The following is a 55,749-nucleotide window of genomic DNA, read 5'->3' as shown; positions in this document are numbered from 1 at the left end:
CGCGTGCCGTGCGGGCGAGCGCCCGCAGGCCCTCCTCACCGCCCAGCTCCTCACGCACCCGGGTCGGATCGACGACGTCGTACCCGTGCGTCGAGCCGGGCACGGCTTCCAGCACCGGCGACAGATGCAGATGCGAGACGCCGAGTCCGGCGATGTACGGCACTGCTGCCGCGGCGGACGTGAACGGGAAGTCCGGCTGGATCTGGAGCCGGTACGTGGCGGTGGGCCTCATGCGAACGTACGTACCCACCTTGAGGGCTTCTGTGTCATCCGTCCCTGCGCCGGTATCGGCCGATCGGGTTACGTTCGCCCGATGCTCCGCACGTATCGCGAGGTCGTGGCCCTCACCGGGCCGCTGCTGCCGGTCATCTCCTTCCTCGGGCGACTGCCCACGGCGATGTGCCAGTTCGGCAGTCTGCTGCTGGTCGCGGAGACCAGTGGCAGCCTCGCGGCCGCGGGACTCGTCGGGGGAGCGCTGGCGGGGGGCCAGACGGTGGGTGGCCCCCTGCTCGGCCGTGCGGCGGACCGCCGCGGCCAGCGGGGCGTCGTGCTCGCCGCCGCTCTCGCCAACGCGGTCGCGGTGACCGCACTCGTGCTCGCCGCCCTCGGCGACGCCGGAACAGCCCTGCTGGTGCTCCTCGGTGCTCTCGCGGGCGCGACGGTGCCGCAGATCGGTCCGCTGGCCCGCAGCCGCTCGGTGGCCCTGGCCCGCGGCTCCGGCGCTGACGACCGGGTGACCGGCGCGGTGCTCTCCTTCGAGGGCACCCTCGACGAGGTGTCGTTCGTCCTCGGTCCCGCGCTCGTCGGCATCGCCGCCGCCCTCGCCCATCCGGCGGCCGCGCTGCTGATGGCCGCGGCGCTGCTGGCGGTGTGCGGCACGGCCTTCGCCCTGCATCCGACGGCCGCACGGACCGGAGCCACGGCCGCACCGGCCCCGTCCCGTGCAAAGCCCCGGCTGTCCGGCGCCGTCCACGGGCTGCGGATCGCGATGGTCCTCCAGGGCGCCATGTTCGGCGCCTCGCAGGCCGGCATCACCGCACTGACGGACCGGCTCGGACGTCCGGAACAAGCGGCCCTGGTCTATGCGGCCATGGGAGTGATGAGCGCGGCGGCCGGCCTCGCCATGGCCGCCCTCCCGCAGAGCCTCGGGCTCACCACCCGCTGGCGGGTCTCGACCGCCGCGCTGGTCGTCCTGTCGGCGCCCCTGCTGTTCGTGGACTCGCTCGGCGCTCTGTACGCGGTGGTGACCGTGCTCGGCGTCGCGTACGCGCCTCAGCTGATCACGGTCTTCGCCCTGACCGAGCGCGGTGTCCCGGCCGCCCGGCTCGCCGAATGCATGGCCTTCCTGACGAGCGGTGTCGTCGCCGGTCAGGCCGCGGCCGTCATGCTGTCCGGCGCGCTCGCGGAGTCCGGCGGCCCGGCTGCGGCCTTCGCCGTGGCGGTGGCGGCCGCCGCCCTGTGCGCCGTGCTGTCGTGGACGGTACGGACCGGGGCACCGGCGACGACGGAGCGGGCGGAGCCCGTGGAGAGCTCCGCCCGCTGATGTCCGTGGCCGCGCGCCGGGAATCTCGGTCGGGGCCGGCGGTTCAGGCCGGCCGGCGCAGCACCGTCAGGCTCCGGCCCACCAGCTTCACCCGTTCACCGGCCGCCACCTTCGGGCCCTCGCCCGGCGGGACGCCCTCCTTGCGGGCGGTGTCCACCACCACCTGCCACTGCCGGCCGTGGTTCACCGGCACCGCGAAGTCCAGCTCCTCGGCGCTGGCGTTGAACATCAGCAGGAACGAGTCGTCGCCGATCCGTTCGCCCCGGGGCCCGGGCTCCGAGATGGCGTGCCCGTTCAGGAAGACGGACAGCGCCTTGGCGTGCGCCGCCTGCCAGTCCCGCTGGGTCATCTCTTCGCCCTCGGGCGTGAACCAGGCGATGTCCGAGAGCTCGTCGTGCGTCCCCTCCACCGGACGGCCGTGGAAGAAGCGCCGGCGGCGGAACACCGGGTGGTCGCGGCGCAGCCACACCATCGCCCGGGTGAAGGCGAGCAGTGTGCCGTCCGTGTCCGTGCCCGGCTCGGGCCACTGCACCCAGGACACCTCGTTGTCCTGGCAGTAGGCGTTGTTGTTGCCGCCCTGGGTGCGGGCGAACTCGTCGCCGTGGCTGAGCATCGGCACACCCTGGGAGAGCATCAGCGTCGCGATGAAGTTGCGCATCTGACGGTCCCGCAGCTCCACGACCTCGGGGTCGTCGGTGTCGCCCTCGGTGCCGCAGTTCCAGGACCGGTTGTGGCTCTCGCCGTCGCGGTTGCCCTCGCCGTTGGCGTCGTTGTGCTTGTCGTTGTACGAGACGAGGTCGTGCAGGGTGAAGCCGTCGTGGCAGGTGGTGAAGTTGATCGAGGCGAGCGGCCGTCGGCCGTCGTCCTGGTAGAGGTCGGACGAGCCGGTCAGCCGGGAGGCGAACTCGGCGAGCGTGCGCGGCTCGCCCCGCCACAGGTCCCGCACGGTGTCGCGGTACTTGCCGTTCCACTCGGTCCACAGCGGCGGGAAGTTCCCCACCTGGTAGCCGCCCTCGCCCACGTCCCACGGCTCGGCGATCAGCTTCACCTGGCTGACCACCGGGTCCTGCTGCACCAGGTCGAAGAAGGACGACAGCCGGTCCACCTCGTGGAACTGACGGGCCAGCGTGGCCGCCAGGTCGAAGCGGAACCCGTCGACGTGCATCTCGGTCACCCAGTACCGCAGCGAGTCCATGATCAGCTGGAGCACATGGGGGCTGCGCATCAGCAGCGAGTTCCCGGTGCCCGTGGTGTCCATGTAGTAGCGGCGGTCGTCGGTGAGCCGGTAGTACGAGGCGTTGTCGAGGCCCCGGAAGGACAGCGTGGGGCCGAGGTGATTGCCCTCGGCCGTGTGGTTGTAGACGACGTCGAGGATGACCTCGATACCGGCCTGGTGCAGGGCCCGCACCGCCTGCTTGAACTCCAGCACCTGCTCACCGCGGTCGCCCCAGGAGGCGTAGGCGTTGTGCGGGGCGAAGAAGCCGATGGTGTTGTAGCCCCAGTAGTTGTTGAGACCGGCGTCCACCAGCCGGTGGTCGTTGACGAACTGATGCACCGGCATCAGTTCGAGCGTCGTCACCCCGAGCTCGGTCAGATGCGAGAGGACCGCCGGGTGCGCGAGCCCCGCGTAGGTGCCGCGCAGCTCCTGCGGCAGCTCCGGATGGAGCATCGTCAGGCCCTTCACATGGGCCTCGTAGATCACCGTCCGGTGATAGTCCGTCCGGGGGGACCGGTCGTCGCCCCAGTCGAAGTACGGGTTGACCACGACCGACGTCATCGTGTTCGGCGCGGAGTCCAGGTCGTTGCGGGAGTCCGGCTTGCCGAAGTGGTAGCCGTACACCGATTCGCCCCAGTCGATGCTTCCGCTTATCGCACGCGCGTACGGGTCGAGGAGCAGCTTGGCGGAATTGCAGCGCTGCCCCCGCTCCGGTTCGTATGGGCCGTGCACCCGGAAGCCGTACCGCTGACCCGGCATCACACCCGGCAGATACGCGTGCCGCACGAAGGCGTCCGTCTCGCGCAGCTCCACCGCCGTTTCTGATCCGTCGTCGTGCAGCAAGCACAGCTCGATGCGCTGTGCGGCTTCGGAGTACACCGCGAAGTTGGTGCCGGCGCCGTCGTACGTGGCGCCGAGCGGATACGCCTGTCCCGGCCAGACCTGCATAGATATGACTCTTCCACTTCTGATCCGGGTGCTGGAGGGCACTTGGCCCAGATCCTCCCCGAAAGTATCGCCGCCGAACGCCTCCATGGCAGTGGACGACGCGGTCAACATCGTGTTCCTTCTGTCGCCCGGGTACCCCAACCGCTATGAAACCCCTCACTCCGGCAGATCTCGCCAGGCGGAACGTCCAGAAGGATCAAGGGAGTTGGGAAAGCCGCCCGTCGATCCGGCTGCACCTTGTCCCGCATGCGGAGTAGTCTTCCTTGATCGTTGGGTGGGGGACGGGAAGGCGGTGCGCGGGTGAGCTCGGGAGGGCTGGAGCTACCCCCAGGTGACGCGAGTCACGAGGGGGACTCCGCCGAGGTCCCGCCAGGAGCGGTCTCCCTCGCCAGGCCGATGGAGATCGGGGCGGAACTGGACTGGGGCGCGGACGCCTGGAGCGAGGTGCGTACGCGCGCGCAACGGGCCGGACGGGCCTACATCTGGCTGAATCTGGTGGAGCAGCGGCTGCGGGCCGTGGTGGCCGCGGTGCTGCGCCCGATCTACGAACCGGTGCACGGCGACGACTGGGTGGTGGCCGCGGCCGGGCCCGCCGGGCAGGAGTGGGTGCAGCGGGCCGTCGCCGTACGCGAGGTCTCCCGTCGCAAGGGCTATCTGCTGGACCCCGCCGACGACAATGTCCTCTCCTTTCTCACCCTGCCCCAGCTGCGCGAGCTGATGGTCCAGCACTGGCCCTGCTTCGAGCCCTACTTCGACGACCGGCGCGACGTCGAGCTCGCGCTGGACGAGCTGGAGGTGGCGCGCAACGTCGTCTCCCGCAACCGCGCCCTGAACGAGGCGGTGCTCGCCCAGGCGGAGCGCGCCTCGGCGCGGCTGCTGGAGATACTCGGCAGCGGCGCCGGCGTCCCCTCCGCCGACCGGCTCCCGGTCGACGCGGTCGAGGAGCTCGTCGGCGACCGGTACGCGGACGTCGTCTCCGTCCACCCTGACCGGGTACGGCTCCAGCGCCAGCTGCCGGCCGAGGACCTGTTCGGCGGCGCGCGCCGGCTCGACGCCATCGGGATAGGCCTGAACCTCCTCGTCCAGAACTTCTCCGGCCGCCGGCTGGTCCGCCTCGCCGAGTCGGGCTGCCGCATCCGCCTCCTCTTCCTGAACCCGGCCAGCAGCGCGGTCAAGCGGCGCGAGCGGGAACTGGGCATCAGAAAGGGCGAATTGAGCCGCACGGTGGAGATGAACATCCTCCATATGCGCCGGGTGCGCTCCCGGCTGCGTGACCCCGGGGCCTTCGAGATCCACGTCTTCGACGAGACCCCGCGCTTCACCGCCTACCTCGTCGACGGCGACGGCGCCGACGGGCTCGCCGTCATCCAGTCCTATCTGCGCAAGGCGCGCGGCATGGAGGCGCCCGTCCTGGTGCTCCGCGGCGGGGGCCGGGCCGTGGTCCGCGCCGGCAACGACACCGAGAACGGTCTGTTCCAGACCTACCGCGAGGAGTTCGAGTCCGTCTGGGCGGACTCACGGCCCGTCTCCTGACCGGACCGATCGGTGGCGGCCGGCGGCCGGCGGCCCGGGTTGTCAGTGCCGCGTGGCAGGGTGAGCAACGCACGGGGGACAGCATCACGCAGTACGGAGGAGGGCCACGATGGCTTGGCACGGGGAACCGCTGGTCGGCTTCGACCTGGAGACGACGGGCACGGAGCCGCTGGAGGCCCGGATCGTAACGGCCGCGGTCGTCGAGGTCCGGGCGGGGGAGCCGGTGGACCGGCGGGTGTGGCTCGCGGACCCGGGCATCCTCATCCCCGCACAGGCCTCGGCGATCCACGGCATCAGCAGTGAGCGGGCGACCTCGGAAGGACGTCCGGCGCGCGAGGTGGCCGAGGAGGTCGCCTCGACGCTGTGCGGGTACTGGGCGCGGGGCGTGCCGGTGGTCGCGTACAACGCCGCGTTCGATCTGACGCTGCTGACGGCCGAGTTGCGCCGGCACGGGCTGGCGTCGCTGAGCGACCGGCTGGACGGCCGGCCCATCGGCCCGGTGATCGACCCGTACACCATCGACCGCGCCGTCGACCGCTACCGCAAGGGGAAGCGAAATCTGGAGGCGGTGTGCGGAGAGTACGGCGTGCTGCTCGACACCGCCCACGACGCGACCTCCGACGCGCTGGCGGCCGTGCGGGTGGCGTGCGCGCTGGCTCAGCGTCATGTGCCGGTGGCGTCGCTGACGCCGGAGCAGCTGCATGAGCGTCAGATCGAGTGGTACGCACAGTGGGCGACGGACTTCGAGGCCTTCCTGCGGCGCAAGGGGAGCGCGGACGCGACGGTGGACGCGTCCTGGCCCCTGCGGGAGGTTGCACCGACGGGCTCCTGACGTCCTCCCGTCCGGTGACGAAGAGCGCCGTCCGGGGCCATCCGGGGACGGGCCGGGGCCGTGCACGCGCCACGGCAGGGGGTCGGCGGTGCCTCGCCCGGACGGGCCGTTTGGTGACGTCCGACCGGGTTACGCATCCCACGAGACCGTTGTCGACGGTTCGAACGACACTCGGAGGCGCTTCGCATGACCGCTGCACAGCAGATCCCGGACCTCACCCCCGCCACGTGGACCATCGACCCCGTCCACTCCTCGGTGGGCTTCTCGGTACGCCACCTGATGGTGTCCAAGGTCCGCGGCAGCTTCGAGAGATTCTCCGGCGAGATCACCATCGCCGAGGACCCGCTGCTCTCCTCCGCACGCGTGGAGATCGACATGTCCTCGATCGACACCCGCAACGAGGACCGCGACAACGACCTGCGCAGCACCAACTTCTTCGAGAGCGACCGCTATCCGGTCATGACCTTCGTGACGACCGGCGTGCGCGGCTCCGGCACGGACTACACGGTCACCGGCGACCTCACCATCAAGGGCACCACCCGTCCGGTGGAGCTCGACGTCGAGTACAACGGTGTCCAGGTCGACAGCCCCCTGGGCACCCGGGCCGGGTTCGCCGCCACGACCGAGATCAGCCGCAAGGAGTTCGGCATCACCTTCGACATGCCCCTCGAGGGCGGCGGTACCGTCGTCGGCGACAAGATCAAGATCGACCTCGACATCCAGGCCGTGCTCCAGGCCTGACGCCGTTCGGGTCGGGGCGACGCGGGTCGCGCGGCCGTCCCGGTCGCGCGGGTTGGAGACGGATGGTCAGAAGGGGTACCAGCGGACGTCCGGCGTGGCCGTCCGCAGGGACTCCACCCTGCGGCCGAACTCCAGCCGCGCCGCCTCGTTCGTCGGCGCGTGCTGCGCCACCCACGCACAGCTCGCCGTCTCCCGTGCGCCCCGCAGCACCTCGCACCCCTCCCACTCCCGCACATCCCACCCGTACGCCTCGGTGAAGGACTCGTACGCCTCCCACCCCAGGCCGTACCGGTCCCTGGACAGGGCCATCACCACCAGGTCGTGCTCGCGGAAGTCGCCGGAGAACGTCTCCAGGTCCACCAGCACCGGGCCGTCCGGGCCCACATGGACATTGCGGGGCAGTGCGTCCCCGTGGATAGGCCCGGGCGGCAGGTGCGGAGTGAGCGCGGCAGACGCCGCCGCGAAACCGTCGCGCCGCTCCCGCAGAAAGGCCGCGTCCGCCGGGTCGATCGCATCCCCGGCCAGGTGCAGCCACCGCTCGACCCCGCCCAGCAGCTCCCGCCGCGGCAGCGTGAAGTCCGGCTCGGGCAGCGCGTGCACCTGACGCAGCAGACCGGCGAGGTCCGTCGCGTCGGCCGGGCGTACCGCGTCGGGGAGGCGGTGCCAGAGCGTCACCGGATGCCCTTCGACCCGCCGTGCCCGCGGCTCCGCGGGCCGTACCGCGGGTACCCCCGCCTCCGCGAGCCAGACGCCGATGGCCAGTTCGCGTTCCGCCCGCGCCTGAAGGGTCTCGTCGCCGACGCTCCGGCCGACCTTCACGACCAGGTCGTCCGCCGAGAAGACCGCGTTCTCGCCGAGCGCCAGCAGCGCCGCGTCGGCGGGCAGTCCGGCGGCCCTCAGCACCTCACGTGCCCTCGTCTCGTCCATCCGGCACCACTCCCGCTCTCGCTCCCACGACCCTGTGAATCCGCCAAAGTCTTGCATCCGTGCAGGTGGGGTTGACGAAGCGACGGGCCGTCAGCACGATGACGGGGGCCGCCAGGGCGGCCGGACCAGCAGGACCAGCCGCCCGAAGGAGTCGATTCCGTGACATCGGCGACCGCAGCGCCGCGGTCCGCGCGCAGGACGGACCATGGAGCCTGGTTCCTGGTCCTCCCGGCGCTGATCCCCATACTGGTGCTCAGCGTGGGGCCGCTGCTCTACGGCATCTCGCTGGCGTTCACGGACTCCCAGGCCGGACGCACCGAGCCGACCCAGTGGATCGGCACCCTCAACTTCCAGGACCTGCTCCACGACACGCTGTTCTGGGACTCCTTCAGAATCGGCCTGCTGTGGGCGGTCGGCGTGACGGTGCCGCAGTTCGTGCTGGCGCTCGGTCTCGCGCTGCTGCTGAACCAGCAGCTCCGGCTGCGCTGGCTGGCCCGCGCCCTCGCGATCATTCCCTGGGCGATGCCCGAGGTGGTCGTCGGCATCATGTGGCGTCTCGTCTACAACCCCGACGCGGGCATCCTCAGCGAGACGATCCGCGATCTGGGACTCGGCGACGGACGCGACTGGCTGACCGGGCTGGCCACCGCCCTGCCCGCCGTGATCGTCGTCGGCATCTGGGCGGGCATGCCGCAGACCACCGTGGCCCTGCTCGCCGGACTGCAGAACACACCGCACGAACTGCACGAGGCCGCCGCCCTCGACGGCGCGGGCGCCTGGCGCCGGTTCCGCACGGTCACCTGGCCGGCGTTGAAGCCCATCGCCCTCGCGATCACCGCGCTCAACTTCATCTGGAACTTCAACTCGTTCGCGCTGGTGTACGTGCTCACCAACGGCGGGCCCGGAGGGCGCACCCGCCTCCCCATGCTCTTCGCCTACGAAGAGGCCTTCCGCTACGGACAGTTCGGCTACGCCGCCGCCATGGGCTGTGTGATGGTCGCGGTCATCTCCGTGATGCTCGCCCTCTATCTCGTGGGACGGCTCAAGGGAGGGGACGAGTGACCACGCTCCGTACCGGCAGGGCCGGCCGCGCGGGACAGTACGCCGCACTGGCCTGCTACCTCGTCTTTCTGGCCTTTCCCTTCCTCTGGCTGATCTCCACGGCCTTCAAGCCGCCGCGGGAACTGGGCTCGCTCCACCCCACCTGGATCCCCGAGAACCCGACGCTCGACAACTTCCGTCAGGCTTTCGACGAACAGCCCCTGCTCCAGGCGGCCGGGAACAGCCTGATCGCCGCGGTGTCCGCCTCCGTGATCGCGGTGCTGATCGCGACCCCGATGGCGTACGTCATGGCCCGCAACCGCAGCAATCTCTCCACGGCCGCCACCGGGTGGGTGGTGGTCAGCCAGGCGTTCCCGTTCGTCCTGGTGATCATTCCGCTGTTCCTGATCCTCAAGAACCTGCATCTGATCAACACCCTCGCCGGGCTGATCATGGTGTACGTCGTGTGGGCGCTGCCGTTCGCGCTCTGGATGCTCGTCGGATACGTACGGGCCGTGCCGCGCGAGCTGGAGGAAGCCGCGGCCGTCGACGGTGCGGGCCGGCTGCGCACGCTGGTGTCGGTCACCGCCCCTCTCCTGGCGCCGGGCATCGTCGCCACCGCGCTGTTCGCGTTCATCACCGCATGGAACGAGTTCTTCTTCGCGCTCGTCCTGCTCAAGACCCCGGAGAAGCAGACCTTGCCGGTCGTCCTGACGCACTTCCTCGGCGCGGAGGGGGCCGCCGATCTCGGGCCGCTCGCCGCCGCGGCGTTCCTCGCCACGCTTCCCTCGCTCGTCCTCTTCGCGGTCATCCAGAAGCGGATCACCGGCGGCATGCTGGCCGGGGCGGTGAAGTCCTGATGCGGGCGCGGACGCTGGCCGCCGCGGCCACGGTGCTGGCCCTGCTGCTGACCGGCTGCTCGGACGGCGACGACGGGCGGACGGACGGGACCGTCAGGCTGCGGTTCCAGTCCCTCGCCTGGCAGAAGGAGTCCGTCGACGCGAACAAGGAGCTCGTCGCGGAGTGGAACAGAACCCATCCCGGTGTGCAGGTCGACTATGTCCAGGGCAGCTGGGACAGCGTCCACGACCAGTTGCTGACCTCGTTCGAGGGCGGTGAGGCGCCGGACATCATCCATGACGCGTCCGACGACCTCGCCGACTTCGCGTACGGCGGCTATCTCGCCGACCTGACCGGCCTCCTGCCCCAGCGGCTGAAGGACGACATCCCCCGGCAGAGCTGGGAGACGGCCACCTTCGACGGGAAGACCTACGGCGTCCCCTTCCTCCAGGAACCACGGGTCCTGATCGCCAACAAGAAGATCCTCGACGCCTCGGGGGTCAGGGTCCCGACGGCCGCGGATCCGTGGAGCTGGGCCGAGTTCCGTGAGGTCACCAAGACGCTGACGGCCGCGATGGGCAAGGGGAGGTACGGCGTCGCCTGGCCGCTCAAGGAGCCGGTCTCCGTCACCCTCAACCTCGGGCTGTCGGCGGGCGGGCGGCTCTTCCACCGGGGCGACGACGGCAGGGTCACCGTCCGGTTCACGGACGCCGACGGGGTGATGCCCGGGACGGTCCACGACCAGGTCAACACCGACCGGAGTGCCGCGCGGACCACGCTCGGCATGAGCGGCTCGGACACGCTGCCCGGTCTCTTCGGTGGTAAGTACGCGATGGTGCCGCTGGGCTTCTCCTTCCGGCAGCAGGTCGTGCAGCAGGCGCCGAAGGGCTTCGAGTGGACGGTGTTGCCGGCTCCCGCCGGCGACGAGGGGAACGCACAGGGCGTCAGTCCGCAGACCCTGTCGGTCGCGCAGGACAGTCCTTATAAGAAGGAGGCGGCCGCGTTCATCGACTTCATGCTCCGGCCGCCGAACATGGTGCGGCTCGCGAAGGGGGACTGGATGCTGCCGACCGGCACCCGGGCACTCGCGGACCCGGCACTGCACACCCCGAAGGACGGCTGGGCCACCGGCGCCGAGCTCGCGCGGAGTCTGCGGTCCGCCCCGGCGCAGTCGGTCCGCGGCTATCCGGAGTGGAAGGACAAGGTGGCCACGCCCGCACTGCAGGAGTACTACAGCGGTGCCATCGACCGGAAGGAGCTGGAGAAGCGGCTGGAGAGGGACGGCAATCTGGTGCTCGCGCGCTATCAGCGCTGACACGGCAGGGAGCTCTGTTGCACGAGACGTCTCGTCTCGTTTACGCTCGGTCCCATGACCGAACGACAGCGTGCCCATATCGCCATGTTCTCCATCGCCGCCCCCGGGCATGTGAACCCGAGCATCGAGGTCGTCCGGGAACTGGTCGCACGCGGCCACCGCGTCAGCTACGCGATCCCCGCCTCGTACGCCGACCGCGTCGCCGCGACGGGAGCGACGCGCGTCGTCTACACCTCGACCCTGCCCACGGAGGAGGAACCGGAGGCGTGGGGGACCGAACTCATCGACAACATCGAGCCCTTCCTCCACGACGCCATCCAGGTGCTGCCCCAGCTGGCGGAGGCCTTCGAGGGCGACGAGCCGGACCTCGTGATCCACGACATCGCCTCCTACCCGGCGCGCGTCCTCGCCCACCGCTGGGGCGTGCCCGCCGTCTCGCTCTCCCCGAACCTCGTCGCCTGGGAGGGATACGAGGAAGAAGTGGCCGAGCCGATGTTCGCGGAACTCAAGGCGTCCGAGCGCGGCCGGGCGTACTACGCGCGCTTTCGCGGGTGGCTCGCGGAGAACGGGCTCGCCGACCGTGACCCCGACGCCTTCGTCGGCCGCCCGGCGCGGTCGATCGTCCTGATCCCCAGGGCACTTCAGCCGAACGCCGACCGGGTCGACGCGTCCGTCCACACCTTCGTCGGCGCATGCCAGGGCGAGCGCAAGGACCAGGGGGAGTGGCAGCGGCCGGCCGGCGCGGAGAAGGTGCTGCTCGTCTCGCTGGGCTCGGCCTTCACCAAGGTCCCCGCGTTCTACCGCGAGTGCGTGAAGGCCTTCGGAGGGCTGCCGGGCTGGCACGTGGTGCTCCAGATCGGCCGCTACGTCGAGGAGTCGGAGCTCGGGGACGTACCGCCGAACATCGAGGTGCGCTCATGGGTGCCGCAACTGGCGGTGCTGCGCGAGGCGGACGCGTTCATCACGCACGCGGGAGCGGGCGGCAGCCAGGAGGGCCTGGCGACGGCAACCCCGATGGTCGCGGTGCCGCAGGCGGTCGACCAGTTCGGCAACGCGGACATGCTGGTGGGACTGGGAGTGGCGCGCCGTCTGGACTCGACGACGGCGACGGCGGAGGACTTGCGGGAGGCGGTGCTGTCCCTGACCTCGGACCCGGAGGTGGCCCGCCGGCTGACGGAGATCGGGGCGGGCATGGCGGCGGAGGGCGGCACACCGCGCGCGGCGGACCTGATCGAGGCGGAGCTGCCGCGGGTGTGACAAGAGGCCGAGCTTGCTCGGGTGTGAGCGGGGTGGAGCTGCCGCGGACATGAGGCGATCGCCGGACGGGCTTCGGGAGGAAGCTGGTCCGGCGATCGAGGACGCGGGTCGGGGTGCTTGCCGCAGGGGCGATTTGTCAGAGGCGGTGCACCGAGAGCTTCGCCTCAGGGGCGGTGCCAGCGGCGCGGGTTGGGCCCGTGCCCCCGGCTCTGGGCTGTGCCCGGGTTGGGTCCCGTGCCCGGGTTGGGACCCGCGCCCGAGTTGGGGCCCGCGCCCGGACTCGAGGCCGAGTCCCCGGCTCAGGGCCGCGCCCGGGTTGGGGGCCGTGCCCCCGGTTGGGAGCCGTGCGCGGGTCCGTACCCGTACCCGAGTTGGGACCCGCGTCCGGACTCGGGGACGTTCCTCGGCTCAGGGCCGGGCCCGGGTTCGGAGCTGCGTCCGGACTCGGGGCCGAGCCCGCGGCTTCAGGGCCGAGCCCCCGGCTCAGGGCCGAGCCCCCGGCTCAGGGCCGAGCCGGGGTCCGTACCGCCGCCCGGGTTGGGACCCGCGCCCGAGTTGGGGCCCGGGCCCCGGTTGAGGGCCGTGCCCGGCTCGGGGCTGTGCCCGGGGCCGTACCCGCGCCCCGGGCCCGTATCCGCGCCCCGGGTCCGTATCCGCGCCCCGGGTCCGTATCCGCGCCCCGGGCCCGTATCCGCGCCCCGGGTCCGTATCCGCGCCCGGACCCGCGCCCGGGTCGGGGACCCGCGCCCCGGACTCGGACCCCCGCCCCGGACTCGGGGCCGAGCCCCCGGGGTTCGGGTGCTTTGGCCCCGAGCCGCGCACACGGCTTCGTCAACCAGGTTCGAGGCCCCGCCCCCGTCGTTCGGGCACCTCGGGTCCGGACCCGCGTATCCCGTCCGGGGCTGCGCACCCGAGCTCGCCCCGGACCCACGGCTCCTACACGGCTACCGGCGCACCACGCCCGTCGTCGTCATGACCCCGTACCCCCGCTCCCGCCTCCACCGGAACCACCGGCTCGTCGTGCGTCATGTCCGGCAGCCACCGGAGCCACTTCGGGAAGTACCAGTTCTTCTCACCCAGCAGTGCCATCACCGCCGGCAGCAGCACTCCGCGGATGATCGTCGCGTCGATCAGCACCGCTGCCGCCAGGCCCACGCCCATCTGCTTCATCGACTGCATCGACAGCGTCCCGAAGATGGCGAACACCGCCACCATGATGACCGCCGCGCTCGTCACCACTCCCGCGGTCGTGACCACGCCGTGCGTGATCGCGTCGCGTGTGCTCCGGCCCTGCATCTTCGCCTCGCGGATCCGCGACACCACGAACACGTGGTAGTCCATCGAGAGCCCGAACAGGATCACGAAGAGGAACAGCGGCAGCCAGGAGATGATCGCGCCCACACCCTCGGCGCCCACCAGCGACGCGCCCCAGCCGTGCTGGAAGACCGCGGTCAGGATTCCGTACGCCGCGCCCACCGACAGCAGGTTGAGTGCGATCGAGGTGACCGCGATCGTCAGCGACCGGAACGACAGCAGCATCAGGATGAAGGCGAACACCACCACGAAGGCGAAGACCGGTGCGACGGACCCCGTGAGCTGATCGTTGAAGTCCTTCGAGCCGGCGACCTGGCCGCTGATCGGCGCCTCGAGGCCGTCGACCGCGCCCAGCGTGGCGGGCCGGACCTCCTCGCGCAGGATGCCCAGGCTCTTCTCCGCCTTCTCCTGGTCGGAACCGCCGACCAGCGGGACGTAGATGAAGGCGATGTTCTCGGCGTCGTGCGTGACGACCTCGACCGGGCCCCTGGACGCGCCCGAACTCACCGCCTGTGCGCGGAAGTCGGCGATGGCCGACTTCACGGGCGCCGCGTTGATGTCGTCCGCCTTGATGACGACCTCCGCCGGGTCGGCGCCGCCGGGGAAGGCCTCGTTGACCCGCTCGTAGGTGGCCACGATCGGCACCGAGTCGCCGAACTCCTGGTCCAGCGTGAGGTTCTGGGTCTTCATCCCGATCGCGGGTAGGGCGATGGCCACCAGTGCGCCCGCGGCGACCACGAGAGAGACCATCGGCCGCTTGAGCACACCGCCGAGGACCGCGGTCCACAGCCGGCTCTCGCCGTTCGTGCCGCGCTTGGCCCGGTTGAGGAACGGGATGCGCCCCTTCTCCACCCGCTCGCCGAGCAGGGAGAGCAGCGCGGGAAGGACGGTCACCGAGCCGGCCATCGCCACGGCCACCACGATCAGCGAGGCGAGACCCATGGACTCGAACTCACCGATGCCCGTGAACAGCATGCCCGCCATGGCCACGCACACCGTCACCCCGGAGACGATGACGGCCCGGCCGCTGGTCGCCGCGGCGATCTGCATCGCGGTGTGCGCGTCGCGCCCCGCGGCCCTCTCCTCGCGCTCACGGCGCAGATAGAAGAGGCAGTAGTCGACGCCGACCGCGAGACCGACCAGCAGCATCACCGAGTTCGCCGTCTCGCTCATCGGCATGACATGGCTGACGACACCCATCAGACCCATCGTCGCCATGATGGCGGTGATGGCGAGCGCGACGGGCAGCAGGGCCGCCACCAGCGCGCCGAAGGCGATCAGCAGAATGCCGAGCGCGACCGGCACGGCGGAGAGTTCGGCCTGCTTGAAGTCGTCACCGAAGGCGTCGTCGAACGTCTTGTTCATACTGGCGCCGCCGATCTCCTCGATCCGCAGCTCCTGATGCTTGTCCTGCACGTCGGCAACGGCCTTCAGCACCGGCTCGATCCGCTCGCTCGCCGTCTCGGCCTCACCGCGCACATCGAACTGGACGAGCGCACTGCGCCCGTCCTTCGAAATGCTCCGGGTGGTGTACGGCGAGGTGACGCCGCTGACCTCACCGGTGGCGTTCACCGCCTTCATCACCGCGTCGACCGCCGACCGGAACTCGGCGTCGGTGGCCTTGAGAGAGCCGTTCCTCGACTGGAGGAGTACGGACTCGCTCGCGGGCTCGTCGACCCCGGCGTCCTCGGTGATCTTCGATGCCTGAGTGGTCTCCCCCTTCAACTGGTCGCTGTCCTTCAGTTCCACCGTGCCGGCGGCCGAGCCGGCCACCATGGCGACCAGGACGAACACCACCCAGATCCCCACCGCGGCCCATCGGTGCCGGGCGCTCCAGCCGCCTGCCCGCGCGGCGAGACCGCGCGGTCCTCTCCCTGCGTTCTCCATGACAGCTGCCCCCTTTTCCCGGACGCGAACACGGCGCCTGCGTCTCCGTTCTGACGCTAGGGGCACATTCAGGCCGTCTCCTCCTGCCCGGCGGTGACCCCGGGAGGCCGTCACCTCCTCCTTTCGGACCGGGTGCATCCCCGACAAGAAGGATCGAAGCCCCTTACATGTAAAGCCAGATGGGTCTGCTGCCCGATGTGGGAGGCCTTGGCCGGTTTCTTATTACGAAACCTTGTTGTCTAAGTCACAGCTGCATGAAGGTCTTGATCTGGGCGCGTCAATCGGTCAGGGTTTCGAACCAGCCCCCGGAGATCTTCCGGCCGAGGGCCAATCCCCCCACAAATGATGACGAGGAGACCCCTCTTCATGGCAGATCACAAGCGCACGAGCAGGATGAAGCTCACCGCTGCCATCACAGCTGTCGCGGCAGCGGCCGGAGTGACCGTGCTCGGCACGTCCTTCGCCGGTGCGGCAACTCCCGCCGAAGGCACGATATTCGGGGCCAACGCCGAAGGCGCGGTCGCCGGCAGCTACATCGTGATGCTGGACAAGAAGGCCGACAAGCAGGACCTGGCCACCGAGTACGGCGGCAAGCTCCAGCGCAACTACGGCTCCGCCATCAACGGCTTCTCCGCGAGTGGCCTCACGGAGACCGAGGCCAAGCGCCTCGCCGCCGACCCCGCGGTCGACAAGGTCGTGCAGAACAAGAAGTTCAGGGCCAACGCGACGCAGGACAACCCGCCGTCGTGGGGCCTCGACCGTGTCGACCAGGCCGACACGGCGGGCGACAACAAGTTCACCTACCCCGACAGCGCGGGCGAGGGGGTGACGGCGTACGTGATCGACACCGGAGTCCGTGTCACGCACAAGGACTTCGAGGGCCGGGCGACCAGCGGCTTCGACGCGATCGACAACGACGACAACGCCGACGACGGCAACGGCCACGGCACGCATGTCGCCGGCACCATCGCCGGTGCGAGCCACGGTGTCGCCAAGAAGGCGAAGATCGTCGCCGTCCGGGTGCTCGACGACAACGGCTCCGGCACCACGGAGCAGGTCGTCGCGGGCATCGACTGGGTCACCAAGAACCACAAGGGCCCCTCCGTCGCCAACATGAGCCTCGGCGGCGGCGCGGACGAGGCGCTCGACGAGGCCGTCCGCAAGGCGGTCGCCGCCGGCGTCACCTTCGCGGTCGCGGCCGGCAACGAGTCCTCGGACGCTGGCCAGGGTTCGCCGTCACGGGTGACCGAGGCCATCACCGTCGCCTCCTCCACCAAGGAGGACGCACAGTCGGAGTTCTCCAACTTCGGCAAGGTCGTGGACATCTACGCCCCGGGCTCGGACATCACCTCGGCGTGGAACGACAGTGACGAGGGCACCAAGACGATCTCCGGCACCTCCATGGCGACGCCCCATGTCGTCGGTGCCGCGGCCGTCTACCTCGCAGGTCACCAGGACGCCACCCCGGAGCAGGTCGCCAAGGCCCTCACCGACGGTGCCACGGCCGACAAGATCTCCAACCCGAGCGCCGGCACGCCCAACAAGCTGCTGAAGGTCGTCGAGTGACCGACGCCCACCCGCGCTGAACCGGCGGCCGCCGCGCCCTCCCCCACGGGGCGCGGCGGTCGCCTTAGACGTCATCTCATTTGGCTGGCTCGGTAGGATGCCGGTCATGGTGGGGATCGTTGAGCGGTTGGTGCCGGACGAGTTGTGGGAGTTGTTCCAGCGGGTGGTGCCGGAGGCGCCGTCGCGGCCGCAGGGTGGTGGGCGGCGACGGCACGGCGACCGGGAGGTGCTGGCCGCGATCGTATTCGTGGCCACCTCGGGTTGTACATGGCAGCAGGTGCCGTCGGCGTCGTTCGGGCCGTCCGGAGCGACGGCCCACCGGCGGTTCTCGGAGTGGTCGAAGGCCAGGGTGTGGGCCAAGCTCCACCGCCTGGTCCTCGACGAACTCGGCGTTCGTGGCGAGTTGGACTGGTCTCGTTGCGCGATCGACTCGGTGAACATGCGGGCCCTGAAAAGGGGGACCTGACGGGTCCGAATCCTGTCGACCGGGGCAAGTACGGGTCGAAGATCCACTTGATCACCGAGCGGACCGGTCTGCCCATATCCGTCGGTATTTCCGGTGCCAACCTGCACGACAGCCAAGCCCTGATCCCGCTCGTGAAGGGCATCCCGCCGATCCGCTCGCGCCGAGGCCGGCGGCGGCGCAAGCCCGGCAAGCTCCACGCCGACAAGGGCTACGACTACGCCCACCTGCGGCGCTGGTTACGCCAGCGCGGCATCACCCACCGCATCGCCCGCAAGGGAGTCGAGTCCTCGCAACGACTGGGCCGCCACCGCTGGACCGTGGAACGCACCATGGCCTGGCTCGCCGGCTGCCGCCGACTCCACCGCCGCTACGAACGCGAAGCCGACCACTTCCTCGCCTTCACCAGCATCGCCTGCACCCTCATCTGCTACCGCAGACTCACCAAATGAGATGACCTCTTAGGCTGTGCCGATGACCACGAGGTATGCGGCACTGCTGCGCGGGATCAATGTGGGCGGGCACAAGCGAGTTCCCATGGCCGAACTCCGTGCGCTCATCGAGGAGTTGGGCCATACGGCTGTCGCCACCCACCTCCAGAGCGGCAACGCCGTCTTCGACGCGGCCTCCGGCGACGAACAGTCCCTCGTGGTGGAACTGGAGCGAGGCATCGAGGACCGCTTCGGCTTCCGCGTCGACTGTCTCGTACGCGACGCCGCCTATCTGCGGGCGATCGCCGACAACTGCCCGTTCCCCGCGGCCGAGTTGGAGGGCAAGCAGCTCCACGTCACGTATCTCTCGGACCCCGTCGGCCCCGAACGGTTCGCGGAGATCGACCCGGCCGCCTTCGCCCCCGAGGAGTTCCGGATCGGCGACCGGGCGCTGTACCTCTACGCACCGAACGGGCTCGGGCGCTCCAAGCTCGCCGAGGCGCTCGGCAGGCCACGGTTCAGCCGGGGCATCGTCGCCACCACCCGCAACTGGAACACGGTCGTCAAGCTGGTCGAGCTGACACGGAGCTGACCCGCCCGGCGCGGATCAGTGCCGCCCGGAGTGCCGGCGCCAGCTGAAGCCGCCCGGCAGCCGCACCGACGCGCTGCGGTGCCCGTGGCTGTCCCGGGTGAGGTGGGCGCGACGCCCGCCGAGAGTCCAGGACCAGCCGTGCGAGCCGATGTTCAGGTGCAGCAGCTTGGGGATGATGGTGATCCGCTTGTGGTAATAGAACGACATGTCGGCCTCCTTCCCTCGATGGTGAACCGTCCGGGCCCCGTGGCCGTCACCGCCACGCCACGGTTGTGTCACCGCGGGCCCGTGCGAGATCCACTACGGCTGTGCGAGCCTCGTACGTATGCGCTACATCATCATCGGGGCAGGGGCGGTCGGCGGCACGATCGGCGGACGGCTGGCGGAGGCCGGCCATGAGGTGGTGCTCGTCGCGCGCGGCGCGCACCACGCGGCACTGCGGGACGGCGGACTGCGCCTGACCGCGGCGGACGGCACCAGCACGCACCGGCTGCCGGTCGTCGACCGCGCCGACGCGGTGCGGCTGACGCCGGAGGACGTGCTGGTGCTCTCCGTGAAAACACAGGACAGCACGGCCGCGCTCGAGGACTGGGCCGCGCAGCCCGTGGACGGCGGCGGCACCGCGTCGGAGCGGCTGCCCCTGGTCTGCGCGCAGAACGGCGTGGAGAGCGAACGTCTCGCGCTGCGCCGGTTCCGCAGGGTCTACGGGATGTGCGTCTATCTGCCCGCCACCCATCTCGAACCGGGTGCCGTCTCCGCGTCCGGCCGGCCGCTGACCGGCGTTCTGCACATCGGCCGCTTCCCGGGCGGCACGGATGAGACCGCCCGGCGCGTCTCCGCCGACCTGGAGAGGTCGAACTTTCTCGCGCCGGTCGTCGCCGACGTCATGCGCTGGAAGTACGCGAAGCTCACCAGCAACCTCGCCAACGCCATCGAGGCCGCGACCGGCGTCCTCGCCGACGAGGCCGGAGTCGCCCTCGCCCGGCGTGTGATGGCGGAGGGCCGCGTGGTCCTCGCGGCCGCGGGCATCGAGGTGGCCGGTGAGGAGGAGCAGAAGGAGGTGCGGACCGACAAGATCCGCTTCGATCCCTTCGACGGTTCCAAGCGGCGCGGCGGCTCGTCCTGGCAGTCGCTCGACCGCGGCACGGGCACGATCGAGTCCGACTACCTCAACGGCGAGATCGCCCTGCTCGGCCGGCTGCACGGCGTACCGACCCCGGTCAACGACACCCTCCAGCGCGTTGCCAACAGCTTCGCCCGCGAGCGCCGGCCGGCCGGTTCGATGACGGTCGCCGAGCTGACCGCCCTGGTCGACGAGGCTGTCGCGATTCTTCAAGACCCGTCGGAGGCGTCGCCCTAGCGTCGAGGCATGAACAGCATTCACCCGCACCTGACGGCCTGTGCCGCCGAGGCCGCTCGTGTCGCCCGCGCCGTGAGCCCCGACCAGCTGACCATGCCGTCCGTCTGTGACGCCTGGACCGTACGGGACCTCGCCAACCATCTCGTCCTGTACTCCTCGCACGGACTGGAGCACCGCGCCCTGCGCGTCCAGCTGCCCGACGAGCTCGTGCGACGGGACTTCACCGCCGAGGCCGACTGGGCCGAGCAGTACGCGGCCCAGCTGGAGCGCGCACTGAAGGCCTGGTCGGTGCCGGAGGCCTGGGAGGGAGAGGTGGACCTCGGTTTCACCGTGATGCCCGCCTCGGAGATCGCCTCGCTCATCGTCAAGGAACTGGCTCTCCACGGCTGGGACCTGGCCCGATCCACCGGCCAGGCGTTCAGCCTCCCGGAGGGGACGGGTGCGTTCGTTCTCGCGGTCGTCGAGGAGCACGCCGATGTCTACCGGCAGTACGACGGCTTCGCCGCCCCCGTTCCGACGGCCGGGGACGCCACGGCCTTCGAGCGGGCACTCGCGACGAGCGGCCGCGACCCACGGGGCTGAGGGCGCTGTCCCACCGGTGCGCGAGTGCGGCCGGGCGGCGCCCGCGGACCCTGTGGAGTCCCTCACACGACCCACCGTTTTCGGTGGCTTTTGCCCGGTATGTGAGGGTGGTGACTTCAGTGGGTCGACCGTCCGTTTCAGGTGGTGACGACCCCTTTGAGCTGACGCTTCCTCGGTTCGGATGCCCTTGATAGACACAGGGGGTTCGGTCAGCGACCCGGCGGGAGAAGCAAGGCATGATCCACGACCAGACTCCGGATCTCCACGAGTTCGAGATGGACCTGACCCGTGACGAGGTCCGGCGGCGCGCCGCGGTGCTCCGCGCACTCGGGGACGACTGGGACCCGGTGGCCGTGCTGGCGGGCGAGCAGGAGGCGTACCGACTGCTCTACTCGAACCTCGACGCCGAGCAGCAGGAGACCTACGACCGGCTGGTCGCGGCCGGCGTCCTTCCGGGAGGGGAGGGCGAGGGCCGTGCTGCCGCTTGATCCCACGGCCGACGCCGGACGACGGGCCTGGGTGCGGTGCCCGGGGTGCGCCGACCACCGGGACTGCGCCGTCTGCCTGGCCGGCCGCTCGTGCAGCACCCACTGGCGCTATCTGCTCTCCAGCCGGGGCAGCACACTCCAGCTCCAGTGCTCCAACTGCGCCCATCTGTGGGCTCATGAGACCGGATTCGGCGCCTGAGCGTGCTGATCGCTCGGCCCTCCAGCACCTGGGGCCGTACGACCCAGACGCTCCGCCGTCAGGCGGTGGCCGCGATCCGGTGCCCGACCCGCGCCTCGTCGTAGCGCTCCAGCAGCAGGCTGACCAGCTCGGGTGACGGGCCCAGCACATCCGCCAGGACATCCGCCCCGGCGGCCCCCTCCGCGATCCGGTCCGGCAGCCGGCCCGGCGCGATGACGTACGGGGCCACCGCGACGCGCGCGCAGCCGTCGGCCCGCAGGGAACGCACCGCGTCCTCGGTGCGGGGCAGTGATGCGGAGGCGAACGCAGGCCGCACGGCGCACCAACCGGTGTCCCGCAGCTCCCGCGCTACTTCTGCGATCACTGCGATCGCCTCCGGGTCCGTGGAGCCCGCCGAGGCCAGAACCAGCCCGGTCGAGCGCTTGTCGGCCGGGCCGAGCCCGGCCTCCCGCAGCCGCCGTTCCACCGCGGCCAGCAGCAGCGGCGAGGGGCCCAGCACCTCCGCCTGGTGCACCCGCAGCCGCGGCAGCCTCCCCGACGCCTCCCGCAGCACGGCGGGGATGTCGGACTTGGCGTGGAAGGCGCGGGTCAGCAGCAGCGGAAGTGCCACGACCTCCTCCGTACCCTCCGCCGCCAGCCGCTCCAGGACCCGCGGCACCGACGGTGCGTTGAAGTCCAGGAAGCCCGTCTCGACCCGCAGCCCCGGCCGCCGGGCCCGTACCCGGTTCACCAGCGCATGGACGGTCGCGGCATGCCGCGGATCGCGGCTGCCGTGGGCGACGACGAGGAGTACGGGTCGGGACATGACGTCACTCAGCTCTTGACGAGGAGACCGCGGCCCCGCAGCACCGCGCGCTCCAGCGGACTGAAGATCAGCAGGTCGATGGCGATGCCGACGATCAGGATCAGAAGGATCGCCAGGAACACCCCGGGCATGTCGGAGTTGTTGCGGCCGTTCTCCAGCAACTGGCCGAGCCCGAGGCCCAGATCGGGCGACGAGGCGATGATCTCCGCGGCCATCAGCGAGCGCCAGGAGAAGGCCCAGCCCTGCTTGAGGCCGGCCACATAGCCCGGCAGCGCGGCCGGCATGACGATGTGCCAGGTGCCGCGCAGGCCCGTCGCTCCCATCGTCCGGCCCGCCCGCAGGAACAGCGGAGGCACCTGGTCGACGCCGGAGACGAGACCGTTGGCGATCGAGGGGACGGCTCCCAGCAGGATCACCGCGTACATCATCTGGTTGTTCAGCCCGAGCCAGATCACGGCCGGCGGCACCCAGGCCACCGACGGCAGCGACTGGAGACCCGACAGGATCGGGCCGATCGCCGCCCGGACGAACTTCACCCGGGCGACCAGCAGACCCAGCGGTGTGCCGATGGCGAGCGCCAGGAGGAAGCCGAGCAGACCGCGCGAGATGCTCGTCCACACGATCTCCAGCAGGCTGCCCTGGAGCCACAGGTCGGAGACGCTGGTCCAGACGGCGCCCGGCGCGGGCAGACTGCCCTCGTCGGTGACCTTCGCCCACACCAGCACCTGCCAGACCACGATCACCAGCGCGACGGCGGTGAGCGGCGGCAGCACCTTCTTGAGGAGCACCTCTCGCACCGGGGTGCGGTGCGACTGCACCGCGTCCAGTGCGTCCAGGCCGGCCTCGAGCCCGGCGAGGTCGTCGGACTTGGTGACCTTCGCGGTGGTCTCAGTGCTGGCCATGTCGGCGGATCTCCCCACGCAGTTGTTCAGTGATCTCGATCGACAGCTCCGCCACGGCGGCGTCCTCGATCCGGCGCGGCTGCGGGATGCCCACCGTCCACTCGCGGGCGATGCGCCCCGGACGGGAGGACAGCAGCACCACACGCTCGGCCAGCCGGACGGCCTCGCGGACGTTGTGGGTGACGAACAGCACGGACACGTTCGTCTCGCGCCAGATCCGGGTCAGCTCGTCGTGCAGCACGTCCCGGGTGATCGCGTCCAGCGCCGCGAACGGCTCGTCCATCAGCAGCAGTTGGCTGTCCTGCGCCAGCGCACGGGCCAGGGCGACACGCTGGCGCATACCGCCCGACAGCTCGTGCACCCGCTTGCCGTACGCGCCGCTGAGCCGGACGAGCTCCAGCAGCCGTTCGGCCTCCGTGCGCCGCTCGGCCTTGGCGACACCGCGCAGCCGCAGCGCGAGTTCGATGTTCTTCCCCGCGGTCAGCCACGGGAACAGCGCGTGCTCCTGGAACATCAGGGCCGGCCGCCCGCCGGGGGTCTCGATGGCCCCGGCGCTCGGCGCGTCCAGCCCGGCGACCAGATTGAGCAGCGTGGACTTGCCGCAGCCCGATGCCCCCAGGAGCGTGACGAACTCTCCCGGCGCGACATCGAGAGTGATGTCGTCCAGGACGAGCTGCTGTCCGGCAGGTCCTGCGAAGGACTTGGAGACATGCTCGAGACGGGCGGCGTGCCCGGCCGTCGTGCGCTCCTCGGCCTGGTCCTTGGTGAGGGTGCTGGCCATGGTCGTCACCTCCTGGGAACGTGGGCTTACGTGGTTACTTGACGCCGAGACCGGCGTCGGCGACCTCGGGCTTGCCCTCGGCCTTCAGGACCTTGTTCAGCGTCGTCAGGTCGTAGATGCCGTTCAGGTCCGGCTTCTCCAGCAGCCCCGCCTTCACCGCGTGGTCCGCCTGTGCCTGCAGCGTCGCTGCCAGCGGGTCGTCGATGAACTGCACGGACTTCCACGCCGGGTCGATGATGTCGGCGGGCAGATCCTTGCCGGTGAGCGCCTTCAGCTTGGCGTTGGCGGAGGCCTTCGCCTTGTCCGGGTTGGCGTTGATCCAGGCGTTCGTCTTCACCGTGCCGCGCAGCAGCGCCTCGACGACGTCCGGGTGCTCCTTGAGGAACTTCTGCGACACGATGATGTTCGTGATGACGAACTTCTTGTCGGGCCACAGGGCGGACTCGTCGAGCAGGACCTTGGCGCCCTGGCTGACCAGCTTGGACGCGGTCGGCTCCGGCACCCACGCGCCGTCCACGGAGCCGGACTTGTAGGCGTCCGGGGTGATCTTGTTGTCCGAACGGACCACGGAGACGTCGCCCTTGCCGCTCTGGGCGTCGACCTTCCAGCCCTTCTCCTTGATCCAGTTGAGGAAGGCCACGTCCTGCGTGTTGCCCAGCTGGGGAGTGGCGATCTTCTTGCCCTTGAGGTCGTCCAGGGTCTTGATCTTCTTGGGGTTGACCACCAGCTTCACACCGCCGGACGCGGACCCGCCGACGATCCGGAGGTTCTTGCCCTTGGACTTGGTGTAGGCGTTGATCGAGGGGGAGGGGCCGATGAAACCGATGTCGATCGCGCCCGCGTTCAGCGCCTCGATCTCGGACGGACCGGCGTTGAACGTCGTGGACTTGATCTGCGTCCCGCCCAGTTCCTTCTGGAGGAGGCCCTCCTGCTCGCCCACGAGGGCGGTGGCATGGGTCAGGTTGGGGAAGTAGCCGAGCTTCACGCTGTCGGCGGAGAGCTTCTTGCCGTTCGCGGCGGGAGCGACCTTGTCGTCCTTGTCGGCCTCGGAGCCGTATCCGCAGGAGGCGAGTGCGCCGATCAGCAACGGCAGTGCGGCGGCGGCGGCGATACCGCGGCGCAGGGTGGTACGGGTGGCAGGCACGGGAGGTGTTCCTCTCGGAGGCCCGGCGGTCACGTCCTACGGAGCGTGGCCGGGAGGTCGACTGGTCTGTGTCTTCGTCTGTGGTGCAGTGTTCGGTGGTGCATTCGGGTCAGCGCGCACATCGCACGACACCCCCGGATCCCGCGCCGAGGGTGCCGCTGCCCACGCGGCCGCCCTCCTTCGCGAAGGTGGAGAAGACGTCGGTCATCAGAAGTCCCATTCGGCGTCGTCGTCGGCCGCCTGCACGGCCTCGGCGGTGGTGGCGAAGGAATCGCCCGCCATACCCGCGGCCAGCGTGGTGCCGTCGGCGGGGTCGATCAGCAGGAAGGATCCGGTACGCCGGGAGTGCGCGTACGAGTCGAGCGCGAGCGGTTCGGCGGTCCGCACCTTCACCAGCCCGATGTCGTTGGCGACCAGCTGCCCCGGGTTCGGGTGCTGGGAGAGGTCGTCGAGGGTGAGCCGCGAGGGGATCTCCTTGACGATCGCCTTGACCGTGCGGGTCGTGTGCTTCAGCAGCACGCGCCGGCCCACCGTCAGCGGCTGGTCCGCCACATGGCAGACCGTCGCCTCGATGTCCTGGGTGGTGGCCGGGGCGTCGTCGCTCGGCACGATGAGGTCGCCGCGCGAGATGTCGATGTCGTCCTCCAGCAGGAGGGTCACCGACTGAGGCGTCCAGGCGACGTCCACCGCGTTGCCGAGCAGATCGATCGCCGCGATCTTCGAGGTGCGACCCGCGGGGAGCACGGTCACCTGCTCGCCCACCCGGAAGGTGCCGGCGGCGATCTGGCCCGCGTAGCCTCGGTAGTCCGGGTGCTCGGCGGTCTGCGGACGGATCACGTACTGCACCGGCAGCCGCGCGTGGCAGCTCGTCAGATCATGGCTGACCGGCACCGTCTCCAGGTGCTCCAGCACGGTCGGGCCGCCGTACCAGTCCATGTTCGCGGACGGGTCGACCACATTGTCACCGGCGAGCGCCGAGATCGGGATCGCGGTGATCTCGGGCACGCCGAGGGAGGCCGCGTACGCGGTGAACTCCTCGGCGATGGCGGCGAAGACGGGCTCGGCGTAGTCGACGAGGTCCATCTTGTTCACCGCGAGGACGACGTGCGGAACGCGCAGCAGAGCGGCGACGGCGGCGTGCCGGCGGGTCTGCTCGACCACTCCGTTGCGCGCGTCGACCAGTACCACCGCGAGCTCGGCGGTCGACGCGCCGGTCACCATGTTGCGGGTGTACTGCACATGGCCCGGGGTGTCGGCGAGGATGAACCGCCTGCGCGCGGTGGCGAAGTAGCGGTACGCCACGTCGATGGTGATGCCCTGCTCCCGCTCGGCCCGCAGGCCGTCGGTGAGCAGCGCCAGGTCCGGCGTCTCCTGGCCGCGCGAGCGGGAGGCGTGTTCCACGGCCTCCAACTGGTCGGTGAGAACCGACTTGGAGTCGTGCAGCAGCCGTCCGACCAGCGTGGACTTGCCGTCGTCGACGGAGCCGGCGGTGGCGAAACGCAGCAGGGTGGTGGCCGAGATCCCGGCGAGCTGCCCGGTGGTGGTCGTCATGGCTAGAAGTACCCTTCGCGCTTGCGGTCTTCCATCGCGGCCTCGGACATCTTGTCGTCGGCACGGGTCGCGCCCCGCTCGGTGAGCCGGGAGGCGGCGATCTCGGCGATCACGGCATCGAGCGTGGTGGCGTCGGAGTCGACGGCGCCGGTGCAGGACATGTCGCCCACCGTGCGGTAGCGGATGAGCCGGGTCTCCACCGACTCGGACTCCTTGGGGCCGCCCCAGTCGCCGGCGGTCAGCCACATACCGCTGCGGGCGAACACCTCGCGCTCATGGGCGAAGTAGATCCCCGGCAGTTCGATCTTCTCGCGCTGGATGTACTGCCAGACGTCCAGCTCGGTCCAGTTGGAGAGCGGGAAGACCCGGACGTGCTCGCCCGGAGCGTGCCGGCCGTTGTACAGCTGCCACAGCTCGGGGCGCTGCCGGCGCGGGTCCCACTGCGAGAACTCGTCGCGCAGCGAGAAGACCCGCTCCTTGGCGCGCGCCTTCTCCTCGTCGCGCCGCCCGCCGCCGAAGACCGCGTCGAAACGGTGCTGCTGGATCGCCTCGGTCAACGGGACGGTCTGCAACGGGTTGCGGGTGCCGTCGGGCCGCTCGCGCAGGGTGCCGGCGTCGATGTACTCCTGCACGGACGCGACGTGCAGACGCAGACCGTGCCGCTCGACCGTGCGGTCGCGGTACTCGATGACCTCGGGGAAGTTGTGCCCGGTGTCGACGTGCAGCAGCGTGAAGGGGACCGGGGCCGGCGCGAAGGCCTTGAGCGCGAGGTGCAGCATGACGATGGAGTCCTTGCCGCCGGAGAAGAGGATCACCGGCCGCTCGAACTCACCCGCCACCTCACGGAAGATGTGGACGGCCTCCGACTCCAGGGCGTCCAGGTGCGACAGCGCGTACGGGCTGTCGACGTCCCCGGTCGGATGGTTGACGCTCGTCGTCATGCCAGGCCCTTCTCGATGAGCAGCGCGTGCAGCGCCGCCGCGGACTGCTGAACGGTCTGGTTCTGCGACTCGATCCGCAGATCCGGGCTCGCCGGCTCCTCGTACGGGTCGTCGACGCCGGTGAGCCCGCTGATCTCGCCCGCCGCCTGCTTGGCGTAGAGACCCTTCACATCGCGCTCGGAGCAGACGTCCACCGGGGTGGCGACATGCACCTCGACATAAGCGGTGCCCTCCGCCGCGTGCCGCTTGCGCACCGCCTCACGGCTGTCCGCGTACGGCGCGATCACCGGGACGAGAGCCGTGACGCCGTTGGACGCCAGCAGTTCGGCGACGAAGCCGATCCGCTGGACGTTGGTGTGGCGGTCCTCGCGGCTGAAGCCCAGTCCCGCCGAGAGGAACTCGCGGATCTCGTCGCCGTCGAGCACCTCGGTGCGGTGCCCGTCGGCGCGCAGCCGTGCGGCGAGTTCGTAGGCGATCGTGGTCTTGCCGGCACTCGGCAGACCGGTGAGCCAGACAGTGGCCCCAGTCACGTGCTTCTCCCGCTGCTTCTCGTCGTCGTCCATCAGCCGTGCAGCCCGCACTCGGTCTTGCCGCGCCCTGCCCAGCGGCCGGCCCGTGCGTCCTCGCCCTCCAGCACCCGGCGGGTGCAGGGCGCGCAGCCGACGGAGGCGTAACCGTCCGTCAGCAGCGGGTTGGTGAGCACGCCGTGCTCGGCGACGTAGGCGTCCACGTCGTCCTGTGTCCAGCGGGCGATCGGGGAGACCTTGACCTTCTGCCGCTTCTCGTCCCAGCCGACGACCGGGGTGTTCGCCCGGGTCGGGGACTCGTCGCGGCGCAGCCCGGTCGCCCAGGCGTCGTACCCGGTCAGGCCTTCTTCCAGCGGCCTGACCTTGCGCAGCGCGCAGCACAGGTCGGGGTTGCGGTCGTGCAGCTTCGGGCCGTACTCGGCGTCCTGCTCGGCCACCGACTGACGGGGCGTGAGTGTGATGACGTTGACGTCCATCACGGCCTCGACGGCGTCCCGCGTGCCGATGGTCTCCTCGAAGTGGTAGCCCGTGTCGAGGAAGACGACGTCCACGCCCGGCAGGGCGCGGGAGGCGAGATGGGCGACGACCGCGTCCTCCATCGAGGAGGTGACGCAGAAGCGCGCCCCGAAGGTCTCGGTCGCCCACCTCAGGATGTCCAGGGCCGGCGCGTCCTCGAGCTCCCGCCCGGCCTGCTCGGCGAGCTCTTTGAGATGTGTCTGAGTCAGCGTCATATCTCGTCCCCTCCACCGTCGTTGCGCTGAAGTCCACGGGTCAGCAGCCCGAGGAACTTCAACTGGAAGGCCCGGTTGCATGCCGCGCATTCCCAGGCGCCGTGGCCCTGCTCGTTCGGACGCAGGTCCTCGTCGCCGCAGTAGGGGCAGTAGAACGGGGCGGCGCGCTCGCTCATGAGAGGGCCTCCTCGCTGGCGCGCGCCGCCCAGGTGGCGAAGCGCTCGTCGTCCTCGCGCTCCGCCTCGAAGCGCTTGAGGACCCGCTCGACGTAGTCGGGCAGTTCGGCGGAGGTGACCTTCAGTCCGCGGACCTTGCGGCCGAAGCCGGGCTCCAGGCCGAGGGCGCCGCCGAGGTGCACCTGGAAGCCCTCCACCTGGTTGCCCTCGTCGTCCAGGACCAACTGGCCCTTGAGGCCGATGTCCGCGACCTGGATCCGGGCGCAGGCGTTGGGGCAGCCGTTGATGTTGATGGTGACCGGCTGGTCGAACTCGGGCATGCGCCGCTCGAGTTCGTCGATCAGCGAGGCGCCGCGCGCCTTCGTCTCGACGATCGCCAGCTTGCAGAACTCGATGCCGGTGCAGGCCATGGTGCCGCGCCGGAAGGGCGAGGGGTTCACCCGCAGATCGAGCGCCTCCAGGCCGGACACGAGCGACTCGATCCGGTCCTCCTCGATGTCGAGCACGATCATCTTCTGCTCGACGGTGGTCCGCAGCCGGCCGGAGCCGTGCTCCGCGGCGACGTCCGCGATCTTGGTGAGGGTGGCGCCGTCGATGCGTCCGACGCGCGGGGCGAACCCGACGTAGAACCGGCCGTCCTGCTGCCGGTGCACACCGACGTGGTCGCGCCACTGCTGTACGGGCTGCTCGGGCGCGGGGCCGTCGACGAGCTTGCGCTGCAGGTACTCGTCCTCCAGCACCTGACGGAACTTCTCCGGCCCCCAGTCGGCGACCAGGAACTTCAGCCGGGCGCGGGTGCGCAGCCGGCGGTAGCCGTAGTCCCGGAAGATCGAGATGACGCCCTCGTGGACGTCGGCCACCTCGTCCAGCGGCACCCAGGCGCCCAGCCGGACGCCGATCTTGGGGTTGGTGGAGAGTCCGCCGCCGACCCACAGGTCGAAACCGGGGCCGTGCTCGGGGTGGTTCACCCCGACGAAGGCGATGTCGTTGATCTCGTGCGCGACGTCCAGCAGCGGAGAGCCGGAGACCGCGGACTTGAACTTGCGGGGGAGGTTCGAGAAGGCCTTGTTGCCGATGATCCGGCGGTGGATCTCCTCGATGGCGGGCGTGCCGTCGATGATCTCGTCCTCGGCGATACCGGCGACGGGCGAGCCGAGGATCACGCGGGGGGTGTCACCGCAGGCCTCGGTCGTCGACAGGCCGACCCCTTCGAGGCGGCGCCAGATCTCCGGCATGTCCTCGATACGGATCCAGTGGTACTGCACGTTCTGCCGGTCGGTGAGATCGGCGGTGCCGCGTGCGAACTCCTCGGAGATCTCGCCGATCACCCGCAGCTGCTCGGTGGTCAGCCGTCCTCCGTCGATCCGGACGCGCAGCATGAAGTACTTGTCGTCCAGCTCCTCCGGCTCCAGGATCGCGGTCTTGCCGCCGTCGATGCCGGGCTTGCGCTGGGTGTAGAGACCCCACCAGCGCATGCGTCCGCGCAGGTCGGCGCCGTCGATGGAGTCGAAGCCGCGGTGGGCGTAGATCGTCTCAATGCGTGTCCGCACATTGAGACCGTCGTCGTCCTTCTTGGTCTGCTCGTTGGCGTTGAGCGGCGTCATGTGCCCTGCAGCCCACTGGCCCTCGCCGCGGTGACGTCCGGTCTTGCGACGCGACGCGGCGGGAGTGGGCTTTTCGGGGGTGGAGGCCATGGCTGTACGTCCTTCGAGACTGCAGGAGGGCGGCTCTGAGCTGCACACTCGCGCGGAGGCGCGTCGGTGCGCAGGGCGGTTGCTCGGTGGGGAATGCTCGGCTGTGCTGGTCTGTCAGCAGACCGGACAGATGGCGCTGGACATGCGGCCGAGGTCGACGTGCCGCCGACTCACCAAGGCAATTCCAGCTCGAGACATGACGGAAGCGTGTCACGCGGATCCGACGGCAGTCCACCATTATCCACGATGTGGACAGGGATGTCCCGTACTGTGAGACGAGTGCTGCCGGTCACTCAGCCGTGGGCGCCGGGCCAGGGGCCGGGCGTGACCGACTCCTGCTCCTCCTCCACCGTGGTGTCGAAGAGGGAGAAGCCGCGCCGCAGGTAGTTGTCCATGGCGTGCGGACCGTCCTTGGAGCAGGTGTGCAGCCAGACGCGCTTCGTCGGCGCGATGCCCGGCCGCCGTTCCGCCAGGTCCCAGGCCCTCGCCGTCGCGTACGACAGCAGATGCCCGCCGATGCCGCGCCCCCGGAACGCCGGGACGAGTCCGAAGTAGACGATCTCCACCGAGCCGCCGTCCTGGGCCTCCAGCTCCGCGTAGCCGGCCGGCGTGCCCCGGTCGTACGCCACCCAGGTCTCGGTACCCGGCCTGCCGAGCACCTCCTCCCACTGCGCGTACGTCATCGTGAGCCGGTCGGTCCACCGGATGTCGCCGCCGACGGCCGTGTACAGAAAACGGCTGAACTCGGGCGACGGCACCTCGGCGCGCACGATGCGCACGTCGTCCCCGGGGGCGGCCGCGGGCCGCAGATCGGAGGGGGAGGTCTGCTCCAGGTGCCAGGTGGTCACGGTGATGCTCATGAGCGCCAGGGAACCATGAGGGGGGCGGTGGGGCGCAAGGGGGGTCGGAAGGCGGGCGCGGGCCCGGGGGCACGCGCCGGCTGCCGTGGCCCCGCACATGCCTGCGCGAATACGAGGGTGCACGGCCCCCGGGGCGGTGCCGATTCGGCGCGGCACCGCCCCGGGTCGTATCGGCGCGCCGGCTCAGACCTCGGCCCGCGCCCGTTCGACGACCGACGCCAGATCCAGCGTGTGCGGCAGGGTGCCGAAGGCCGTACCCCAGTCACCGCCCAGCCGTGAGGCGCAGAACGCGTCCGACACCTCCGGCGGGGCCCACCGCACCAGCAGCGAACCCTGGAGCACCAGCGCGATCCGCTCCGCCAGCCGGCGGCCCCGCGCCTCGATGCCGTCCAGGTCCGCCAGCTCCGTCAGCAGGTCCTTGATCGCCGCGTCCAGCCGGTGGTCGGCCCCGCGCGCCCGGCCCACCTCCTGGAGGAAGGCGTTCAGAGCCTGCGGCTCCCTCTGGAGCGCGCGCAGAAGGTCCAGCGCCTGGACATTGCCCGAGCCCTCCCAGATCGAGTTGAGCGGCGACTCGCGCAGCAGCCGGGGCATCCCCGACTCCTCGACATAGCCGTTGCCGCCCAGGCACTCCAGAGACTCGGCGACCGTCGGCGTGCACCGCTTGGTCACCCAGTACTTGGCGGCGGGCACGGCGAGGCGCAGGAAGGCCCGCTCCTCCTCCGTGTCGGCGTCGTACGCGGCGGCCAGCCGCAGCCCGAGCGCCGTGGCCGCCTCCGACTCCAGCGCCAGGTCCGCCAGGACGTTGCGCATCAGCGGCTTGTCGATCAGCGGACCGCCGAAGGTGCTGCGGTACACGGAGTGGTGCACGGCCTGCGCCACCGACTGCCGCATCAGTGCGGCGGAGCCCAGCACACAGTCCAGCCGCGTCGCCGCGACCATCTCGATGATGGTGCGCACCCCGCGCCCCTCGTCACCGACCCGGCGCGCCCACGTCCCGTCGAACTCCACCTCGCTCGACGCGTTCGACCGGTTGCCCAGCTTGTCCTTGAGCCGCTGGATCCGGAACACGTTGCGGGTGCCGTCCTCGAGGATCCGCGGCACGAGGAAACATGTCAGACCCTCGGCGGCCTGGGCGAGGACCAGGAAGCCGTCGGACATCGGGGCGGAGCAGAACCACTTGTGACCGGTCAGCAGATACTCGCCGTCCCCGCCGACCGGCTCGGCCCGGGTCGTGTTCGCCCGGACGTCGCTGCCGCCCTGCTTCTCGGTCATCCCCATCCCGAACAGCACACCCGGCTTGTCGGCCGCGGGCCGCAGACCCTCCTCGTAGATCTGCGACGTCAGCTTCGGCTCCCACTCGGCGGCCAGCGCCGGGTCCGTCCGCAGCGCGGGCACGGCCGCGTGCGTCATGGACAGGGGACAACCGTGTCCGGGCTCGGCCTGCGTCCACACCAGGAAACCGGCCGCGCGCCGGACGTGTCCGGCGGGCCTGCCCCAGGCGTTCGTCAGACCCGAGGTGACGCCGTGGCCGAGCAGCCGGTGCCAGGCCGGATGGAAGTCGACCTCGTCGATCCGGTTGCCGTACCGGTCGTGCGTCCGCAGCTTCGGCGGGTTCTCGTTCGCCTGCGTCCCCCACTCCTGCGCCTGGGCGGATCCGGCGCTGCGGCCGAGTTCCGAGAGCTCCTCTCGTGCCTCGTCGAGAAGGCCCGGTGCGACATGCCGCTCCACGGCTTCGGTGAGGGCCCGGTCGGACGTGTAGACGTCGTACCCCACCAGGGGCGGAGCCTGGTTGGTCACTGTGTGGGTGGTAGCTGCCATGCCGATACGGTAAGGAGGTGCAGGCAGCAAATGAAACACCCGAGCGGCCACCGGGACGGCTCCACCGGGCCCGGGTCCTCTACCGCAACGTCTCGAAGCGGAAGATGGCGTGGCTGCTCCTGAAAGACACGGTCAATTCGTGCATCGAGTACCGCATTCTGGGCCTCGCGGCCGAGGCCGCGTTCTTCACGCTGCTGTCCCTGCCGCCGCTGATGCTGGGCCTGATCGGTCTGCTCGGCTACATAGACGACTGGACCGACACCACCACCGTCGCCTCCATCGAGGAGAACATCCTCACCGCGGTGGGCACCGTGCTGTCCGACCGGGGCGTCAACCAGATCGCCAAGCCGCTGCTGGAGGACGTCACCCACGGCGGCCGGCCGGACATCATCTCCATCGGTTTCGCGATCGCCCTGTGGTCGGGGTCGCGCGCGGTCAACGTCTTCATCGACACCATCACCGTGATGTACGGCCTCGACGGCCAGCGCGGCATCGTCGCCACCCGCCTGCTCGCGTTCCTGCTCTACATCATCGCCCTGCTGATCGGGGCGGTGGTCCTGCCCCTGGCGGTCGTCGGCCCCGACCGGGTGGTGGAGCTGATGCCGTGGGGCACGGAAGTGGTGGCGGTTCTGTACTGGCCGGTGGTCATCCTGCTGTCCATCGCCTTCCTGACCACGCTGTACCACGTGTCCGTACCCGTGCGCTCCCCGTGGATCGAGGACGTCCCCGGCGCCCTGGTGGCGCTCGCGATGTGGGTGCTCGGCAGCTTCCTGCTGCGGATCTACCTGACCAGCACGGTCGAGGGCCCGACGATCTACGGCTCGCTCGCCGCGCCCATCGCCGTCCTGCTCTGGATCGGTCTGACCGCGTTCGCGGTGCTCGTGGGCGCCGCGGTCAATGCCGCCATCGACCGTGTCTGGCCGTCGGTCGCGACCGCGGCGGCCCGCGCCGCCAACGAGCGCATGCGCGCCGCCCAGGCGGCGGAGATCCTCGCCCGCGCCAAGGCGGCGCACATGTACGACGACCCGGACGACGACGAGGCGGACGGGGACGACGCCCCCATGCCCTCGGAGTTCCCGGAGCGCTGGTCGCGCTTCCTGCCCCCGGACGACGTACGTTCCCGGCTGCACTCCGGCAGGGAGCACCACAAGCAGACCCCGCCGGGGGAGTGACGGCGGGTTCCTGAGGCCGTTCGTCCGCGCTGCCCCCGGACGCGGGACGGCGCCTGCGCGACGCACTAGCCTCGATGGCATGTACGTGGAACGCCCGTCGCGCCTGGAGGGCGCCGCCGTGTGGACCCGCACCCCGGCCGACCTCCCGGGTCCCGCCCACCCCGTACTGCCCGACGGCTGCATGGACCTCATGGTGGTCGACGGCCGGCTCCTCGTGGCCGGTCCCGACTCCCGCGCCCAGATCGCGGACACCCGGCTCATCACGGCCATGGGTGTCCGGTTCGCCCCTGGCACCGCGCCCGCGCTCCTCGGCGTACCGGCGCACGAACTGCGGGACCGGCGTGTCGACATCGCCGATCTGTGGGGTGCGGCCGAGGCCCGCAGGCTCACCGAGCGCATCCTGACGGCCGCCGACCCCGCCGGGGAGCTGGAGACCGTGGCGATCGCCCGCGCCGCGGGCGCCGACCGTCCCGACCCGGTGCTGGGCGAGGTCGTCCGCCGTCTCGACGAGGGCGGCACCGTCGCCGGCGCCGCCTCCGCGGCCGGCCTCGGCGCCCGCCAGCTGCACCGCCGCTCCCTGCTCGCCTTCGGATACGGGCCCAAGACCCTGGCCCGGGTGCTGCGGCTCCAGCGCGCGCTGACGCTGGTGCGGGCCGGAGTGCCGTACGCCGACGCCGCACTCACCGCGGGCTGCGCCGACCAGGCGCACCTCGCCCGGGAGATGCGGGACCTCGGGGGTACGACCCTCAGTGCTTACGCGGAGTCCGCGAAGAACGAGATCCCACAGCCGTCGGGGTCGAGCACCACGGCGTAGCGCTGCCCCCAGAACGCGTCCCAGGGCTTGAGGTGCCCCTGGTACCCGGCCGCGGTGAGGTCCGCGTACACGGCGTCCACCTCGGCCGGGCTGTCGCAGCGGAAGGCGAGACCGATGCGCTCGCCGCCGCCCGTGGGGCGGGTCCACTCGGGGTCGAAGGAGCGGATGGTCTCCTCGGTGTCCCACAGCACACGCAGCCCGTTGGGCAGCGTCGCCTCGGCGTGCGGGGCGGTGTCGGCGTCGGCCGGGATGTCCAGGCCGATGCGGCGGTAGAAGGCGAGAGATGCGGCCATGTCGGAGGCGACGATGCCGATCGCGTCGAGTCGTGGAGTCATGTCGTCAATCTAGGCAGGGCGCGCGCCAGGGGTCTTGAACGAATCGGACCTCTGCGGCCGGCCGAGCGTCCCGCTCCGTACGGGTGACTTCCCGCCCCGGCAGGACTGACCGTCCCGCGCCGACTCCAACATCACTGAGTGAGAGGGGGAACCACTGCGGAAGGACTCGCCGATGACCACATGCCCCGCCCCTGACACGACCGGATCCGCGCCTGCCACCACGGGGCCGGCCACGGGGCCGGCCCTCGCCACGGCCGGATCCGGGACGGTGCGCGCACGCCGGTACCGGGCCGCCGCGACGCTGTGCGCCCTCGCGGTGCTGCCCGCCACGGCCACCTTGGGCACCCCGGCCGCCGTGGCGGCCGAGGCGAAGCCCGACGCTCTGGTGACCATGGGCGACAGCTTCATCTCCGGCGAGGGCGCCCGGTGGCAGGGGAACGCCGAAGGGCTCAAGAACTTCGGCGGGATCCCGCAGGCCCTGCGCGATGCGACCGACCGTGTGAAGACCGCGGGCATCGGCCTGGAGAAGATCTACAGCCCCGGCTGCCACCGCGCGGACGCCGCCGTCATCGGTGCGGGCACCCCGAAGCGCTTCAACATCGCCTGTTCCGGGGCGGCGACGACGCATCTGTCGCGGAACTTCCGCGCGGAGGAGTCGCAGCTGGCCCAGCTGAGGACGCTGGCCACCGAGAACAACGTCACGGTGGTCGTCGTCTCGGTCGGCGGGAACGACGTCCGCCTGACGGACACGATGAAGGTGTGCGCCGACGCCTGGAAGAACGACCGCTACTGCTCGACCGACACCGCGGTCACCGGTCCGGCCGTCGAGCGCGTGCGCACCGTGGGCGCCAAGGTGGCCCGGGCCGTCGAGGCGGTCCGGGCAGCGGTCAAGGACACCGGGTCCTCCCCGCGCATCCTCGTGCAGTCCTATCCGCTGCCGCTGGCCTCGGGGAAGGCGGCCACGACCGCCGCGCACGACGAGAACGGCTGGGACCGCTGGAGCGCGTACGGCTGTCCCTTCTACAACCGTGACCTGCGCTGGATCGCGACCGGTCTGGGCGCCGCCCTCAACCGGGAGATCAAGAAGGCGGCCGTGCGGACCGGCGCGGACCACGTCGACCTCGGCCGGCTGCTCGACGGCCACCAGGTCTGTGGCAAGCAGCCTCTCCAGACCGCGTTCGCCGCGGACGGCACCGTCGTCTCGCCGCCCGCCGCCAAGGCCGAATGGGTCCGCTACGTGCCGCGGACGAAGACCGAACTCCCCGCCGACGAGGCACAGGAGCTCCTGCACCCCAACTACTACGGTCAGCAGGCGCTCGGCCGCTGTCTGACGCTCGTCGTCGGCCGGCTGGCGACCGCCGGGCCGGGCATGGACGCCCAGTGCCGCGGAGCCGCGGGGAAGGCTCCGGAACAGGTCGGCGTGACGTTCACGCGCTGAACTCCGTGGGGCGAAGCCCTCGATGGGGGAGGCGACGCCGCTGCCCGCCCCGCTCGTGAGGCGACGACCCGGCCCCCCTTCTGCAAGGGGCCGGGGCGGGCGAAACACAGGAACCCGCCGGTCTCCCGGCGGGTTCCTGGATGCTGACGGTAAATCAGTTCGCTGCCACGGCAGGGGAGGCCGAGGCTCTCTCCTCCGCCGCCGGCACCGTCCTCGGCGTCAGAAGCCGCTCGGCCAGGAAGCCGAAGACCAGACCGAAGACGGTCCACAGCGTCGCCTGGATGGCCAGCGTCGCCAGCCGGAACTCCCAGACCACCGTGGCCGGGAAGCCCTTCGGCACCTCGTTGAACGACGGCAGGAACGCGTAGGCGAGACCGACGGCGACCACGAACGCACCGCCCGCGGCGATCGTCGCGTTCCAGTTGCCCAGGCGCGGGGCCAGCCGCTTGCCGAGGATCACCGCGGCCACCGACAGCAGCACGCTGAGCAGGACCATCAGGAAGTACAGCGAGGTCCGCTGGCCGATCGTGTCGGGATCCCCGACGGCCGGCGGGTTCGGCGGGTACTTCAGATACGGCACGACGTACACACTCAGCAGCGCACCGAGCGCGAGCAGCGCGGCCGTGGCGCGCGGACCGAACCGGCCGATGCGGCCGAGCGCGACACAGTAGGCGAGGGCGGCGATGCCGCCGACCGCCACACCGAAGACGAGCACACCGGTGGCGAGCCCCGCGGTCGACTGCATGGCCCTGGTGACCAGTTCCTCGCCGCCGTGCTCGTGGGAGTGGCTCTCCTCGAACGCGATGGCGGAGTCGACCGGACCCTCACCCAGGAAGTACGCGACGGCCATCGCGACCGCGCCCGCGACCAGTCCGGCGAGCATGCCGCGGACGAGCAGGGCTCTCACAGATATGGAGTTCATGATCGTTCCCCCGGGGTCTCAGTGGCAGGGGAAGCCGAGCAGGTGGCGTCCGTCGTGGACCCACTCGTGAACGTTCTCACCGGCGATGAGCGAGGTGGCGCCCTGCTCGGCGCCGACGAAGTACAGCAGGACCAGCATCAGAATGCCGAAGAAGACCGCCCAGGGAGCAATCGCCTTCAGCGAGATGGGAGTGATGGCCGGCGCGGTGGTGGCGGGCGCAACGGACTGAGCCATGGCAGAACCTCCTTGGGGAACACGCGTCCCGATCGTGGTGCCTGAGACGAAGGTGCTGGGTCTGACTTCCCGCAGAGGTACGGGTACACAGTGGCGCGACCGTGCCGGATTCTCACCGGACTTCCGTCACACCGTCGTCATGTCCACGCGACCGTACCGCTTGCGGGCCCGCGCCGCTACGGCGCGTGGGGGCGCGAGAGAACACCGGAACACCCGTGATGTGCTTGCGCCGTGGGGACTGCGGCGGGAAGGACGGGCAACCGATGACAGTACGGGTGATGTTGGTCTCACCTGCGACGACGGCCGCGGTGCGGGAAGCGCGCTTCGGGGCGGACGAGCCGCTGGACGAGCTCGGGGCACGCGCGGCCCGGGCCGCCGCGGGCGATCTGCCGCGGGTCCAACAGCCGTTGTGCGGACCGTCTTTGCGCTGCCGCGCGACGGCCGAGGCGCTGGGGCTTCAGGCCGAACCGGCGGACCGGCTCGGCGACTGGGACATGGGCCGCTGGCGGGGTCGGCGGCTGGACGAGGTGAGCGCGAGCGAACCCGAGGCGGTGGCCGCCTGGCTGTCCGACCCGTCGGCCGTCCCGCACGGCGGCGAGTCCCTGACCGCGCTCCGCGCCCGGGCGGGCGATTGGCTGCGCTCCCTGCCCGACGACGCGGGGCGGGTGCTGGCGGTCGTGGAGCCCGCGTTCGCGCGAGCGGTGACCGTCCATGCGCTGGGCCTTCCCACGGAGGTGTTCTGGCGGCTCGACGTGGCACCGCTGACGCTCACCGAACTGAGCGGCCGGGCCGGCCGGTGGAATCTGCGCTGCGGCCGGCCGCTCGCGGGGGAGCGGGACCGTCCCTGACCGACGTGCTTCGTCCGGCCGCCGCGATGCGGGCAGTTGCGGCGGTCGGCGGTCGGCGGGCAGGGGCCGGCCGCACGACCGGCGTCCGTCGCCTCGGCCCCTGTCCATGTCCCCGGCTATCCGTGTCCCGGCGCGTGCACCGGGCTGCGCGGAAACGCGGCGACCGTGAGCCGTACATCCTCCTCGCACCCGTCCGCACCGCACTCGCAGGCGAAGGCGAGGACCGTCGTCCGCGGATCTCCCGGTGCCCACGGCCGGGCGAAGAAGGCCAGGTACTGGGAGACGACAGCCCGGTTCGCATACCGCAGCAGCTCAGCGCGCCCGGCCGCCGTCCGTGCCACCGGGCCGTCGGCCGGCGCCGCCGCGACGTGCTTCCCGACCTCGGCAAGCGTGTCCTCGACGCTGTCGCTGCCGTCCACCACGACCGTCGCACCCCCGTACGCCTCCACCTCCTCGGCGATCTCGCGAACCAGGAACCTGTAGAGCTCCCTCTGGCCCCGCTCCAGACCGCGTTCGGCCAGCCGGGCATCCTGCACCGCCGGCGTGGGCAAAAGCCACACCGCGGCGGCGCCGGCGCCGGTGACCGAGGGCGTGACCGGGGTGCCCTCGGCGACGGTCAGCGGTGCGGGCGGCAGCGCCCGGAGATCATCGAGGATCATGGGCCCGCGTTCGCGGTGCAGTGACATCGCGAGCATCTCCGCCACCGGCGCAGACCACCGCTCCTCACGCGACAGTGCCTCCCACCTCACCGCCGCCGGGTGGCCCGCCGCGAGCGCGCGGTCCCGGTGCTCCCAGGTGTGCGCGTCGGCGTTGTACCAGCGCAGACCGTGCCGACGGGCGAGCAGCCTGGCCACGGTCGTCTTGCCGGCCCCGGGCGGGCCGCCGATCCACAGCACCCCGGCGCCCTCACCACCCGTCACAGGTCCTCGGACGGCAACGGCTGCTCCGTCCAGATCACCTTGCCGTCCGGTGTGTACCGGGTGCCCCAGCGGTCGGCGAACTGGGCCACCAGGAACAGCCCGCGGCCCCCCTCGTCGGTGGTCGCGGCCTGGCGCAGATGTGGCGAGGTGCTGCTGTGGTCGGAGACCTCGCAGATCAGGCTGCGGTCCAGGATCAGCCGGACATGGATCGGCCCGATCGCGTACCGGATGGCATTGGTGACGAGCTCGCTGAGGATCAGCTCCGTCGTGAAGGCCTCCTCCTCCAGACCCCACTCCCCGAGCGTGCGTGCCACAGCCCCCCGGACCTCGCCCACCGCGGACGGATCCTGCCGGACCTCCCAGTCCGCCACCTTCGCCGGGTCGAGTACGCGGGTACGGCCCACGAGCAGCGCGATGTCGTCCCGCGGACGCTCGGGGAGCAGGGCCCGGAGCACCGCCTCGCACGTCTCGTCGGGACTGCGGTCCGGATGCCCCGCGACGGTACGGCGCAGCAGGGCCAGACTCTCGTCGATGTCCCGCTCGCGGTCCTCGACGAGACCGTCCGTGTAGAGCACCAGGCTGCTGTTCTCCGGCAGCTGGAGTTCGAGCGTCTCGAAGGGCAGCCCGCCGAGACCGAGGGGCGGACCTCCGGGGACCTCCGCGAAGTCCGCGGTCCCGTTCGCGTGGAGGACCACCGGCTGGACGTGCCCGGCCCGCGCCATCGTGCAGCGGCCGGTGGACGGGTCGTAGATCGCGTAGAGGCAGGTCGCGCCGGTGACGCCCGACTCGCCGCCCTCGTTGCCGTCGGCGACCTCCTCCTGATCGATCCGGGCGACCAGTTCGTCCAGATGCCACAGCAGCTCGTCGGGCGGCAGATCCAGGGTGGAGAAGTTGTGCACCGCCGTCCGGAGCCGGCCCATGGTGGCCGCCGCGTGCAGCCCGTGCCCCACGACGTCGCCGACGACGAGCGCCACCCGCGCGCCCGGCAACGGGATGATGTCGAACCAGTCGCCGCCCACTCCGCCGAGCCCGCCGAGGCCCGCCTGGGCGGGGCGGTAGCGGAAGGCGACGTCCAGGGCGTTCTGCTCCGGCAGCCCGCGGGGGAGCAGACTGCGCTGGAGCGTCACCGCCATCGTGTGCTCGCGCGTGTACCGGCGGGCGTTGTCCACGCTCACCGCCGCCCGGGCGACCAGCTCCTCGGCGAGGGAGAGGTCCTCCTCCTCGAAGGCCTCCGGCCGCTTGGAGCGCCAGAACATCGCCACGCCCAGGATCACCCCGCGGGCTCGCAGCGGCACCGCGATCATGGAGTGAAATCCGGAGTCGACCAGCTTCTGCGCCCGAACGGGCGACTGCTGCTGCCAGCCTCTCAGCGCGGCGAGATCCGGCTCCAGGACGGCTTCGCCCTTGCCGATCCCCGCGCCCATCGGGGTGGTCGGCAGAAAGCGGATGGCCGTGCCCAGCGGGTAGAGCGCCGAGTCCTGCCGCAGTCCGTGGAAGGCCACGCGATGCATCTCCGCGCCGCCGCCGCTCGGGGTCGGCTCCTCGCCGCGCAGCACGGCCGACATCAGGTCGACGGTGGCGTAGTCGGCGAAGCGGCCCACGGCGAACTCCGCCAGCTCCTCACAGGTGCGCACCACGTCCAGCGTGGTGCCGATCTCCGTACCCGCGTCGTACAGCAGCTTCAGCCGCGCCTGGGCCACGTCCGCCCGGCCGGTGAGGGCCTGGAGCTCGGTGGTGTCGCGGATCGTCGCCACACTGCCGGGCGGTCCGCCGTCCGCGTCGGTCGAGCGCTGGTTCACGGCGAGCAGCCGGTCCCCGACCAGATGGACCTCGTCACTCGCGATGCGCCCCGAGGTCAGCAGCTCCGCGGTACGGGGGTCCAGACCCAGCTCGGCGACCGGCCGGCCCTCCACGTCCGCCGGAAGACTCAGCAGTCGCCGCGCCTCGTCGTTGGCGAGCAGCAGCCGCCCCTCGCCGTCGACGATGAGCACGCCCTCGCGTACGGCGTGCAGGACGGCGTCGTGGTGCTCGTACATCCGGGTCATCTCGGTGGGCCCGAGGCCGTGCGTCTGCCGTCGCAGCCGTCTGCTGACCAGGGCCGTGCCACCGGTCGTCAGCAGCAGCACCACTCCCGCGGCGCCCAGCAGCAGCGGGAACTGGTCCTCCACGACACCGCTGACGTGGTCGATCGTGATGCCCGCCGACACCATGCCGATGACCGCCCCGTTGGACCCCCGCACCGGCACCACAGCCTGGACGAGTGGCCCGATGGTCCCGGTGATCTTCTCGGTGACCACCTCGCCGGCCCGGGCCGGGGCCAGATTGCCGACGAACTGCTTGCCGATCCGGTCGGGGAGCGGATGGGTGTAGCGGATGCCCTGGGTGCTGAGGACGACGATGAAGTCGACGCCGGAACGTTTTCGCGCCTCCTCGGCGCGCGGCTGCAGGATCGCGGTGGGGTTCGGGCTCTCCAGCGCCGCCTCGATGCCGGGCGAGTGCGCGAACGTCTCGGCCACCGCCACCGAACGGTTGCGGGCCTCGCGCTCACTGTCCGACCGGGACTGCAGAACGAGCGCGCCCATGCCTGCGGCGACGAGCAACACCACGATCGCCACCTGCAGGAGAAAGACCTGACCTGCGAGGGTTCTCATCCGGAGAACCGAGCGCCGGCGGCCGTAGCGTGCGGCCATGTCCTATTTCTACACCTCCCGCATACGGTGGGCTATCCGCGCACCGTAGAGCGCAACGGCCGCACGCGCGACGCCTTTGCCCAGATGCGTCGCGCGTGCCGGACCTGCTGTCTGCCCGGGAAGTACTCAGCCCAGGCTCAGAACCTCCGTGAGCACCTTGCGCAGCGTCGCCTCCGGATCGGCCGCCGCACCCGGCGAACGCCAGGCCACGAAGCCGTCGGGACGCACGAGCACCGCGCCCTCGGGGGTGGTGCCGTGCCTCTCGGCCCAGTCCTCCCCGTCCTCGGGGGCGAGGTCGGCGGCGGGCCCGCCGCCGATCGCGTAGGCCTCCAGAGGTACGGACAGTCCCGCCGCGGCCTTGCGGGCGCCTTCGCGCCAGGGTGAGTTCTCGGCGCACAGCAGCACGAGCGACTGCTCGTACAGGTCCACCGTCGACACACGGCCGTTCTGTCCGGTGACCCAGATGTGCGGGGCCCGGGTGCCGGGGTCCCCCGAGAGCTGCATGCGCTCGGGCACCACGGCCAGCGAGGGGTCGACCCCGACGACGGCGCCCGAGCGGTAGCCGTAGCCCATGGCCACCATCAGCACGCCGCCCTGCCGGCCGCCGCCCGAGGTGGGCGACGGTGCATAGCCGGGGTGGCTGTGCTCCGCCGAGCGGGCCGAGGCGCGCTCGCTGGTGACCCGCGCGACCGGCAGCCGCTCCATGCCGTAGGTGTCGAGCAGCCCCGGCCCGGCCCAGCCCTTCAGCACCGCCGCCAGCTTCCAGGCGATGTTGTGGGCGTCCTGGATACCGGTGTTGGAGCCGAACGCGCCGGTCGGGGACATCTCGTGGGCGGAGTCGCCGGCGAGGAAGACCCGGCCGTCCGAGTAGCGTTCCGCGACCCGTTCGGCCGCGTGCCACGGCGCCTTGCCGGTGATCTCGACATCCAGGTCCTCGGCCCCGACCGCCCGGCGGATGTGGTCGGCGCACCGCTCGTCGGTGAAGTCGTCGAGGGTCTCACCGTCCTCGGGGTGCCACGGTGCGTGGAAGACCCAGCGGTCGACGTTGTTCACCGGCAGCAGGGCCCCGTCCGCTCCGGGCTTGGTCAGGTAGCAGACGATGAAGCGCCGGTCGCCGACGACGTCGGCGAGCTGCCGGGAGTTGAACGTGACGCTGACGTTGTGGAACAACTCGCCGTTGCCGGTCTGGCCGATGCCCAGCTGTTCCCGGACGGGACTGCGCGGCCCGTCGGCGGCGACGAGGTAGTCGGCGCGCACGGTCCTGTGCTCGCCCGTCGTACGGTCCTTGACGATCGCGCTGACACCGCCTGCGTCCTGCTCGAACGAGAGCATCTCGTTCGAGTACAGCATCTGCGCCCCGAGCCGTCGCGAATGCTCGGAGAGCACCGGCTCGATGTCGTTCTGGCTGCACAGGCACCAGCCGGCGGGACTGATCCGCGCCAGCCGGCCGCCGGGGTCGATCTCCTTGAACAGCCAGGCGGAGTCATTGCCCGTCAGGGACCCGCCCTGAAGGATTCCGTGGTTGTCGGCGAGGACGGCCGCCGCCTCGCGGATGTCCTGTTCCACTCCGCAGACGCGGAACAGCTCCATCGTGCGGACGTTCATTCCTCGTCCGCGGGGGTGTGTGGATGTGCCCGAGTGCTTCTCGACGAGCAGATGCCCGATGCCATGACGGCTCAGGAACATCGAGGTGGCCAGGCCCACCAGGGACCCGCCGACGATCAGTACCGGCACGCGGTGATCGGCGTTCTCTTCCATGGGAACTAGATGCCCGGCGGGACAGGGGTTCCCTCGCCCATTCACCCGCATGGTGCTCAGCTCTCGCGCCGGACGCGGGCCCGGACCACGATCGGTTGCGGGAGCGCCCCCGGGCCATGTGGGGCGATCGTTGCGGATCCGCAGGGCTCGACCGTGCGGATTCCACCGACAACTGACGACGGGCCATGTCTGGCACGGTCGCGAAGGAGTGTGAACAAGGATGACAACCTTGTCGGAACGGATATCGCAGTCCGCCTTCGACGGCTCCAGGCTTCGGGTGATTTTGCTGCTGGACCTCCACGACGGGGCGCAGAAGCAGTTCCTCGAGGCGTACGAGCACATGCGGAACCAGGTCGCCTCCGTACCGGGGCACATCAACGACCAGCTCTGCCAGTCGATCGAGAACCCGTCGCAGTGGCTCATCACGAGCGAGTGGGAGAGTGCACCGCCCTTCCTCGCGTGGGTCAACAGCGAGGAGCACGTGGAGACGGTCCAGCCGCTGCACAGCTGCGTACGGGACACGCGTTCACTGCGCTTCAGTGTGCTGCGGGAGACCGGAGCGCCGTTCACCGAGTCCTTCGCGCCCAGCAAGGGCGGCCTCCAGGCGGCTCCTCGCGTCGGCGACGGAGTGGTTCGCCACGCGCTGACGTTCACGGTCAAGCCGGGCTCCGAGGAGAAGGTCGCCAAGATCCTTGCCGGCTACACCTCGCCGTCGTCTCGCGTCGACGACGACACCCGGCTGCGCCGCACCTCGCTCTTCATGCACGGCAACCGCGTCGTCAGGGCGATCGAGGTGCAGGGCGACCTGATGGCCGCGCTGCGGCACGTGGCACGGCAGCCCGAGGTGCGGGCCGTCGAGGACGCCATCAACCCGTACCTGGAGCAGGACCGGGATCTCGACGACCCCAACTCCGCGCGGCTCTTCTTCACCCGTGCCGCACTGCCCGCCGTGCACCATGTGTCGGGCGACGGAGTGGACACCGACGAGGTCAACCGGCACGCGCTGTTCTACCAGGCCAAGGAGGGCTGCGGGATGGCCCTGGCCCGGATGCTCGCCAAGCAGGACGAGGCGGCGGCCGACAGCCCCGGGAACCCTATCGCCGGCAGCACGGTCTTCCAGCGCGACGACATCGTCGTCCGCCTGGTGGACGTCGTCGGGCCGCTGGACGGGCACCCCGCGCTGGCACTCGGCGTCGCAGGTGACCGCAAGGCCGCCTGCCTCGCCAAGCTCCTCGCCGACGGCGACGAGGGCGTGCCGACCACCGACGCGGAGATTTCGCGCTTCCTCGCGCGCTCCGACATGCAGCTCATCACCGACCGGAGCGCGCCGCCCGAGTCCTGACGGCGTCCTGACCCCGCGCCCGGCGAAGCGGCCAGAGGGCCGAACCACCGGGACCCTGCATCTGGAGGAAGCAGCATGACCACGCACAGCCCACGCATCGTGGACCTCAGCGAGACCCAGCCCAACACCCGGCGAGGCGGTGACCTGCGCGCCGTGCTCACGCCGACGGCCGTGGGCGCGACCAGCGGGTTCATGGGCCTGGCGATCGTGCCGCCCGGTGAGTCCATCGCCGAGCACTACCACCCGTACTCGGAGGAGTTCGTGTACGTGGTGAAGGGGCTCCTGGAGGTGGACCTGGACGGCGAGACGCACTCCATGAGTCCCGACCAGGGCCTCATGATCCCGCTGAACGTGCGGCACCGGTTCCGCAATGTCGGCAACGAGGAAGCCCGCATGGTCTTCCACCTCGGCCCGCTCGCGCCGCGCCCCGAACTCGGGCACGTCGACACCGAGCATGTCGAGGAGGCTGCCGAGCAGGGCAGGCCGCCGGAACGGACTGGGGCCGTTTCGTGAACCGGCGGGTGGCGGTCACCGGGGTCGGCATCGTCGCCCCCGGCGGTGTCGGCGCCCCGGCGTTCTGGGACCTGCTCGCGAGCGGACGTACGGCCACGCGGGGCATCACCCTCTTCAACCCCGAGGGCTTCCGCTCGCGTATCGCCGCCGAGGTCGACTTCGACCCCGCGCGGCACGGTCTCGAAGCCGAGCTGGTGGCGCGCTCGGACCGGTACATCCAGTTCGCGCTGGTGGCCGCCCGGGAAGCCGTACAGGACTCCGGTCTCGACCCCGAGAACGAGGACCCCTGGCGGATCGGGGTGTCGCTCGGCACCGCGGTCGGCGGCACCACGCGCCTCGAGCACGACTACGTCGCCGTCAGCGGTTCGGGCGCGCGCTGGGACGTGGACCACCGCCCGGCGGGACCGCACCTCGAGCGCGCGTTCTCGCCGAGCACCCTCGCCTCGGCGGTCGCCGAACAGATCGGTGCCCACGGTCCGGTGCAGACCGTCTCGACGGGCTGCACCTCCGGACTCGACGCGATCGGCTACGCGTTCCACGCGATCGAGGACGGGCGGATGGACGTGTGCATAGCCGGCGCGTCGGACTCGCCCATATCCCCGATCACCGTGGCGTGCTTCGACGCGATCAAGGCGACATCGGCGAACAACGACGACCCGGAGCACGCCTCCCGGCCGTTCGACGCCGACCGTGACGGGTTCGTCATGGGCGAGGGCGGAGCGGTACTCGTCCTCGAGGAGCTGGAGCACGCCCGTGCCCGTGGCGCGACCGTGTACTGCGAGATCGGTGGCTACGCGACCTTCGGCAACGCGTACCACATGACCGGACTGACGCCCGAGGGCCTGGAGATGGCCCGCGCCATCGACACCGCCCTCGGCCACGCCCGGATCAACAGCTCCGCCATCGACTACGTCAACGCGCACGGGTCGGGAACCAAGCAGAACGACCGCCACGAGACCGCGGCGGTGAAACGTTCCCTCGGCGACCACGCCTACAAGACGCCCATGAGCTCCATCAAATCCATGGTGGGTCACTCGCTGGGTGCCATCGGCGCCATCGAACTCGTCGCGTGCGTCCTGGCGATGGACCGGCAGGTGGTCCCGCCGACGGCCAACTACCAGACCCCCGACCCCGAGTGCGATCTGGACTACGTGCCGCGCACCGCCCGCTCCCGGAAGCTGCGCAGCGTGCTCTCCGTCGGCAGTGGGTTCGGCGGGTTCCAGTCGGCGGTCGTCATGACCCGACCCAGTGGGAGGTCAGGATGAGCACCCGCAGCGACCGGCGCACGGTTGTCACCGGGATCGGTGTCATTGCCCCCAACGGGGTCGGTACCGATGTCTTCTGGAAGGCGACGCAGGAGGGCATCAGCGTCCTCGACCGGGTCACCCGGGAGGGGTGCGGCGATCTGCCGCTGCGCGTCGCCGGCGAAGTGCGCGGACTGGATCCGGCCACCATGGTCGAGGGGCGTTACCTCGTCCAGACCGACCGGTTCACGCACTTCGCGATGGCGGCCGCCGATCTCGCCCTCGAGGACGCGCGGCTCGGCCGCGCCGACTACGAGGACGAGCCCTACGACGTCGGTGTCGTCACCGCCGCCGGGTCGGGCGGCGGTGAGTTCGGCCAGCGTGAGCTCCAGCGGCTGTGGGGCCAGGGCTCCCGCTATGTCGGGCCGTACCAGTCCATCGCCTGGTTCTACGCGGCCAGCACCGGCCAGATCTCCATCCGCGGGGGCTTCAAGGGCCCCTGCGGTGTGGTGGCCAGTGACGAGGCGGGCGGACTCGACGCCTTCGCCCATGCCGCGGGCGCTGTCGCCCGCGGCACGAACGCGGTGGTCGTCGGCTCCGCCGAGGCCCCGCTCGCGCCCTACTCGGTCGTCTGCCAGCTCGGCTACCAGGACCTGAGCACCAGCGACGACCCGGCCCGGGCCTACCGGCCCTTCACCTCGGAGGCCTGCGGCTTCGTCCCCGCCGAGGGCGGGGCGATGCTCGTCGTCGAGGAGGAGTCGGCGGCCCTGCGCCGCGGTGTGCAGCCGCGGGCATACGTGGCCGGGCACGGGGCCACCTTCACCGGTCCTTCCCGGTGGAAGGAGTCCCGGGAAGGACTGGCCATGTCGATTCGTGGCGCACTCGAGCAGGCCGGCTGCGCCCCGGAGGAGATCGATGTGGTCTTCGCCGACGCGCTCGGCGTGCCCGAGGCCGACCGTGCCGAGGCGCTGGCGATCTCCGACGCCCTGGGCGCTCACGGCCGCCGGGTCCCGGTGACCGCGCCCAAGACCGGGATCGGCCGGGCGTACTGCGGCGGGCCCGTGCTCGACGTGGCCACGGCGGTCCTCGCGATGGAGCACGGCGTCGTGCCGCCCACCCCGGGTGTCTTCGACGTGTGCCACGACATCGACGTCGTGACGGGCAAGGCCCGCAAGGCACCGCTGCGTACAGCCCTCGTCCTGAGCCGCGGGCTGATGGGCTCGAACGCGGCCCTGGTGGTGCGCGGCGCGGCCGATCGCCCTCGTGACAACTCGTGACAAGGAGAACTGCCATGTCAGACGTACTGACCATCGAAGAGCTCGCCGCCCTGATGAAGAAGGGCGCCGGACTCACCGTGGATCCCGCCGACCTCGCCGGCCGGAGCGAAACCCGCTTCGACGAGTTCGGCCTCGACTCGCTCGGCCTGCTCGGCATCGTCGGCGAGCTGGAGAACCGGCACGGCCGACCTCTCCCGCCCGACGCCGACCGGTGCAAGACCCCGCGGGAGTTCCTCGACCTCGTCAACACCACCCTCATGAGCGGAGCCTGAAGTGTCCGGACACACCGAGAACGAGATCGTCGTCGCAGCGCCGCTGGATCTCGTCTGGGACATGACCAACGACCTGGAGAACTGGCCGCAGCTGTTCAGCGAGTACGCCTCCGTCGACGTCATCGAGCGCCAGGGCGACACCACGACGTTCCGGCTGACCATGCACCCGGACGAGAACGGGACGGTCTGGAGCTGGGTCTCCGAGCGCACCCCGAACCGCGCGGCGCGCACGGTGAAGGCCCGTCGCGTCGAGACCGGCCCCTTCGAGCACATGAACATCCACTGGGAGTACTCCGAGGTCGCCGGCGGCACCCGGATGCTCTGGCGCCAGGACTTCGCGATGAAGCCCGACGCGCCCGTCGACGACGAGTGGATGACCGACAACATCAACCGCAACTCGAAGGTCCAGATGGCGCTCATCAAGGACAAGATCGAGCAGCGCGACCGGGAGAGCCGCGGCGCCGCGGTTCCCTCCAACTGACCCGGAAGGAAGGGCACAGCGGATGAACTCCCCGCACCAGGCGCTGATCGTGGCCCGCATGGCGCCCGAGTCGGCACCCGACATCGCCGAGCTGTTCGCGGCTTCCGACGGCGGCGAACTGCCGCACCTCGTCGGAGTCACCCGGCGCAGTCTGTTCCAGTTCGGCGATGTGTACATGCATCTGATCGAATCGGACCGTCCCCCGGGACCGGCGATCGCCCAGGTGACCGAGCACCCGGCGTTCAAGGACATCAGCGACCGGCTGACGGCCTTCGTCAGCCCCTACGACCCGCAGACCTGGCGGAGTCCCAAGGACGCGATGGCCCGTCAGTTCTACCGGTGGGAACGCGACAGCACCGCGTGAGACCGCGACGACGCCCCGGCTCCTCCTGATCGGAGGACCCGGGGCGTCGGCGTGTGTAGCGGGGGTGGTGGGACCGACTCACCCCGGCACGACGGACTCGAACGCGTGGAGGTAGGCGTTGACCGGACGGACCTCACCGACCACCAGGCCCGCTTGCGTCATCCGGTCCGTCATCGACTTCTGGGTGTGCTTCGCGCCGCCGACGTTCAGCAGCAGAAGCAGATCCATGGCGGTCGTGAACTTCATCGACGGGGTGTCGTCGACCAGGTTCTCGATCACGACGACCCGCGCGCCGGGCCGGGCCGCCTCGACGACGTTCCGCAGGGTGCTGCGGGTGCTCTCGTCGTCCCACTCCAGGATGTTCTTGATGACGTACAGGTCGACGTCGACCGGCATCTCGCGGCGGCAGTCGCCGGCCACGATGGTGACCCGGCCCGCGAGGTGACCGCCGTCCCGCAGCCGCGGGTCCGCCTTCGCCACGACGCCCGGCAGGTCGAGCAGGGTGCCCTTCACCGTCGGGTGCTTCTCCAGCAGGCTGGCCAGCACATGGCCCTGACCGCCGCCGATGTCGGCGACCGTCCTGACGCCCTTGAGGTCGAGCAGGTCGGCGACGTCCTGCGCCGACTGCACGCTGGAGGTGGTCATCGCGCGGTTGAACACGTGCGCCGACTCACGGGCGTCGTCGTGGAGGTACTCGAAGAACCCCTTGCCGTACAGGTCCTGGAACACGCTCTCGCCGGAGCGCACGGCCTGGTCCAGCCGCGGCCAGGCGTCCCAGGTCCACGGCTCGGTGCACCACAGGGAGATGTAGCGCAGGCTGTTCGGGTCGTCCTCGCGCAGCATGCGGGACATGGGGGTGTGGGCGAACGTGCCGTCCTCGGTCTCCACGAAGATGCCGTAGCAGGACAGCGCATGCAGCAGCCGGCGCAGGGGCTGCGGCTCGGTGGTCACCTTGACGGCGAGCGCCTCGGCGGTGGTGGGCGTCTCGTCGAGAGCGTCCGCCACGCCGAGCCGGGCCGCCGCGCGGACGGCCGCGGACACCGCCGCGCCGAAGACCAGCTCGCGCAGGCGCATGGCCGGGGGAGGGGCGGCGACGTCGTCCACGACGGGCTGGACAGGTCTGGGGCTTACGGTGGTCATGCGGCCTCGAATCGTCTGAGGGGCCGCGCTCCGGCGGACCCGGTGAAACGGGGGTTGGGGCTGATCGCGGTCACGGGCTCAGCACATCCCCGCGGGTACGGACGTGTTGCAGCGGTTGCCGCTGAACTTGTTGGTCGCGCCGCCGGCGGCATTGGCGAGGTCGGCCTTGCCGTTGCCCGTCACCCGGTTGTTCTCGATGACGTTGTCGGTGTTGGCCGCTCCCACGAAGCTCTGGAACAGGACGATGCCGCCGGACAGGGGCGACGTGCCCACGTTGTCGGTCACCTTGTTGTGGCGCACGACGGTGGCCTCGGAGCCGGTGAGCACGATGCCGGAGCCCTGGAGGAAGGGCAGCCGGGCCGTGGCCGGGCAGTGCTTGTTGTTCTTGCTGACGTCGTTGCGTGCGATCGTCATGGCGCCGGCCGCCGGCTTCGACTCGTCACCCACGACGAAGATGCCGGCGCAGTTGGCGGTGATCTCGTTGCGGAGCACGGAGAGGTTCCGGACCCGCCGCACGGTGATGCCGATGCGGTTGTCCGACAGCCGGTTGCCGGCGACCACCGCACCGCCGATGTCGGTGGCGCCGCCCTCGCTGTCGATGGTGTTCGCCAGGAAGATCCCGGCGTCACCGTTGGAGCGGGCGGTGTTCTCGCGGAACACGCCCCGGGTGGAGCGCTCCTGGGCGAGACCCCAGGTGCCGTTCTTCTCCGCGGTCACCTTCCGGACCGAGAGCCTGTCGGTACGGGTGGCCCACAGACCGTTCTTCGCGAAGCCGCTCAGCGTCAGAGAGCGGACGGTGACATCCTTGACGGGCTTGCTGTCCGTGCCCCGTACGCAGATGCCGCTGCCGATCTGCGCGCAGGCGTTGGCGGCCCGCGTACCGGCCGCGGCGGGACGGATGACGGTGGCCGGGCCGGCGCCCCGCAGGGTCAGACCGGACGTGGTGACAAGGACGCTCTCGCGGTAGGTGCCGGGTGCGACGAAAATCGTGTCGCCCGGCTTCGCCGCGTCCACTGCTGCCTGGATGGATTCGCCCGGATGGACCGCGCGCATGGTCGCTCCGGACGAGGGGGCGGCGGCGCCCAGTCCCGAGACCATGACGACTGCGGTGCATGCGAGGCACCTGATCTGTCGTTTCGTCATGAGCCGAAGCTATGGGTGATCATTCGGGGCCGCCACACGGAGTGAGCGGATGGATACACCGCGTGCGGCGACCGGGTGTTTTCCGCCCCGCGCCGGTACGGCTGAGAAAAACCCGTGGCGGCGGAACGGCGGTCCGGGCTAACGTGACGGCGTTCCCGCGGTGGCCCGCTGTCGCCGCGTCAGGCCGAGCATGATCCGGGAGGTGTGAACGATGGCTGTCATCGCGCTGGGCGCTGCCCTCACTCAGATGTTCATCCACTCCACCCCCGTGGTCTCCGGCTGACCTCACCTCACTTCTCCGCGCCAGTGCGCGCGTGCCGGGGCCACCCCTGTGAAGGGTCACCCCTTGTCTTTCTCTCCGTCCCACTCTTCTCTTCCGTCGTCTTCGTCGTCTTCGTCGTCTTCTTCGCCGGTCGCGTCGTCCTCGCATTCACTGTCGGCCTACGGCTGGGACGAGGGCTGGGAGGCCGAGTTCGCTCCCTACGCCGAGCAGGGTCTGCTGGCCGGCCGTGTCGTACGGGTCGACCGTGGCCAGTGCGACGTCGTCACGGCCGACGGCCCGGTCCGGGCCGACACGGCGTTCGTCACCCCGCACGATCCGCTGCGGGTCGTCTGCACCGGTGACTGGGCGGCCGTCGACCCGGACGGCGATCCCCGGTTCGTCCGGACGTATCTGCCGCGCCGGACCGCCTTCGTACGCTCCACCTCGTCCAACCGCTCCGAGGGGCAGATCCTCGCCGCCAACGTCGACCACGCCGTCATCGCGGTCTCGCTCGCGGTTGAGCTGGACCTCGGCCGGATCGAGCGCTTCCTGGCGCTCGCGTGGGAGAGCGGGGCCCAGCCGATCGTGGTGCTCACCAAGGCGGACCTGGTGCCGGACGCGACCGGGCTGTCGTATCTCGTCCAGGACGTCGAGACGACCGCGCCCGGCGTGCAGGTACTGACCGTCAGTTCGCTGACCGGCGACGGCATGGACGTGTTCGGTGCCGTCGTCTCCGGTGGTACGAGCGTGCTGCTCGGGGTCTCCGGCGCGGGCAAGTCCACCCTCGCCAACGCGCTCCTCGGCGAGGACGTGATGGACGTGCAGGCCACCCGTGACATCGACGGCAAGGGCCGGCACACCACCACGACCCGCAACCTGCTCGTCCTGCCCGGTGGCGGTGTCCTCATCGACACGCCGGGGCTGCGCGGTGTCGGGCTCTGGGACGCGGAGGCCGGCGTCGGCCAGGTCTTCGCGGAGATCGAGGAATTCGCGCAGCAGTGCCGCTTCCACGACTGCGCCCATGAGGCGGAGCCGGGCTGCGCGGTGCTCGCCGCCGTCGAGGACGGCTCACTGCCCGAACGCCGTCTCGACAGCTACCGCAAGCTGCTCCGGGAGAACCGCCGCATCGTCGCCAAGACCGATGCCCGGCTCCGCTCGGAGATCCTGAAGGACTGGAAGCGCAAGGGCGCGGAAGGGCGCGCGGCGATGCAGGCGAAGCGCGGGCGTCTGCGCTGACGTCGGCTCGGCGGGTCCCGGCGGGTCCCGACGGGTCTCGAAGGGTCCCGACGGGCAGGGTGCGGCGCGCGGTCTCCGCGCGCCGCACCCGGTCAGTCCAGGCCCCAGCTGTGGATCTTCCTGGGGTGGATCCGGATCAGCTCCTCACTGAAGTGCGGGCCCAGCTCGTGCGGTCCGGTGAGCAGTTCGGCCTCGCCCCTGATGTCCACACCGCGCACCTTCCACGGCCTCAGGCTCACGATGTCGTCGACGACGAGCGCGACCTTCGGGTTCGCCTGAAGGTTGCGCCATTTCTTGGTGGTCGCCAGGGCGTATCCGCCGACCAGGATCGTGCCGTCCTCCTGCGGGTAGAAGCCGACCGGGTTGGCCTGCGGCTGGCCCTTCGGATCGACGGTCGCGAGCCGCCCCAGCCGCTGGGACGCCAGGTAGGCACGCTCGGCATCACTGAATTCGGTCATGCCGCCCAGCCTCACACGCCGGGCGGGCCCACCGCATCGGATCAACGGTCCACGGCTCCCGGCCCCCACCTCAAGCCGGCAACCCCCACCGCGGCGCCGGCGCGTTCGGCCGTACCGGCACGATCCGCAGGTCGGGGCGGTCGCCATGGGCCGTGATCAGGGCCGACTCGCCCTTGGGCAGACGGATGCGGATCGCCCCGTCGCCCTCCGGCTCCCAGTGCAGCCGCCGCCCGTGCCCGTCGCGCACCTCGACGGGTCCCTCGATGCCGTGGCGTACGACGCAGGGCGCGCCCGCCTCGCTCCGCAGCCGGACCCAGCGCGTCCTGCCGTTCTCGCGGACCGCGCTGAGCAGGAACGCCCCCTGCGTACGGAAGTCGTGCACGACCAGCTCCCGCCAGGCGGCCGGCAGCGCGGGGAAGACCCGGATCACCCCGCCCCACGACTGGCAGACCATGTCGTGCACCGACTGGGACGCCGACAGCGGCGTCTCGATGACCGGGCCGGACTCCTTGTACATCGTGTTGGCCTGGATGAAACGGCTCATCAGCTCGCCGAGGTACCTGAGCGCGTCCTCGCCCTTGCCCAGCAGTGCGGACATCGAGGCGGCCCCGGTGAAGGTGTAGCCCTGGAGGGCGCCTTCGAAGCTCACCCAGTGGTCGAGGGACTTCTCGATCAGGGCGCGCTCTTCGGGTGTGCGGCCGGTGACCTCGTACAGCGGATAGACGGCCAGCAGATGCGAGTAGTGCCGGTGCGACGTCGCGAAGGGGACGCCCGCGCCGATCATGTAGCCGTTCGCGTCCGCCGGATACGGCACCAGCCGCGCGAGCACCTCCTGCCAGCGGGGGGCCAGGGGGTCGACGACGCCCAGTTCCGCGGCCGAGTCCAGCAGGGTGCGGCAGCCCCAGCGCAGCAGCATGAGGTCGTAGTTGCAGTCCGGGGCGTCCACGCCGTACTCGGGGGAGAAGGTCGCGGGCAGATGCAGCTTGCCGTCCGCGCCAGGGGTGAGGAAGTGCAGGTAGTAGTTGACCGCCTTGCGCAGCAGCGGGAACAGGGTGTCGCGCAGGATCGACCTGTCCATGGTGTGGCGGTAGGAGAGCCAGACGTTGTGCAGGGCCCAGGTGAGGTTGCCGACCTCGGGGGACGGCGGGTTCTCGCCGGGGATGCCGACGCCGTACCCGTTGCCGGTCGGTGTCGCGCCACCGTTGACGAGACGGGTGTCGGTGGTGCGGGGGATGCCGGCCGAGTCCGCGCGGTAGGGGGCGGCGACCTCGGCGGTCAGCTGGGACCTGAACTCGCTCAGCGCCCGGGTCACGGCGTCGAGTTCGAGATGGTTGGAGCCGTGGATCAGCCAGTACTCCAGCTGGACGTTGAGGTTCCACCAGGTGTTGGGCCAGGGAGTGGATTCGAGCCAGGGTCCGCAGGTCGCCATGACGGGCGCGTCGCGCCGGGCCGCGGACGCCGTCTTGTACAGCTGGATCCAGTGGAAGCGCTGCAACCGGGCATCGGGCAGGGACAGGAAGCTCTTGCGGTAGAAGCGGTCCCACCAGGCGCGGTGGGGGAGTGCGAGCACGTCGTACGGAACGGCCGAGGCGGTACGGACGGCGCGCAGCGCACGGTCGCGGGCGGTCGCCTTCGGGAAGGAGTGCTCCACACCGACGTAGAGGGTGCGCCCGGCGCCCCGCCGGTGGGCGCGTTCGCGCCAGGCGGTCACATGCTGGCCCCCGGCCAGCAACGGCTGGACCGCCGCGGTCAGTTCACCGTGGTCCTCCACGACGGCCGGCGGATTGCCGCGGTATCCGTCGGGCAGCGGCTTGAAAGCGGCCCGCGGGCTGATGGCCTCGGCCGGGTGGAAGACCCAGCGGATGTCCTGCTCGCCCGCGC

At 70.8% G+C, this 55,749-nt stretch carries 53 protein-coding genes and 2 pseudogenes (2 of these 55 cut by a window edge); 27 read left to right on the top strand and 28 right to left on the bottom strand.

Features of this window, described 5'->3' with window-relative positions:
• Positions 1-232, bottom strand: the 5' end (the start) of a protein-coding gene (gene treY / locus RPQ07_RS08555) for a malto-oligosyltrehalose synthase (protein WP_313943477.1). 2,126 nt of this gene lie to the left of the window's left edge; only the first 232 of its 2,358 coding nucleotides appear in the window; its start codon is at positions 230-232; its stop codon lies beyond the left edge, outside the window.
• An 81-nt stretch (positions 233-313) separates the two neighbouring features.
• Here treY and RPQ07_RS08550 point away from each other — a divergent pair, with 81 nt between their 5' ends.
• On the top strand, positions 314-1,543 hold the full coding sequence (locus RPQ07_RS08550; RefSeq protein WP_313943476.1) for an MFS transporter: 1,230 nt from the start codon (positions 314-316) through the stop codon (positions 1,541-1,543).
• Between the two features lie 43 nt (positions 1,544-1,586).
• On the opposite strand, the gene glgX is transcribed toward RPQ07_RS08550, so the two are convergent.
• The gene (glgX, locus tag RPQ07_RS08545) at positions 1,587-3,707 is read right to left on the bottom strand and encodes a glycogen debranching protein GlgX (protein ID WP_313943475.1); all 2,121 of its coding nucleotides are present in this window, start codon (positions 3,705-3,707) and stop codon (positions 1,587-1,589) included.
• Between the two features lie 300 nt (positions 3,708-4,007).
• Between glgX and RPQ07_RS08540 the strand changes: the two genes are divergently transcribed.
• From RPQ07_RS08540 to RPQ07_RS08530, 3 genes are all read left to right on the top strand, one after another.
• Positions 4,008-5,240 (top strand): SAV2148 family HEPN domain-containing protein, encoded by a 1,233-nt coding sequence (locus RPQ07_RS08540; protein ID WP_313943474.1) that lies wholly within the window; start codon positions 4,008-4,010, stop codon positions 5,238-5,240.
• A gap of 109 nt (positions 5,241-5,349) precedes the next feature.
• Positions 5,350-6,072, top strand: coding sequence for a 3'-5' exonuclease (locus RPQ07_RS08535; RefSeq protein ID WP_313943473.1), 723 nt, complete (start codon positions 5,350-5,352; stop codon positions 6,070-6,072).
• A gap of 186 nt (positions 6,073-6,258) precedes the next feature.
• Positions 6,259-6,813: a YceI family protein gene (locus tag RPQ07_RS08530; protein WP_313943472.1), complete on the top strand. Its 555-nt coding sequence runs from the start codon at positions 6,259-6,261 to the stop codon at positions 6,811-6,813.
• A gap of 66 nt (positions 6,814-6,879) precedes the next feature.
• On the opposite strand, the gene RPQ07_RS08525 is transcribed toward RPQ07_RS08530, so the two are convergent.
• Positions 6,880-7,740, bottom strand: a complete 861-nt coding sequence (locus tag RPQ07_RS08525; protein ID WP_313943470.1) for a phosphotransferase enzyme family protein — start codon at positions 7,738-7,740, stop codon at positions 6,880-6,882.
• A gap of 159 nt (positions 7,741-7,899) precedes the next feature.
• Here RPQ07_RS08525 and RPQ07_RS08520 point away from each other — a divergent pair, with 159 nt between their 5' ends.
• The 4 genes and pseudogenes from RPQ07_RS08520 to mgt all read left to right on the top strand — a co-directional run bounded on the left by RPQ07_RS08520 (position 7,900) and on the right by mgt (position 12,193).
• Complete coding sequence (locus RPQ07_RS08520) at positions 7,900-8,802, top strand: sugar ABC transporter permease (RefSeq protein WP_313943469.1); 903 nt, start codon at positions 7,900-7,902, stop codon at positions 8,800-8,802.
• Positions 8,799-9,641 carry a carbohydrate ABC transporter permease gene (locus tag RPQ07_RS08515; protein ID WP_313943468.1) on the top strand — a complete coding sequence of 281 codons (843 nt, stop codon included), beginning with the start codon at positions 8,799-8,801 and terminating at the stop codon, positions 9,639-9,641. The genes RPQ07_RS08520 and RPQ07_RS08515 overlap by 4 nt, the downstream gene beginning before the upstream one ends.
• Entirely contained in the window at positions 9,641-10,936 is a 1,296-nt protein-coding gene (locus RPQ07_RS08510) for a sugar ABC transporter substrate-binding protein (RefSeq protein WP_313943467.1), read from the top strand. Before RPQ07_RS08515 ends, RPQ07_RS08510 begins: the two co-directional genes overlap by 1 nt.
• Before the next feature lie 14 nt (positions 10,937-10,950).
• Positions 10,951-12,193 (top strand): annotated as a pseudogene (gene mgt, locus RPQ07_RS08505) (macrolide-inactivating glycosyltransferase).
• A gap of 936 nt (positions 12,194-13,129) precedes the next feature.
• On the opposite strand, the gene RPQ07_RS08500 reads toward mgt, so the two are convergent.
• Positions 13,130-15,394 carry an MMPL family transporter gene (locus RPQ07_RS08500; RefSeq protein ID WP_313943465.1) on the bottom strand — a complete coding sequence of 755 codons (2,265 nt, stop codon included), beginning with the start codon at positions 15,392-15,394 and terminating at the stop codon, positions 13,130-13,132.
• A 366-nt stretch (positions 15,395-15,760) separates the two neighbouring features.
• Between RPQ07_RS08500 and RPQ07_RS08495 the strand changes: the two genes are divergently transcribed.
• The 3 genes from RPQ07_RS08495 (at position 15,761) to RPQ07_RS08485 (ending at position 18,446) form a co-directional block, all read left to right on the top strand.
• The gene (locus RPQ07_RS08495) at positions 15,761-16,960 is read left to right on the top strand and encodes a S8 family peptidase (RefSeq protein WP_313943464.1); all 1,200 of its coding nucleotides are present in this window, start codon (positions 15,761-15,763) and stop codon (positions 16,958-16,960) included.
• A gap of 106 nt (positions 16,961-17,066) precedes the next feature.
• Positions 17,067-17,875 (top strand): IS5 family transposase gene (locus tag RPQ07_RS08490; protein WP_413777715.1). Its coding sequence is split into 2 segments (ribosomal slippage): positions 17,067-17,415 and positions 17,415-17,875, totalling 810 coding nucleotides; the frame shifts between segments, so codons are not numbered across the junction.
• A 22-nt stretch (positions 17,876-17,897) separates the two neighbouring features.
• Positions 17,898-18,446, top strand: coding sequence for a DUF1697 domain-containing protein (locus tag RPQ07_RS08485; RefSeq protein ID WP_313943462.1), 549 nt, complete (start codon positions 17,898-17,900; stop codon positions 18,444-18,446).
• Positions 18,447-18,461: 15 nt separating this feature from the next.
• On the opposite strand, the gene RPQ07_RS08480 is transcribed toward RPQ07_RS08485, so the two are convergent.
• On the bottom strand, positions 18,462-18,653 hold the full coding sequence (locus tag RPQ07_RS08480) for a DUF4236 domain-containing protein (protein ID WP_313943461.1): 192 nt from the start codon (positions 18,651-18,653) through the stop codon (positions 18,462-18,464).
• Positions 18,654-18,771: 118 nt separating this feature from the next.
• Here RPQ07_RS08480 and RPQ07_RS08475 point away from each other — a divergent pair, with 118 nt between their 5' ends.
• The 4 genes from RPQ07_RS08475 to RPQ07_RS08460 all read left to right on the top strand — a co-directional run bounded on the left by RPQ07_RS08475 (position 18,772) and on the right by RPQ07_RS08460 (position 21,075).
• Entirely contained in the window at positions 18,772-19,806 is a 1,035-nt protein-coding gene (locus RPQ07_RS08475; protein ID WP_313943460.1) for a ketopantoate reductase family protein, read from the top strand.
• Positions 19,807-19,815: 9 nt separating this feature from the next.
• Entirely contained in the window at positions 19,816-20,388 is a 573-nt protein-coding gene (locus tag RPQ07_RS08470; protein WP_313943459.1) for a TIGR03086 family metal-binding protein, read from the top strand.
• 236 nt (positions 20,389-20,624) lie between these two features.
• The gene (locus RPQ07_RS08465; RefSeq protein ID WP_313943458.1) at positions 20,625-20,876 is read left to right on the top strand and encodes a DUF6400 family protein; all 252 of its coding nucleotides are present in this window, start codon (positions 20,625-20,627) and stop codon (positions 20,874-20,876) included.
• A complete protein-coding gene (locus RPQ07_RS08460) occupies positions 20,863-21,075 on the top strand; it encodes a hypothetical protein (RefSeq protein ID WP_313943457.1) in 213 nt (70 codons plus the stop codon). The genes RPQ07_RS08465 and RPQ07_RS08460 overlap by 14 nt, the downstream gene beginning before the upstream one ends.
• 58 nt (positions 21,076-21,133) lie before the next feature.
• Here RPQ07_RS08460 and RPQ07_RS08455 read toward each other — a convergent pair whose 3' ends face one another.
• The 13 genes from RPQ07_RS08455 to RPQ07_RS08400 form a co-directional block, all read right to left on the bottom strand.
• Positions 21,134-21,880: a sirohydrochlorin chelatase gene (locus tag RPQ07_RS08455; protein ID WP_313943456.1), complete on the bottom strand. Its 747-nt coding sequence runs from the start codon at positions 21,878-21,880 to the stop codon at positions 21,134-21,136.
• Between the two features lie 8 nt (positions 21,881-21,888).
• On the bottom strand, positions 21,889-22,782 hold the full coding sequence (locus tag RPQ07_RS08450) for an ABC transporter permease (protein ID WP_313943455.1): 894 nt from the start codon (positions 22,780-22,782) through the stop codon (positions 21,889-21,891).
• Positions 22,769-23,563: an ABC transporter ATP-binding protein gene (locus RPQ07_RS08445; protein WP_313943454.1), complete on the bottom strand. Its 795-nt coding sequence runs from the start codon at positions 23,561-23,563 to the stop codon at positions 22,769-22,771. The genes RPQ07_RS08450 and RPQ07_RS08445 overlap by 14 nt, the downstream gene beginning before the upstream one ends.
• A 34-nt stretch (positions 23,564-23,597) precedes the next feature.
• Positions 23,598-24,707, bottom strand: a complete 1,110-nt coding sequence (locus tag RPQ07_RS08440) for an aliphatic sulfonate ABC transporter substrate-binding protein (RefSeq protein ID WP_313943452.1) — start codon at positions 24,705-24,707, stop codon at positions 23,598-23,600.
• A 207-nt stretch (positions 24,708-24,914) separates the two neighbouring features.
• Positions 24,915-26,258, bottom strand: a complete 1,344-nt coding sequence (locus RPQ07_RS08435; protein WP_313943451.1) for a sulfate adenylyltransferase subunit 1 — start codon at positions 26,256-26,258, stop codon at positions 24,915-24,917.
• Between the two features lie 2 nt (positions 26,259-26,260).
• Positions 26,261-27,199, bottom strand: coding sequence for a sulfate adenylyltransferase subunit CysD (gene cysD / locus RPQ07_RS08430; protein WP_313943450.1), 939 nt, complete (start codon positions 27,197-27,199; stop codon positions 26,261-26,263).
• Complete coding sequence (gene cysC, locus RPQ07_RS08425) at positions 27,196-27,729, bottom strand: adenylyl-sulfate kinase (protein WP_391837403.1); 534 nt, start codon at positions 27,727-27,729, stop codon at positions 27,196-27,198. Before cysC ends, cysD begins: the two co-directional genes overlap by 4 nt.
• Positions 27,730-27,761: 32 nt before the next feature.
• Entirely contained in the window at positions 27,762-28,457 is a 696-nt protein-coding gene (locus tag RPQ07_RS08420) for a phosphoadenylyl-sulfate reductase (RefSeq protein ID WP_313943448.1), read from the bottom strand.
• Positions 28,454-28,633 (bottom strand): hypothetical protein, encoded by a 180-nt coding sequence (locus RPQ07_RS08415; RefSeq protein WP_313943447.1) that lies wholly within the window; start codon positions 28,631-28,633, stop codon positions 28,454-28,456. The genes RPQ07_RS08420 and RPQ07_RS08415 overlap by 4 nt, the downstream gene beginning before the upstream one ends.
• Positions 28,630-30,327, bottom strand: coding sequence for a nitrite/sulfite reductase (locus RPQ07_RS08410; protein WP_313943446.1), 1,698 nt, complete (start codon positions 30,325-30,327; stop codon positions 28,630-28,632). Before RPQ07_RS08410 ends, RPQ07_RS08415 begins: the two co-directional genes overlap by 4 nt.
• 114 nt (positions 30,328-30,441) lie before the next feature.
• Positions 30,442-30,525 carry a putative leader peptide gene (locus RPQ07_RS37775; RefSeq protein WP_351448512.1) on the bottom strand — a complete coding sequence of 28 codons (84 nt, stop codon included), beginning with the start codon at positions 30,523-30,525 and terminating at the stop codon, positions 30,442-30,444.
• 95 nt (positions 30,526-30,620) lie between these two features.
• Positions 30,621-31,187 carry a GNAT family N-acetyltransferase gene (locus RPQ07_RS08405; RefSeq protein ID WP_313943445.1) on the bottom strand — a complete coding sequence of 189 codons (567 nt, stop codon included), beginning with the start codon at positions 31,185-31,187 and terminating at the stop codon, positions 30,621-30,623.
• Positions 31,188-31,370: 183 nt separating this feature from the next.
• Positions 31,371-33,005: an acyl-CoA dehydrogenase family protein gene (locus RPQ07_RS08400; protein WP_313943444.1), complete on the bottom strand. Its 1,635-nt coding sequence runs from the start codon at positions 33,003-33,005 to the stop codon at positions 31,371-31,373.
• Positions 33,006-33,022: 17 nt separating this feature from the next.
• Between RPQ07_RS08400 and RPQ07_RS08395 the strand changes: the two genes are divergently transcribed.
• Together RPQ07_RS08395 and RPQ07_RS08390 are read left to right on the top strand one after the other, a co-directional pair.
• Positions 33,023-34,177 (top strand): YihY/virulence factor BrkB family protein, encoded by a 1,155-nt coding sequence (locus RPQ07_RS08395; protein WP_313943442.1) that lies wholly within the window; start codon positions 33,023-33,025, stop codon positions 34,175-34,177.
• Positions 34,178-34,256: 79 nt separating this feature from the next.
• A complete protein-coding gene (locus RPQ07_RS08390; RefSeq protein WP_313943441.1) occupies positions 34,257-34,991 on the top strand; it encodes a DUF6597 domain-containing transcriptional factor in 735 nt (244 codons plus the stop codon).
• On the opposite strand, the gene RPQ07_RS08385 is transcribed toward RPQ07_RS08390, so the two are convergent.
• Positions 34,931-35,326 carry a VOC family protein gene (locus RPQ07_RS08385; RefSeq protein WP_313943440.1) on the bottom strand — a complete coding sequence of 132 codons (396 nt, stop codon included), beginning with the start codon at positions 35,324-35,326 and terminating at the stop codon, positions 34,931-34,933. The genes RPQ07_RS08390 and RPQ07_RS08385 overlap by 61 nt on opposite strands.
• 172 nt (positions 35,327-35,498) lie before the next feature.
• On the opposite strand from RPQ07_RS08385, the gene RPQ07_RS08380 reads away from it, so the two are divergent.
• Positions 35,499-36,764 carry a GDSL-type esterase/lipase family protein gene (locus tag RPQ07_RS08380; RefSeq protein WP_313943439.1) on the top strand — a complete coding sequence of 422 codons (1,266 nt, stop codon included), beginning with the start codon at positions 35,499-35,501 and terminating at the stop codon, positions 36,762-36,764.
• A 154-nt stretch (positions 36,765-36,918) separates the two neighbouring features.
• On the opposite strand, the gene RPQ07_RS08375 is transcribed toward RPQ07_RS08380, so the two are convergent.
• Together RPQ07_RS08375 and RPQ07_RS08370 are read right to left on the bottom strand one after the other, a co-directional pair.
• A complete protein-coding gene (locus tag RPQ07_RS08375; RefSeq protein WP_313943438.1) occupies positions 36,919-37,686 on the bottom strand; it encodes a CbtA family protein in 768 nt (255 codons plus the stop codon).
• Positions 37,687-37,704: 18 nt separating this feature from the next.
• Positions 37,705-37,920, bottom strand: coding sequence for a CbtB domain-containing protein (locus RPQ07_RS08370; protein WP_313943437.1), 216 nt, complete (start codon positions 37,918-37,920; stop codon positions 37,705-37,707).
• 263 nt (positions 37,921-38,183) lie between these two features.
• On the opposite strand from RPQ07_RS08370, the gene RPQ07_RS08365 reads away from it, so the two are divergent.
• Positions 38,184-38,768 carry a histidine phosphatase family protein gene (locus RPQ07_RS08365; protein WP_313943436.1) on the top strand — a complete coding sequence of 195 codons (585 nt, stop codon included), beginning with the start codon at positions 38,184-38,186 and terminating at the stop codon, positions 38,766-38,768.
• Between the two features lie 116 nt (positions 38,769-38,884).
• Here RPQ07_RS08365 and RPQ07_RS08360 read toward each other — a convergent pair whose 3' ends face one another.
• The 3 genes from RPQ07_RS08360 to RPQ07_RS08350 all read right to left on the bottom strand — a co-directional run bounded on the left by RPQ07_RS08360 (position 38,885) and on the right by RPQ07_RS08350 (position 44,136).
• Entirely contained in the window at positions 38,885-39,688 is an 804-nt protein-coding gene (locus RPQ07_RS08360) for a hypothetical protein (protein WP_313943435.1), read from the bottom strand.
• Entirely contained in the window at positions 39,685-42,378 is a 2,694-nt protein-coding gene (locus RPQ07_RS08355) for a SpoIIE family protein phosphatase (RefSeq protein ID WP_313943434.1), read from the bottom strand. Before RPQ07_RS08355 ends, RPQ07_RS08360 begins: the two co-directional genes overlap by 4 nt.
• Before the next feature lie 126 nt (positions 42,379-42,504).
• Entirely contained in the window at positions 42,505-44,136 is a 1,632-nt protein-coding gene (locus tag RPQ07_RS08350) for an FAD-dependent monooxygenase (RefSeq protein ID WP_313943433.1), read from the bottom strand.
• A 220-nt stretch (positions 44,137-44,356) separates the two neighbouring features.
• Here RPQ07_RS08350 and RPQ07_RS08345 point away from each other — a divergent pair, with 220 nt between their 5' ends.
• The 7 genes from RPQ07_RS08345 to RPQ07_RS08315 all read left to right on the top strand — a co-directional run bounded on the left by RPQ07_RS08345 (position 44,357) and on the right by RPQ07_RS08315 (position 49,629).
• A complete protein-coding gene (locus RPQ07_RS08345) occupies positions 44,357-45,478 on the top strand; it encodes a SchA/CurD-like domain-containing protein (RefSeq protein ID WP_313943432.1) in 1,122 nt (373 codons plus the stop codon).
• Positions 45,479-45,553: 75 nt separating this feature from the next.
• Positions 45,554-45,991, top strand: a complete 438-nt coding sequence (locus tag RPQ07_RS08340; RefSeq protein ID WP_313943431.1) for a cupin domain-containing protein — start codon at positions 45,554-45,556, stop codon at positions 45,989-45,991.
• Positions 45,988-47,256 (top strand): beta-ketoacyl-[acyl-carrier-protein] synthase family protein, encoded by a 1,269-nt coding sequence (locus RPQ07_RS08335; protein ID WP_313943430.1) that lies wholly within the window; start codon positions 45,988-45,990, stop codon positions 47,254-47,256. Before RPQ07_RS08340 ends, RPQ07_RS08335 begins: the two co-directional genes overlap by 4 nt.
• A complete protein-coding gene (locus tag RPQ07_RS08330) occupies positions 47,253-48,512 on the top strand; it encodes a ketosynthase chain-length factor (protein WP_313943429.1) in 1,260 nt (419 codons plus the stop codon). Before RPQ07_RS08335 ends, RPQ07_RS08330 begins: the two co-directional genes overlap by 4 nt.
• A 14-nt stretch (positions 48,513-48,526) precedes the next feature.
• Positions 48,527-48,784: an acyl carrier protein gene (locus tag RPQ07_RS08325; RefSeq protein ID WP_313943428.1), complete on the top strand. Its 258-nt coding sequence runs from the start codon at positions 48,527-48,529 to the stop codon at positions 48,782-48,784.
• A 1-nt stretch (position 48,785) separates the two neighbouring features.
• Entirely contained in the window at positions 48,786-49,265 is a 480-nt protein-coding gene (locus tag RPQ07_RS08320) for an SRPBCC family protein (protein ID WP_313943427.1), read from the top strand.
• 22 nt (positions 49,266-49,287) lie between these two features.
• Positions 49,288-49,629 carry a TcmI family type II polyketide cyclase gene (locus RPQ07_RS08315; protein ID WP_313943426.1) on the top strand — a complete coding sequence of 114 codons (342 nt, stop codon included), beginning with the start codon at positions 49,288-49,290 and terminating at the stop codon, positions 49,627-49,629.
• Between the two features lie 78 nt (positions 49,630-49,707).
• Here RPQ07_RS08315 and RPQ07_RS08310 read toward each other — a convergent pair whose 3' ends face one another.
• Together RPQ07_RS08310 and RPQ07_RS08305 are read right to left on the bottom strand one after the other, a co-directional pair.
• Positions 49,708-50,769 (bottom strand): methyltransferase, encoded by a 1,062-nt coding sequence (locus RPQ07_RS08310; protein ID WP_313943425.1) that lies wholly within the window; start codon positions 50,767-50,769, stop codon positions 49,708-49,710.
• 78 nt (positions 50,770-50,847) lie between these two features.
• Positions 50,848-51,912, bottom strand: a complete 1,065-nt coding sequence (locus RPQ07_RS08305; protein WP_313943424.1) for a nitrous oxide reductase family maturation protein NosD — start codon at positions 51,910-51,912, stop codon at positions 50,848-50,850.
• Between the two features lie 346 nt (positions 51,913-52,258).
• Here RPQ07_RS08305 and rsgA point away from each other — a divergent pair, with 346 nt between their 5' ends.
• Positions 52,259-53,410 (top strand): ribosome small subunit-dependent GTPase A, encoded by a 1,152-nt coding sequence (gene rsgA / locus RPQ07_RS08300; protein WP_313943423.1) that lies wholly within the window; start codon positions 52,259-52,261, stop codon positions 53,408-53,410.
• 92 nt (positions 53,411-53,502) lie between these two features.
• Here the strand turns inward: rsgA and RPQ07_RS08295 are convergent, their stop codons facing one another.
• Both RPQ07_RS08295 and RPQ07_RS08290 read right to left on the bottom strand, forming a co-directional pair.
• Positions 53,503-53,868, bottom strand: coding sequence for a PPOX class F420-dependent oxidoreductase (locus RPQ07_RS08295; RefSeq protein WP_313943422.1), 366 nt, complete (start codon positions 53,866-53,868; stop codon positions 53,503-53,505).
• 70 nt (positions 53,869-53,938) lie between these two features.
• A pseudogene (locus RPQ07_RS08290) lies at positions 53,939-55,749 on the bottom strand (glycosyl hydrolase family 95 catalytic domain-containing protein) (it continues 586 nt past the right edge of the window).

Source organism: Streptomyces sp. AM8-1-1 (assembly GCF_032229325.1).
Classification (GTDB): Bacteria; Actinomycetota; Actinomycetes; order Streptomycetales; family Streptomycetaceae; genus Streptomyces; species Streptomyces achmelvichensis.
This window is presented reverse-complemented; position numbering and strand designations above follow the sequence as displayed.

Excerpts from the sequence above, each read along its gene's own strand:
- RPQ07_RS08550 (WP_313943476.1), top strand. The coding sequence starts at position 314 with ATGCTCCGCACGTATCGCGAGGTCGTGGCCCTCACCGGGCCGCTGCTG.
- glgX (WP_313943475.1), bottom strand. The coding sequence starts at position 3,707 with ATGCAGGTCTGGCCGGGACAGGCGTATCCGCTCGGCGCCACGTACGAC.
- RPQ07_RS08535 (WP_313943473.1), top strand. The coding sequence starts at position 5,350 with ATGGCTTGGCACGGGGAACCGCTGGTCGGCTTCGACCTGGAGACGACG.
- RPQ07_RS08530 (WP_313943472.1), top strand. The coding sequence starts at position 6,259 with ATGACCGCTGCACAGCAGATCCCGGACCTCACCCCCGCCACGTGGACC.
- RPQ07_RS08525 (WP_313943470.1), bottom strand. The coding sequence starts at position 7,740 with ATGGACGAGACGAGGGCACGTGAGGTGCTGAGGGCCGCCGGACTGCCC.
- RPQ07_RS08510 (WP_313943467.1), top strand. The coding sequence starts at position 9,641 with ATGCGGGCGCGGACGCTGGCCGCCGCGGCCACGGTGCTGGCCCTGCTG.
- RPQ07_RS08500 (WP_313943465.1), bottom strand. The coding sequence starts at position 15,394 with ATGGAGAACGCAGGGAGAGGACCGCGCGGTCTCGCCGCGCGGGCAGGC.
- RPQ07_RS08495 (WP_313943464.1), top strand. The coding sequence starts at position 15,761 with ATGGCAGATCACAAGCGCACGAGCAGGATGAAGCTCACCGCTGCCATC.
- RPQ07_RS08485 (WP_313943462.1), top strand. The coding sequence starts at position 17,898 with ATGACCACGAGGTATGCGGCACTGCTGCGCGGGATCAATGTGGGCGGG.
- RPQ07_RS08480 (WP_313943461.1), bottom strand. The coding sequence starts at position 18,653 with ATGTCGTTCTATTACCACAAGCGGATCACCATCATCCCCAAGCTGCTG.
- RPQ07_RS08475 (WP_313943460.1), top strand. The coding sequence starts at position 18,772 with ATGCGCTACATCATCATCGGGGCAGGGGCGGTCGGCGGCACGATCGGC.
- RPQ07_RS08470 (WP_313943459.1), top strand. The coding sequence starts at position 19,816 with ATGAACAGCATTCACCCGCACCTGACGGCCTGTGCCGCCGAGGCCGCT.
- RPQ07_RS08465 (WP_313943458.1), top strand. The coding sequence starts at position 20,625 with ATGATCCACGACCAGACTCCGGATCTCCACGAGTTCGAGATGGACCTG.
- RPQ07_RS08455 (WP_313943456.1), bottom strand. The coding sequence starts at position 21,880 with ATGTCCCGACCCGTACTCCTCGTCGTCGCCCACGGCAGCCGCGATCCG.
- RPQ07_RS08450 (WP_313943455.1), bottom strand. The coding sequence starts at position 22,782 with ATGGCCAGCACTGAGACCACCGCGAAGGTCACCAAGTCCGACGACCTC.
- RPQ07_RS08445 (WP_313943454.1), bottom strand. The coding sequence starts at position 23,563 with ATGGCCAGCACCCTCACCAAGGACCAGGCCGAGGAGCGCACGACGGCC.
- RPQ07_RS08435 (WP_313943451.1), bottom strand. The coding sequence starts at position 26,258 with ATGACGACCACCACCGGGCAGCTCGCCGGGATCTCGGCCACCACCCTG.
- cysD (WP_313943450.1), bottom strand. The coding sequence starts at position 27,199 with ATGACGACGAGCGTCAACCATCCGACCGGGGACGTCGACAGCCCGTAC.
- RPQ07_RS08420 (WP_313943448.1), bottom strand. The coding sequence starts at position 28,457 with ATGACGCTGACTCAGACACATCTCAAAGAGCTCGCCGAGCAGGCCGGG.
- RPQ07_RS08415 (WP_313943447.1), bottom strand. The coding sequence starts at position 28,633 with ATGAGCGAGCGCGCCGCCCCGTTCTACTGCCCCTACTGCGGCGACGAG.
- RPQ07_RS08410 (WP_313943446.1), bottom strand. The coding sequence starts at position 30,327 with ATGGCCTCCACCCCCGAAAAGCCCACTCCCGCCGCGTCGCGTCGCAAG.
- RPQ07_RS37775 (WP_351448512.1), bottom strand. The coding sequence starts at position 30,525 with ATGTCTCGAGCTGGAATTGCCTTGGTGAGTCGGCGGCACGTCGACCTC.
- RPQ07_RS08405 (WP_313943445.1), bottom strand. The coding sequence starts at position 31,187 with ATGAGCATCACCGTGACCACCTGGCACCTGGAGCAGACCTCCCCCTCC.
- RPQ07_RS08400 (WP_313943444.1), bottom strand. The coding sequence starts at position 33,005 with ATGGCAGCTACCACCCACACAGTGACCAACCAGGCTCCGCCCCTGGTG.
- RPQ07_RS08390 (WP_313943441.1), top strand. The coding sequence starts at position 34,257 with ATGTACGTGGAACGCCCGTCGCGCCTGGAGGGCGCCGCCGTGTGGACC.
- RPQ07_RS08385 (WP_313943440.1), bottom strand. The coding sequence starts at position 35,326 with ATGACTCCACGACTCGACGCGATCGGCATCGTCGCCTCCGACATGGCC.
- RPQ07_RS08380 (WP_313943439.1), top strand. The coding sequence starts at position 35,499 with ATGACCACATGCCCCGCCCCTGACACGACCGGATCCGCGCCTGCCACC.
- RPQ07_RS08375 (WP_313943438.1), bottom strand. The coding sequence starts at position 37,686 with ATGAACTCCATATCTGTGAGAGCCCTGCTCGTCCGCGGCATGCTCGCC.
- RPQ07_RS08370 (WP_313943437.1), bottom strand. The coding sequence starts at position 37,920 with ATGGCTCAGTCCGTTGCGCCCGCCACCACCGCGCCGGCCATCACTCCC.
- RPQ07_RS08365 (WP_313943436.1), top strand. The coding sequence starts at position 38,184 with ATGACAGTACGGGTGATGTTGGTCTCACCTGCGACGACGGCCGCGGTG.
- RPQ07_RS08355 (WP_313943434.1), bottom strand. The coding sequence starts at position 42,378 with ATGGCCGCACGCTACGGCCGCCGGCGCTCGGTTCTCCGGATGAGAACC.
- RPQ07_RS08350 (WP_313943433.1), bottom strand. The coding sequence starts at position 44,136 with ATGGAAGAGAACGCCGATCACCGCGTGCCGGTACTGATCGTCGGCGGG.
- RPQ07_RS08345 (WP_313943432.1), top strand. The coding sequence starts at position 44,357 with ATGACAACCTTGTCGGAACGGATATCGCAGTCCGCCTTCGACGGCTCC.
- RPQ07_RS08340 (WP_313943431.1), top strand. The coding sequence starts at position 45,554 with ATGACCACGCACAGCCCACGCATCGTGGACCTCAGCGAGACCCAGCCC.
- RPQ07_RS08330 (WP_313943429.1), top strand. The coding sequence starts at position 47,253 with ATGAGCACCCGCAGCGACCGGCGCACGGTTGTCACCGGGATCGGTGTC.
- RPQ07_RS08325 (WP_313943428.1), top strand. The coding sequence starts at position 48,527 with ATGTCAGACGTACTGACCATCGAAGAGCTCGCCGCCCTGATGAAGAAG.
- RPQ07_RS08315 (WP_313943426.1), top strand. The coding sequence starts at position 49,288 with ATGAACTCCCCGCACCAGGCGCTGATCGTGGCCCGCATGGCGCCCGAG.
- RPQ07_RS08310 (WP_313943425.1), bottom strand. The coding sequence starts at position 50,769 with ATGACCACCGTAAGCCCCAGACCTGTCCAGCCCGTCGTGGACGACGTC.
- RPQ07_RS08305 (WP_313943424.1), bottom strand. The coding sequence starts at position 51,912 with ATGACGAAACGACAGATCAGGTGCCTCGCATGCACCGCAGTCGTCATG.
- RPQ07_RS08295 (WP_313943422.1), bottom strand. The coding sequence starts at position 53,868 with ATGACCGAATTCAGTGATGCCGAGCGTGCCTACCTGGCGTCCCAGCGG.